Genomic DNA, 55,840 nt, shown 5'->3' on the forward strand with positions numbered 1-55,840 from the left:
GATCATTCCTTCGCAAGAACGATCATCCCAGCGCAGAGGGCACCTGCCCTTCTATGACACGTTGTACCGCCGATCTCCATCGGTGGATTCAGGTCCAACCGGCTGAAGGTTCCCCTCACCCGTATCTGGAGGTCGAGAGATGGGAGCAGGAATGGGCAAGCTGGACGGGCGCGTGGCGATCGTCACCGGAGCGGGGATGGGTATCGGTCGCGGGGTCGCGGGCGCACTCGCGCGTGAGGGCGCGAGCATTGTCGTCGCCGAGATCGACGAGACCGCGGGCGCGGACACCGCGCGATGGCTGACCGAGGAGTGGGGTGTCGGGGCGAGTTTCGTCCGCACCGACGTCACCGATCGCGAGCAGGTGCACGCGATGGTCGACGTCGCCACCGAGCAGTTTGGCCGGCTCGACATCCTCGTCAACAATGCCTGGCGCCCACTCGGTTACGCGCGGTTCGAGAAGACCGCGGACGAGAACATGCGCGCCGGGTTCGATATGGGTGTCATGTCGGCGTTCTGGGCGATGCAGCACGCCTACCCGGCGCTGGCCGAGCACGGCACCGGACGCGTCGTGAACATGTGCAGCCTCAATGGCGTCAACGCCCACATGTACTCCGTGTACTACAACGCCGCGAAGGAGGCGTTGCGCAGCATGACCCGCACCGCCGCACGCGAGTGGGCGCCGAAACAGATCTGCTGCAACGTCATCTGCCCGGGCGCGCAGAGCGCAGCCTACAAGAGGGTCGCCGAGGCCAACCCGCAGATGGCCGCCGCGCAGGAAGCAGCCAACCCGATGGGACGCATCGGCGATCCACTCGACGACATCGGCACCGTCGCCGCGTTCCTGGCGAGCGACGACTCCCGCTATCTCACCGGCAACACCCTGTTCGTCGACGGCGGCAGCCACATCAACGGCGTTCAGTGGGCGCCCAACGTGGATTGACGGCGGCTGCGCCACCTGTGCGCGCGGCGGCATTCCCGCCGGATCCCTCGTTGCTTTCGCCATCGAATCGAATCCAACTGTTAGACACAATGTTTCCGCGGCGACGACAGATTTCGTGAATCGCTGCTCAGGGCGTGCGAGGCGTGCATGATGGCTGCGGTCTCGTGCGGAGATCGGCACGGGCCGCCCCGACACCCTTGAGGAACGGACACGCTGTGGACACGTCACGCAAGAACATCGCCCGAGTGGCCGTGATCGCCGGAATGGCGACCGCGGCATTGGTCGCCACCCCCGCCGTCGGCTCCGCCGCGGTCACCGGGAACGCGGCCGTCACGACCGGCGGCAACACCATCACCGTCAAGTTCACCGACATCGCCTCGCCGAGCCTGGTCGGGTGCGTGGTGCGGGCGGACAACGCGAGCGGCACCGAGATCACCGTCAACCCCGTCCTGATCGTGGGAAATCCGGGTACCGGCCTGTACGTCTCGCAGCCGCTGTCCAGCGGCGACTACACCGTCCACGCCTCCTGCCTCGACGCCGACGGGGCGACGACGCTCACCCCGGAGGGCGGGGTACCCGTGTCGCTGGGGATCAGCTTCGGCAGCCTCACTCTCGACACCGGCAGCCTGGGGGCACTCTTCAGCAGCTGACGCCGCGGTGCTGCCCGTCGTCCGGGACGGGCAGCACCGTCACGTCGACCCCCACTCGGGCGCGCAGCGCATCGAGCAGGTCACAGCCCCCGCGGGCCCCGCGCGGGCCGGCCGCCTCCGGTGCGATCATCCGGCCCGCATCCGAGCGGGTCCACTCCCGCACCGCCCAGCGCTCCGCGATGGCCCAGCGGCCGCCGCGCCGCTCCATCAGGTCCACGAACCGGGCGCCGCTGGTGAAGTCACCGCGCGTCGCGTGCCCCCAGTGCACGTTCGTCGCGTACGCCTCGCTGAGTGCGGTGTCGCCGTACAGTTCCACCAGGTGATTGCCAACGTGGTGCATCGTGCCGCCGAGCTGCGTCAGCTTCGGCTGCACCCAGGCGATGTACTCGTCGACCGTGCCGTCGAATCCGGTGTGGTGGTCGATGCCGTCCGGGTGGTAGCAACTGCGGACCAGGTCGAAGTCGAGGCGGTCGACGCCGCGGCAGTACCGCAGGACCACCTCGCGAATCTCTTGCTTGTCGCACATTTCCCGCAGAGCGCGCGCCGTGTCCGTCACCGGGTTCCCTCCTTCACTCCGACCATCCAGTCGAGCAGGCTCGCGAGGCCGTCGGTCGCGGTGCCGAACGACGCTGGCCGGAACACGGCGACCGTTGCCCCGGCCCGGTGCCAGCCCCGGACCTGTTCAGCCGTGGCGTCGAGGTCGACGGCCCCGGCCGCGGTCCGTACCGGAGCCACCGACACCTGGACCCGTGCCGTACCCGGATCCCGGCCATGGTCCGCGAAGCACTCCCGCAGCAGGGCAACGGATTCGGGGAACGATTCCATGTCGGTGGGGTTGACGGTCCAGCCGTCCGCCACCCGGGCGATCCGGTCGAAGTTCCGCCTACTGGGACCGAACCCAAACAGCACCGGGACCCGGGCCTGCACCGGGACCGGGTACGCGTGGAAATCCTCGAACGAGTAGTCGCGCCCGGTGAAGGTCGCGGGCGGCGCCCACAGTGCCCGGCACGCGGCGACCGTCTCCTCCAGCCTGCCGAATCGGGCGTCGAACGGCACACCGACAGCGGCATACTCGGCCTCCTGCCACCCGACCCCGAGTCCGATCGTGACCCGGCCTTCCGACAGGCCGTCGAGCGTGGCGAGCTGCTTGGCCAGCAGCACCGGTGGGCGGACGGTGCCGACGAGCACGGACACCCCGAGCCGGGTCCGCCGGGTCACCGCCGCGACGGCCGACAGCAGCGCGAGGGGCTCGGGCCACGGGTGGTCGAGCGCGAACGGGAATCCGTGGCCGGTGACCCGCTCGGCGTGCGCGGCCCCGTTGAACCCGAGATGGTCTCCGGTGGAGATCAGATCGATTCCGGCTCGATCCGCATCCGCGGCCAGGTCCACCACCGGTCGGACCCGACCGTCGTAGAACGCCTCGGCACCGAGCAGGTTGAGGCCGATCTCCAGCGGTGCCACGTGTGTCCGTCCTTGTCGAGCGGTCGAGGGGTCGGCCCGCGGATCAGGTCAGGGTACGCCGGGCGTGCTCGGTCAGGTTTCCCATGTGGTCGATGCAGCACAGCCGCTGGGTGAATCGCCAGCCGCCGTCCACGCACTCGAACCGATCGAAGTAGCGTCCGGTAAGGATCGGCTGCAGCGGAAGGTCCGCGGTGCCCTGCAGCACCGTCACATACGACACGGTGGACGCCTCGGAGTTGTTCTCCGCCACGGTGACCCGGACGTTGGTGGTGACGTGTTTGGTGCGCGGCGACGGCGGCGCACCGTGCATCCGGACAAACGACTCGATCGCGTGGTGCACCGCGGCCCGGTCCCGCTCGATGGGATCCCCGGCCGGGACGCCGTCGCCGTCGCACCGGCCGTAGCGCGCCTCGGCGAAGAGCGCGGCCACCGACTCGAGCTCCCCGCGGTCGATCAGATGCGAGTAGGCGAAGATCAGGTCCCGCACCGCCTCGGTCGCCGCGAGACGCTCGATCGTGTGCCGCAGGTCCACCGCTAGAACTTCACCTGTGCGCGGGACACCTTCCCGGTCGCGTTGCGCGGCAACGGTTCCGTGGTGAGCCGCCACCGCGTCGGCACCTTGAAGTAGGACAGGCGATCGGCGACGAACTGGCGCAGCTCCTCCTCGCTCACGGTTGCGCCCGCGCGGACAACGACGATCGCGGCGACCTCCTGCCCGAGGTCCTCGTGTGCCTCGCCGACGACCGCGCACTCGGCGACGTCGGGATGCTCGTCGAGGACCTGCTCGATCTCGGTCGGGTAGATGTTCTCGCCGCCACGCAGGATCAGGTCGGAGCGCCTGCCGGTCAGGCGGAGTCGGCCGCCGTCCAGTCGGCCGAAATCGCCGGTGTGCAGCCAGCCGCCAGGCCGGATCGACGCGGTGGTGGCCTCCGGGTTGTCCCAGTAGCCGAGCATCACGTAGGGGCTGCGGACGCAGACCTCGCCCTCCTCGCCCTCCGGCAGCACCTCGCCGAGGGGGTCACGGATCTCCAGGGCCACCCCGAAGACCGGCTTGCCGAGGGTGCCGGGGAACTGCTGGACGTCGATCGGGGTTGCGACCGCGATGCCGGTCGAGCACTCCGTCATTCCGTAGCTGTCGACCAGGGAGTTCGTCGCGAACGGCACCTCCTCGCGCAGCCGCTGCTTGAACGCGATCGACGAGGGTGCCGACGCGAGCGAGAACGCGGTCAGCGAGGAGGTGTCGTAGCGGCGGACGTTGCCGTGCTCGATCATCCGGGCCGCCATGGTGGGGACCGCCCCCCAGTTGGTGACCTTCTCCCGCTCGACGAGGCCGAGCGCCCGGTCCACGTCGAACGCGCCCTGGTACATGATCACCGCGCTGCCGGACACCAGCTTCGGCACGATGATGTTGTGCAGGCTCGCGATGTGGAACAGCGGCGAGGTCAGCAGGTACCGCAGCTCGCTCGGCGTGTTCGGGTCGTACTCGCGGCCGGCGAACGCGTCGATCTGGGCGTCGCTGAACCGGTGATAGTCGGACACCGCGATCAGGTTCCGCTGGGAGTGCAGCGCGCCCTTCGGCTTGCCGCTGGTGCCGCTGGTGAACAGGATGACCGCCGGGTCGTCCTCGCCGACGTCGGCGGTGCGCAGGTCCGCTCCCCGATGGGCGTCGATCAGCCGCGGGACGTCCTCCTCCATGGTCAGCACCGGAACGTCGATGTCGGTCTCGGCGACCAGCGCGGCCCGCTTGGCGTCGACGATGAGCACCTTCGGCGTGGTCAGGGTGACGCCGTACTCGATCTCGCGCGGCACCCACCAGGCGTTCATGCCGACCGTGATCGCGCCGAGCGACTGCGTCGCCCAGAATGCGATCACCCACTCCACCGTGTTCGCGGCGAGGATCGCGACCCGGTCGCCGACGCCGACGCCGTAGTCGTCGGCGAGCACCGTCGCGAACGCCGCCACCTGCTCGGCGTGCTCACGGAATGACAGGCGGCGATCCGCGGTGACGAGGTAGTCGCGGTCGCCCCAAGCGAGCGAGCCGGTCAGCAGCTCGTGCACCGCGTGCTTGCGCTCCCGCATCACCGGCATCCGCGAACCCCGCACGTCCTCCTCGACCAGCTCGAAGGGAGCTCCGGGTCCCGTCAGTCGGGACACGACGGCCGCGAGGTACGCCTGGGGATCGGTGGATGTGGTCATCTGATCGGGACCTCTCTGTACTCGAATTGCAGGGAAGGATCACACGGGTGGAGGGTTCGGCGGACGGCATTTCCACTGACCGGGACTGGCTCGGTTCGGCACTCGGGGCCTCGTTAGCGTCGCTCCGACAACGTTGTACGAGGAACAGCATCCAAGCCTAGCCAAGCGCGGATCCGGGGCGGAACCTCCTCGTGCAACCACGGCAGCAAGGGCACCTGGGCCTCTACGGTGGGATCCGCCGTCGTCGGCCGCGGACCCTCGCGCTCGCACCGATGCGCGCGACATGACCGCCGTGGTGCAGGACTCGAACACAGGAGTGAAGTTGGAACGCGCGACGATCGCCGAGATGCTGCTCGACCGCCTCGGGGACGAGCACCTGGGCACCCGGACCCGAGACCGGGACTGGACCTGGGACGAGACCGTCCGCGAGAGCGCCGCCCGCGGCGCCCTTGCCGCGTCGCTGCGGCGCGAGGGCCCGTTCCACATCGGGGTGCTGCTCGAGAACGTTCCCGAGTTCCTGTTCTGGCTCGGCGGCGCCGCGCTGAGTGGGGCGGCGATCGTCGGGATCAACCCGACCCGCCGCGGCGCGGAACTCGAGGCGGAGATCCGCTACGTGGACTGCCAGCTCATCGTCACCGACGCCGACGGCATGGCCAAGCTCAAGGGGCTGGACCTGGGGTTGACCGACGACCGGTTCGTCCTGGTCGACGACCCGGCCTACCCGGCGACGATCGACGCGCACCGCGTCGCGCAGCCGGTGGCGGACCCGTCAATCGACGAGTCGACACTGATGCTGCTGCTGTTCACCTCGGGGACCACCGGCATGTCGAAGGCGGTGCGCTGCAGCCAGGGCAGGCTCGCGCGGCTCGCGTACGCGAACAGTGCCAAGTACGGGCACGTCCGCGAGGACGTCGACTACTGCTGCATGCCGCTGTTCCACGGCAACGCCCTGATGGCGCTGTGGGCGCCCGCGCTGGCCAATGGCGCCACCGTGTGCCTGCCCGCCGCCCGCAAGTTCTCCGCGTCCGGGTTCCTGCCCGACGTGAAGTACTTCGGCGCGACCTTCTTCACCTACGTCGGCAAGGCGCTGTCCTACCTGATGGCGACGCCGGAGAAGTCCGACGACATCGACAACACCCTGGTCCGCGGGTTCGGCACCGAGGCGTCGCCGGAGGACCAGGTGGAGTTCGTTCGCCGCTTCGGCGCGCGGCTGATGGAGGGTTACGGCTCCTCCGAGGGCGCCGGATCGGTCACCCTCGACCCGGAGGCGCCCGAGGGCGCGCTGGGCCGTCCCGCCCACGACGAGATCGCCGTCGTCAACCCGGACACCCGGGTCGAGTGCGCCCGCGCGCAACTCGACGAGCACGGCCGGGTCCTGAACCCGGACGAGGCGATCGGCGAGATGATCGACAAGGGCGGCGCGAAGCGGTTTGAGGGCTACTACAAGAACGAGCAGGCCGTCGCGGACCGGATCAAGCACGGCTGGTACTGGACCGGCGACCTCGGCTACATCGACGAGGCCGGGTTCATCTATTTCGCGGGCCGCAAGGGCGACTGGATCCGAGTCGACGGCGAGAACACGTCCGCGCTGATGATCGAGCGGATCATCCGCAGGCACCCGAAGGTCGTCGCGACCGGCGTGTACGCGATCCCGGACCCGCAGTCGGGTGACCAGGTGATGGCCGCGATCGAGGTGGCGGACCTGTCCGACTTCGACCCGGCGGAGTTCGCGTCGTTCCTCGGTGCGCAGGACGATCTGGGCACCAAGTCCGCTCCCCGGTTCGTCCGGGTGTCAACCAACCTCCCGGTCACCGGATCGAACAAGGTGCTCAAGCGGGAGCTGCAGGCGCAGCTGTGGCGCTGCGACGAACCGGTGTACCGCTGGGAGGGACGCGGCGAACCGGTGTACGTCCCGATGGCTGAGGATGGAAAGCGTGATCTGGAAGCGCAATTCGAGGCGTCCGGCCGGCAACGGTTCCTCGGGGCCTGACCCCCGGCCGTCCGCCGGTGCCGCGCCTCGCGCGTGGCCAAGCGGGCGCCGGGTCGCCCTGGTGGCGGGTGTCCCGCACGGCATCGGCGCGGACGTGGCTCTGGCGTTTGCCCGCGACGGCTTCGATGTGGCGCTGGCGATCGGTGACGGCGCAGGGGACCGGGCGGAGGCGGAGCGGATCGCGGCCGCGGTCCGCTCGTCCGGTGTGGCCGCGTTGATCGTCCCGATGGACCCGAGCGACGGCGCCAGCGTGCTGGCCGCCGCGGACCGGATCCTCGGGGCATGGGGTCGGGTGGACGTGCTGGTCAACAATGCCCGTACCCGCGCATCCGGCCACTACCGGCACCAGTTGGCGCTGATCCAGCGGCTGCTGCCCACCATGGTCGACCGCGCTGCCGGGGTCGTGATCAACCTGCTGTCCAGCCCGGACCCGGCGGCGCAGGATGCCAACGACGCCGCATCGCAGGATGCGTTCCGGCGTCTGACGAACACGGTGAACGCGCAGTACCGCGGCCGGGGGGTGCGCGCGTTCAACCTCGGGCCCGACGAACTGCTTGCCGATCCCGGCCACGGGGTCGACACCCTGCCCGCGGAACTGGTTGCGGCGTCCGCCGTCTGGTTGGCGACCGATGCGGAGGCGGATCGGTTCCTGCACAAGGACGTGTGGGTGCCCAAGCGGGTGGGTACGCTCGCGGCGTGAGCGGCCACATCGGGTGCGCCGCCAACGAACCCGATGGAGGCGGTGCGTGGTGAAACTCGGAGTGGTGATCCCGGTCGAGCTCGGGATGGCAGCCGATCCCGAGCAGGTGCTCGAATTTGCCCGCACGGCAGAACGGTTGGGTTTCGACGAGATCTCCGCGGTCGAACACGCGGTGGTGATTGCGAACACCGCGAGCGACTACCCGTACTCCCCGACGGGCAAGTCCCACCTGCCGGATGACTGCCCGCTTCCCGACCCGCTCGAACTGCTTTCGTTCGTCGCCGGTGCCACCACCCGACTCGGTCTGGCCACCGGAGTTCTGGTGGCGCCCAACCATAATCCGGTCGTCCTCGCCAAGCGGCTGGCCACCCTGGATCGGCTCTCCGGCGGGCGGACGCGGATCTGCCTCGGTGTCGGATGGATGCGCGAGGAGATCGAGGCCTGCGGCGGCGACTTCACCCGCCGGGGGAGGTCCACCGACGAGGCGATCGCCGTGATGCGGGCCCTGTGGGCCGGAGGTGCCGACGGTGCGTCGTTCGCAGGCGAGTTTCATTCGTTCGCGGGCGCCTACTCGTTCCCGAAACCGGTGCACGACAACCGGGTTCCGTTGTACATCGGTGGCCACAGTGCGGCAGCAGCGCGCCGTGCGGGACGGCTCGGGGACGGCTTCCAGCCGCTGGGGCTCGGCGGCGACGACCTTGCTGGCGCGGTCGCGACGATGCGGGCGGCGGCGGCGGACGCGGGTCGTGACCCGTCCGAGGTCGCGCTCGTCCTCGGCGCGACGCTGCCGCGGATGGACGAGTCGAAGGTCGAGTGGGCGCGCTCGCTCGGCTCCGACCGGATCCTGCTGTCCGCGTCCCGTCACGCCACCACCCTTGAGGCCGTCCTCGACGAGATGGCCGCCTGCGCGGACCGCATGCGGCTCTCCTGACACCCGCAGGGGTCGTTGTCACCGTGGCTGACGGGGCGATTCCCGGTGTGACATGCGGGAACGTCCCGGCTCAGGTGTGCTCGGACACGAGCACCGCGCGGGTGCCCCGCTCCAGGGCCTGGAACACGTGGGCGACGTCGCCGGGGTAGGCGATGTAGTCGCCGGGGCCGAGTTCGACGGGGTCGTCGAGCAGCCCGACGAGCGCGCGCCCGGAACCGACGAGCACGTGCTCGACGGTGCCGGGCAGGTGCGGTTCGGATTCGCGCGGCGGCCCGGGCTCGACGTCGATGCGGTAGATGTCGCGACGCGCGTTCGGGGGGCAGGACGCGACGAGGGTTGCGCTGTAGTCGGTGCGTTCGGACCGCAGGATCGGCCCCTCATCCGCGCGGATCACCTGGACCCGCGGTCGCGGTGGGTCGATTAACTGGGCGAACTGAATGTCGAGGGCGACGCTGAGCGCCCACAGCGTTTCCACGCTGGGATTCCCGGTGCCCGACTCGAGCTGCGACAGCGTCGACTTCGCGATGCCCGCGCGCCGCGCCACCTCGGTCAGGGACAGTCCCGCGCGGTCGCGTTCGCGGCGCAGGGATGCCGCGATGACGTCGAGTGGTGCCTTCGCATCCGGAGCCATGCGTTCACTATATCGGCACGAGTGTTCGACTTGACGAACATGTGGACGAGTGTTCACCATAAAGATCATGCGTTCGATATGGCGAACACTCGATCCGGGGCTGAAGCGGGACATCGCGCTGGTGTCCCTGGCCGATGGCCTGGTCGGCGTCTCCTACGGGGCCATCGCCGTCGGGCTCGGGTTCGCGCCGTGGGTGCCGGTCCTGATGTCGGTGGTGGTCCTCGCGGGCGCCTCCGAGTTCCTGTTCGTGGGGATCGTCGCCGCGGGCGGCAGCCTGCTGGCGGCGCTCGCAGGCGGACTGCTGGTCAACGCCCGGCACCTGCCGTTCGGGCTCGCGGTCGGCGACGTCGCGGGCCGCGGCTGGCGACGCATCCTCGGCGCACACCTGCTCAACGACGAGAGCACCGTCTTCGCGCTCGGCCAATCCGATCCCGCCCGCAGGCATGCCGCCTACTGGCTGTGCGCGATCGGCATCGGGGTCTGCTGGCCGCTCGGCGCCCTGATCGGCGCGACCGCGGGCACCTTCATCGACGACATCGGCGCGTTCGGGCTGGACGCGATGTTCCCGACCGTGCTCCTCGCGCTGGTGTTCCCCGCGCTGCGGGACCGCGCGACCGCCGGGATCGCGCTGCTCGGGGCGGTCATCGCGGTCGCGGCCACACCGTTCCTGCCGACCGGGATCCCGGTCCTGCTGGCACTGCTGGCGCTGGTCGCCTCGATCTGGGCCACGCCGGGAACCCCCGGATCGCGGTCGTCCGACGCGGCGGACGCTCGATGACGGCGGGCCTGCCGCTGATCGTGGCCGTCCTCGTGCTCGGCGCGGGCACCTTCGCGTTCCGATTCGCCGGACCTGCCCTGCGCTCGCGCGGCATCGTCCCGGACCGGCTCGACACCGTCCTCGCCCTCGGCGCGATCGTGCTGTTGGCCGCCGTCGCGGCAACGCAGGCACTCACCGAGGACGGTGGGGCCGCGGGCATCGCGCGTCCGGCGGGCGTCCTCGTCGGGGGAGTGCTCGTCTGGCGGAGGGCGCCATTCGTCGTCGCCATCCTCGCCGCCGCCGCGACCGCCGCCCTCCTGCGCCTGCTCGGCGTCCCCTGACCACGGCAGGGGAGCGCGCCGGGGTCAGGGGACCGTGACGACGCGGTCCTCGGCATAGTCGACGACCAGCTCACGGCGGGCGATCAGCCAGCGCCCGTCCACCCGCCGGTACCGGTCCAGGTAGCGGATCGCGATCGCGTTGTCGCGCATCCCGTCGCGGCCTCGATACAGGTGATGTGCCAGGCAGTACGCCCGCCCGGTCGCGGTGTCGCCGTCCACGTCCACCACGGACTGGTGCACGTCGTGGCGGGTGGCGTGCAGGTGCGCGGTGCCGTCCAGCACGGCAGCGACGATCGCGTCGACACCCGCCGCGACGACCTTCCCCGCGCCGCGGGTCAACGCGGGCGGCTGGACCAGGGCGGCGTCGACGGTGAACAGGGCGGCCAGGGCGGCCGCGTCCCGGTCGTCCACCGCCACCGCGTACCGCCCGGCCAGGTCCGATGGATCACTCATGACGACCAGTATGCGGGCCGCGGGCCGGCGTCGTGGTCGCAACCCGCTCAGCGGAACAGCGGCATGACCACCGGCCCTCGGGTGCCCTAGGGTCCGAGCTGAACAGATCGTTGGGAGGGGTCCGTGCCGTCACCACAGCGCGCCGCGTCCGGCAGGCTCGTTGTCCTCGCCCTCGCCTCCTGCGGCATCGTCGTCTCGCTGATGCAGACCATTGTGATGCCGCTGCTGCCCGAGTTCCCGAGGCTGCTCGACACCACGCCCGGCGGCGCGGCCTGGCTGGTGACCGCGAACCTGATCGCCGGCGCGGTCTGCGCCCCGGTGCTCGGCCGTCTCGGCGACATGTACGGCAAGCGCCGGCTGCTGCTCGTCGCGCTGGCGGTGATGGTCGCCGGGAGCCTGATCGGCGCGGTGTCCGACGCGTTCGCCGTCGTTCTTGTCGCTCGCGCCCTCCAGGGCGCCGCGATGGGGGTGGTGCCGCTCGGCATCAGCATCATGCGCGACGAACTGCCGCCGGAACGGGTGGCGGGCGGAATCGCGCTGATGAGCTCCACCCTGGGGGCGGGCGGCGCGATCGGGCTTCCGCTCACCGGGGTGGTCGCCGAGCACTTCAGCTGGCATTGGCTCTTCGGTGGCGCCGCGGTGACCGGATTGCTCGGGATGGCGGCGATCTGGCGGATCGTCCCCGAGTCGCCGGTTCGATCGGGCGGACGGTTCGACCTGGTTGGGGCGCTTGGACTGTCGGCGGCGCTGGTGTGCCTGCTGCTGGCGATCACCCAGGGCAACGGCTGGGGTTGGGGCAGTATCCCGGTCGTCGCCCTGTTCGCCGCCGCGGCGATCCTCTTCGCCGGGTGGGGATGGTACGAACTGCGACTCGCGCCGCCCGGCCGGGGCGAGGCCACCCGGCAGCCGCTGGTCGACCTGCGGGTCTCCGCGCGCAGGCAGGTCCTGCTGACGAATATCGCGTCCGTCCTGGTCGGCTTCGCGATGTTCACCTCGTTCATGGTCAGCGCCCAGATCTTCCAGGCCCCTGCCGAGACCGGATACGGGTACGGCATGTCGCTGACGCTCAGTGGGGTCGCGCTGCTGCCCGGCGGCCTGATGATGATCGCGTTCTCGCCGGTGACCGCGCACCTCTCCCGCAGCCGGGGTCCGCGGATTACCTTCCTGATCGGTGCCGCGGTCCTGATGGTGGCGAACCTCGCCAGGGCCGTGACGCCGCCGCAGCTGGGCGTGGTCATCGCGGCGACCACCGTCACCTCGATCGGCGCGGCCCTCGCCTACGGGGCGATCCCGGCGATGATCATGCGCGCGGTCCCGGTCTCGGAGACCGCCGCCGCGAACAGTCTCAACGCCCTCGCCCGGTCCCTGGGCACCTCCACCTGCAGCGCGGTGGTGGCGGCCGTCACAACCGGATCGGTGATGCACATCGCGGGCGTCGAGTTCCCGACCAACGCCGCGTATGCGGTGGTGTTCGGGATAGGCGGTGCGGCAGCCCTGTTCGCGATCGTGATCGGCGTGTTCATTCCGCGTGACCGGGACGTCGCGGGCGGAGACCGGAGGCGCGACGATCTACCGCTCAGTGAGACTGACAACGACCAGGTCCGCATCACTCCGTAGCGTCCGACGTTCGCGGGATCGCGGGATGGGAGAGCCAAACGATGGAGTTGAGGGAGTCGGCGGCGCAGCAGGAGCTGCGGCGGGAACTGCGCGCGTACTTCGCGAACCTGCTGCCGGAGGAGAAGCGGCGCAAGGCGGGCGAGGAGGGCGTCGGCGGCCAGTACTTCCGTGAGGTCGTCAAGCTGCTCGGCAAGGACGGCTGGCTGGGCATCGGCTGGCCCAAGGAGTACGGCGGACAGGGCCGGTCCATCGAGGAACAGTTCGTGTTCTTCGACGAGGTGCAGCGCGCCGGGCTGCCGTTCCCGTTCGTCACCGTGAACACCGTCGGCCCGACGCTGATGAAGTACGGCACGCAGGAGATGAAGGACCGGTTCCTGCCGGGGATCCTCTCCGGCGACATCGTGTTCGCGATCGGCTACACCGAGCCGGAGGCGGGCACCGACCTCGCGTCCCTCAAGACCCGTGCGGTCCGCGACGGCGACGACTTCATCGTCGACGGCGCCAAGATCTTCACCTCCGGCGCCAACACCGCCGACTACGTGTGGCTGGCCGCCCGCACCGACCCGGACGCCCCCAAGCACAAGGGCATCTCGATTCTGGTGGTCCCCACCGACGACCCCGGCTTCTCGTGGTCGCCGATCAACACCGTCGGCGGCCTGATGGTCACCGCGACGTACTACAGCGGCATCCGGGTGCCCGCGTCCGATGTCATCGGTGACGTCAACGGCGGTTGGCAGCTGATTGCCGCGCAGCTCAACCACGAGCGCATCGGCCTTGCCGCGATCGGCGGCCGCACCTACGGCCTGTGGCACCAGGTGCTGGACTGGGCCAAAGACAACGGCGCCATCGAGATCCCTTGGGTGCAGCAGGAATTCGCGCGGACCCACGCCAAGCTTGAGGCGATGCGCCTGCTGAACTGGAAGATGACGGCCGCGGTCGCCGCGGACACCCTCTCCGGCGCGGACGCGGGTGCCACCAAGGCGTACGGCACCGAGACGCACATCGACGTCTACCGGTCGCTGCTCGCGATCCTGGGCGCCGCCGGACGCATCCGGCCCGAGTCGCCGGGCGCGCTGCTCGCCGGTCAGGTGGAGCAGATCTCCCGCCAGGGCATGGTCAACACGTTCGGCGGCGGCGTCAACGAGGTCCTGCGCGACATGGTCGGCACGATGGGCCTTGGCCTGGTCCGGGAGAAGAGGGTCAAGTGAGCGAATTCGCTACCAAGATCAAGGAATTCGAGGGTCAGATCCTGACCCCGACGACCTGGGGTCCGGACGCGGTCAACACCCCGATGATCCGGCACTGGGTCGAGACGATGGGCGACACCAACCCGATCTACCTTGATGACGAGGCCGCCCGCGCCACCGGCCGGGACGGCGCGGTCGCGCCCGCGCTGATGGCGCAGGTGTGGATCATGCGCACGTTCACCGACAAGATGGCGAACAACGATCCGTCGCAGGTGTGGACCGACATGATCGCCGCCTTCGACGAGGCCGGATTCAGCTCGGTCGTCGCAACCGACTCGGACTTCGAGTTCTTCGCCGAACTGCGCGCCGGCGACCGGGTATCGGTCACCGAGACCATCGAGGCGATCTCCGAGGAGAAGACGACCGGCCTGGGTACCGGACACTTCGTCACCACCCTCAAGACGTACTGCAACGGCGACGACGAGGTCGTCGCGACCCAGCGCTGGCGGACCCTGCGGTTCGCGCCGAGGCCGAAGAAGGCCGATGTGGGCCTGCGTCCGCGCCCGGCCCTCAACCACGACAACGCCTTCTGGTTCGAGGCCGCCAAGGAGCACCGCCTGGTCATCCAGCGCTGCACCGCCTGCGGCGTGCTGCGGCACCCCACCGGACCGATGTGCGGCGAGTGCCAGTCGCTTGAGTGGGACACCGTCGACGCCTCGGGCCGGGGCACCGTCTACAGCTTCGTCGTCAACCACCACCCGAAGATCCCCGGCTTCGAGTACCCGCTGATCGTGGCGACCATCGAACTCGACGAGGGCACCCGACTGATCGCGAACATGACCGGCATCACGCCGGACGAGGTCGAGATCGGCATGCCGGTGGAACTGGACTGGATCGACGCCGACCCGGATCTGACGCTGCCCGCGTTCCGGCCGGCCGCACGGGAGGAGCACTGATGGACTTCAACTTCAGCGAAGAGCAGGACGCGATTCGCACCCTCGCCGACGAGGTCTTCACCAGCAAGGCCGACATCGACCGGGTCAAGGCGATCGAGCTGAGCGACGAGCGCCTCGACCGCGACCTGTGGCGTGAGCTCGCGAACACCGGCCTGCTCGGTATCGCCCTGCCCGAGAACCTCGGCGGCGGCGGCATGGGCCTTGCCGAGCTGTACGTGCTGCTCGTGCAGCAGGGCAGGCACGTGGCACCGGTGCCGATCTGGCCTGCCACCCTCGCGGCGGCGGCGGTCGCCGAGTTCGGCACCCCCGAGCAGGCGTCGACGCTGGTTCCCGGTGTCGCCGAGGGCAGTTCGTTCCTTACCGTCGGTCTCGAGGAGTTCGGTCCGTACGTCGACGGCGACCCGCAGACCACCGCCACCGAGGCTGGCGGAGCGTGGACGCTGACCGGTGCGAAGGCCGTCGTCCCGATCACCCACGTTGCTGACCGCGCGATCGTCTCGGCCACCACCGAGTCCGGTGCCGCGCTGTTCGTCGTCGACCTCGCCGCTGCCGGTGTCGCGGTGGAGCAGACACAGTCGACCGACTGGGAGATCTGCGGCAACCTCACGTTCGAGGCGGCCCCGGCGGAGCTGCTCGGTCCCGCCGACGGCACCGCCGCGCAGTGGCTGCTCGACCGGGTCGAGTTGGCGCTCGCCGCGATCCAGTTGGGTGTCGGCGAGGGCGCCGTTGCGCAGGCCGTCGAGTACCTGAACGGCAGGCAGCAGTTCGGTCGTCCGCTCGCCACGTTCCAGGCCGTCAACCATCAGCTGGCCGACTGCTACATCGACCTGCAGGCGATGAGCGTGACGCTGTGGCAGGCCACCCAGAACCTCGTCGATGGGATCGACCCGGGCACGTCGGTGCTCGTCGCGAAGTGGTGGGCCACCGACGGCGGCCAGCGCATCGTGCACCGAACCACCCACGTCCACGGCGGCATGGGTGTCGACACCGACTACCCGGTGCACCGGCACCTGTTGTGGGGCAAGCAGATCGGCGCCACCCTCGGCGGCTCCGCCTCCGACCTCGCGCGTCTGGGCGCGCAGCTCGCCGCCGGTGTCGAGGTGGTCGCATGACCGCCGCCGTCACCGGACGCAGCTACGACGACATCACCGTCGGCGAGACGCTGCCCGAGCTGGCCATCCCGCTCACCCGCACCCTGATCGTCGCGACGGCCCTGGCCACCCGCGACTTCCAGGACGTGCACCACGATCCCGAGCTGGCGCAGCAGCGTGGCAGCAAGGACGTGTTCATGAACATCCTCACCAGCAACGGGCTGGCCGGACGGTTCGTGACGGACTGGGCGGGTCCGTTCGCGCAGGTGCGCCGCGTCAAGATCCGGCTCGGCGCACCGAACTACCCGGGCGACACCATGACCATGACCGGCGAGGTCGTCGGCAAGGAGAACGGCACCGTCGAGGTGAAGATCGTCGGCGCCAACAGCCTCGGCAACCACCTGGCAGGCACCGTCACCGTCGCCTACCCGGCCCACGAAGGGAAGGACGCCTGATGGCCGTCAGCCCGCTCTCCGGTGCCGCCGCGATCGTCGGCATCGGCGCCACCGAGTTCTCCAAGAACTCGGGCCGCAGCGAACTCCAACTCGCCTGCGAGGCCATCGTCGCCGCGCTCGCCGACGCGGGCATCGACCCGTCCGAGGTCGATGGCCTGTCCACCTACACGTCCGAGACCAACGGCGAGGCGATTGTCGCCCGCAACTGCGGCCTCGGCGAGCTGAAGTTCTTCTCCCGCGTGCACTACGGTGGCGGCGCAGCCTGCGGCACCGTGCAGCAGGCCGCGATGGCCGTGGCGACCGGCGTCGCTGACGTCGTCGTCGTGTACCGCGCGTTCAACGAACGCTCCGGCGTCCGTTACGGTCTCGGCCAGCATGACCGCCCGATGGACTCCACCGCGGACCGCGCCGCGTACGCGTGGATGACGCCGCAGGGCCTGTCCACTCCGGCGCAGTGGGTCGGCATGTTCGCGCGCCGCTACATGCACCAGTACGGCGCAACCAGTGAGGACTTCGGTCGGGTCGCCGTCGTCGCCCGCAAGCACGCGGCGAACAACCCGAAGGCGTGGTTCTACGGCAAGCCGATCACGCTCGAGGACCACCAGAACTCGCGCTGGATCTCCGAGCCGCTGCACCTGCTCGACTGCTGCCAGGAGACCGACGGCGGCCAGGCTCTCGTCATCGTCTCCGCGGAACGCGCCAAGACCCTGACGAACACGCCCGTTGTCATCAAGGGCGCGGCGCAGGGCTCCGGCAAGGACCAGCACATGATGACCAGCTACTACCGTCCCGACATCACCGGCATCCCGGAGATGGGCCTGGTCGGCCGCCAGCTGTACGCGCAGTCCGGGCTCACCCCGGAGGACATCGGTGCCGCGGTTCTCTACGACCACTTCACTCCGTTGGTGCTGCCGCAGCTCGAGGAGCTCGGTTTCTGCGGCGTCGGCGAGGCCAAGGACTTCATCCGCGAGGGCAACCTGGAGATCGGTGGCCGGCTGCCGTCGAACACGCACGGCGGCCAGATCGGTGAGGCGTACCTGCACGGCGTCAACGGCATCGCCGAGGCCGTCCGTGTCCTGCGCGGCACCTCCACCAACCAGCCGGGCAGCGTCGAGAACATGATCGTCACGGCGGGAACCGCGGTTCCCACGTCGGGCCTTATTCTCGGCGTGGCCTGACAGAACACTCGGAAGGACTACAGGAGAATGACGGCAGTGGAGCAGAAGCCGGCCGGTGCCTGGAAGGGTGTCGATCTCGGCACCCGCACGGTGAGCTACGACGAGCGCGACGCGATCCTCTACGCGCTCGCCGTCGGTGCGAAGGCCACCGACCTGGACCTCGTGATGGAGGACCGGCTGCGGGTGCTGCCGACGTTCGCCCTGACCCTCGCCCAGTGGGCACCCGACGAGCTCGGCTCGCGGGGTGCGTTCGACACCAAGACGGCGTTGCACGGATCGCAGGAACTGACCGTCCGCAAGCCGCTGCCCCGCTCGGGCGAGGTGACGCTGTCCGCCCGCGTCGGTGAGGTCTGGGACAAGGGTGCCGCCGCGGTGTTCGAGGTGGTCGTCGAGAGCGAGTACTTCGTCGCCACCTGGTCGCTGTTCGCTCCCGGCGCAGGAGGATTCGGCGGCGAACGGGGCCCGTCCAAGCCGGCCGGACCGCAGGGTGATCCGAACCTCACCGTTGACCTGGTGACCGCCGCCAACCAGACGGCCCTGTACCGGTTGCTCGGCGACATGCACCACATCCACATCGACCCGGCGGCCGCCGCGGTGATCGGGCAGCCCCGGCCGATCATGCACGGACTGTGCACCCTCGCCGCCGGAACCCTGCCGCTGGCCAAGGAACTCGGTGTGCACCCGGCCGACCTGACCGGGCTGTCCGGACGCTTCGCTGCCCCCGCCTTCCCCGGCGACACCCTGGTGGTGCGTGCCTGGCGGGCAGGCGACGGTGTCGACTTCGAGGTCGGCGGCGCGGTCACCGGCGCCCACGCCGAATTCGGAGGATGGTGACATGGCAGTGCACAACCCCGCCGATTTCACCGGCAAGAAGATCCTGATCACCGGCGGCACCAAGGGCATCGGTCGGGTCACCGCCGAGACCTTCCTCGCCGCCGGGGCCGAGGTCACCGTCTGCGCACGCAGCGAATCCGAGTCCCCGATCGAGAGTGGCGGACGCCGAGCGCATTTCCTGTCCGTCGACGTCCGTGACGCCGACGCGGTCAAGGAGATGGTTGGCACGGCCGCCGCCGCGATGGGTGGCCTGGACGTGCTGATCAACAACGCGGGCGGCTCCCCGGACGCGGATGCCGCGACCGTGTCCACCCGGTTCGTCGACAAGATTGTCGCACTGAACCTGCTGGGCCCCTTCTACGTTGCGCAGGCCGCGAACGCGATCATGCAGCAGCAGGAGGCGGGCGGCGCGATCGTCAACATCGGATCGGTGTCCGCGCACGACCCGCAGCCCGGCACCGCCGCCTACTCCGCGGCCAAGGCCGGACTGCTGATGCTCACGAAGGCCCTCGCGCTGGAATGGGCGCCGAAGGTGCGGGTCAACCACATCACCACCGGCCTGATCCGCACCGAGGCCGCGGCCTCGGTGTACGGGGAGGATGGCGGCGCCGCGGTGACCCGGACCCTGCCGATCGGCCGGATGGCCGTGCCGTCCGACATCGCGGGCGCCTGCCTGTTCCTGGCCGGGTCGCTGTCGTCGTACGTCAACGGCGCCGACATCGCCGTCCACGGCGGCGGCGAGTACCCGGCGCGCTACCTCGCCACCCACCCCGAAATCGGCTGACGCCGTACACGATCGGAGACGAAGAGCAATGGGAATTCTGGACGGGAAGGTGGCCATCGTCACCGGTGCCGGGCAGGGCATCGGCCGGGGCATCTCGCTCGCCCTGGCGAAGGAGGGTGCGGCCATCGCGGTCACCGGGCGCACCGAGTCCAAGCTGCACAACACCGTGGCGGAGATCGAGGCACTCGGCGGGCGGGCGGTCCCGGTGCGCTGTGACGTCTCGGTCGCCGAGGACATCGTCGCCGCCGTCGCGACGACCGTCGCGGACCTCGGTGCGGTGGACATCCTGGTCAACAACGCCAACGACTCCAAGCCCGGCCCCCTCCTCGACGTCGTCGACGAGAAGTTCGAGAAGGCGTTCGCGTCCGGGCCGCTCGCGACCCTGCGGTTCATGCGCGCCTGCCATCCGCACATGGTCGCGCGTGGCGGCGGCTCGGTGATCAACATGGTCACCTCGGCGGCGGTGCGCTGGGATGCCAGCAACTACGGCGTGTACGGCGCGATCAAGGAGGGCACCCGGGTGCTCACCCGGGCCGCCGCCGCCGAGTGGGGCCGCGACGGCATCCGGGTGAACAATGTTGCCCCGCACGCCGTGACGCCCGCGTTGGAATGGTGGATGGAGAAGAACCCGGAAGAGGCGGCCGCGTTCGTCGCGGGCATCCCGCTCGGCCGGGTCGGCGACCCCGAGGCCGACATCGGCCGGGCCGTCGTCTTCCTCTGCTCGGAGGACTCGCGCTACCTCACCGGCTCCACCATGCCGCTCGACGGCGGCCAGTCCCGCTGGGGCTGACCCCGAAGGCGGGTCCGCCGCAACAGTCGTCCCACGAAAACCCCTGTGCGCAGGGGTTTTCGTGCGTTCGCAGGGAAACTGAGCGGACAACCCCGCTGTGCGTGCGGCACCCGCACTGTGCACAGGTGGGTTCGGGGCGAGGGAGCCGGGTGTCGGTCGAGCGGATGATTCGGGTGCCCGTGGTGCCGGGGCTCGCCGGCACCACTGGTAGGCATGGGAGGTGACCGCTCTCCCCAGACCCCGACGTATCCGCTGCGACATCGCCTGGGCGGCCGGACTGGTCGCCGTCGTCGGCCTCACCGGCTGCGGTGCGTCTGAGTCGCCGACGATGACCGCGACCACCGCCGCCCTCGACTCCACCACCGCGGTGACCCGCCCGACGACGCCCACCGCCGCACCGACCACGACGACGACGGCGCGTGCGACATCCGCTGCCGCGGCCGCCGGGCCGGGATCGGGAGGCAGCGGTGACGCCGTGGCCGCGCTCGCGCTGCTCGACACGCTCGCGGTCAAGGGACGCGCACCCAAGACCGGGTACGAGCGGGACCTGTTCGGGCAGGCCTGGTCCGACGACGTGAGCGTCGCGGGCGGACATAACGGCTGCGACACCCGCAACGACATCCTGCGCCGCGACCTCATCGAGGTCGAACTGAAGCCGGGTACCCGCGGGTGCGTGGTCCTGACCGGGGTGCTGCCGGACCGGTACACGGCAACCACGATCCCGTTCACCCGCGGATCGGGCACCTCGTCCGCCGTCCAGATCGACCATGTCGTCGCGCTGTCCGACGCCTGGCAGAAGGGCGCCCAGCAGCTCGACGCGCCGACCCTGCGGAACCTCGCGAATGACCCCCGCAACCTGCAGGCCGTCGACGGGCCGACCAATCAGCGCAAGGGTGACGGTGACGCCGCGACCTGGCTGCCGCCGAATCGGGAGTATCGGTGCACGTATGTCGCGCGGCAGATCGAGGTGAAGGCCGCCTACGGGCTGTGGGTGACCACCGCCGAACGGGACGCGATGGCCCGGGTGCTCGCGGATTGCGGTGCGGCGCAGCCCCAGGTGGCTCCCGCGGCCGCGGCCGGGGGTGATGACCGCCCGCCGGTGGAACCCGCCCCCGCGCCTGCTGCGCAGGCGCCGGTCCCGCTGGTCGGCGCCGCTCCCGCCCCGCCCCGGCCCGATGCGGGCGCCACCGTCAGCTACGCGAACTGCGGGGAGGTGCGCGCGGCAGGCGCCGCGCCGATCCGCGTCGGGGAGCCGGGGTACAGCGGCCGACTCGACCGCGACGGCGACGGCATCGCCTGCGAGTAGCGCGCCCGGGCCGGCTACCCGAGCCGCGCGTCCCCGGCCGCGACCCGCAACTCCTTCGACGTCGCAACGGCTGCGCCCCGATCGAGCTTGTCGACCGCACGGAACGCGAACCGCGCCTCGCCCGCGTCGACCTCGAGCACCCCGTACCCGTGGGACACCATGTCGGCGTGCGCGAGGTGCGGGTTCCTCGCCCGGCGGGCGGACTCCTCGGCGCGCGCCCCGCCGACGTCGCTGCTTCCGGTCGCGCCGCCGTCCCCGGTGTTGGCGGAGGTGACCGACGGGACGACGAACTCGACCCCGGCGCGCCGCGTGCCGGGGGCGTTGACCTGCGCGCCGGTCGCGGTGCCCGGCGCGAACCCGGTGTCCCACAGCTCGCCCGCCCAGCCGTCGTGGTCGTCGCCGGTCACCAGGACCAGGTTGTCGACCGATTGTGCTGCGGTGGAGAGGATCTCGGCGCGTTCGGCGCCGTAGCCGTCCCAGGTGTCCATGTAGGCGCGGGCACCGTCGTCGGCCACCGCCATGCCCATCATCATGTTGGCGTTCGCGACCACCTTCCATCGCGCGTCGGAGGTGGTGAGCCCGTCGAGCAGCCACTGCTTCTGGGCTGCCCCGAGCATGCTCCGTCCCGGCGTGTCGGCCTCGGTGCAGACGGCGAACTCGGCGTCGTCGCAGGCCTGCCGGTCCCGGTACTGGCGGGTGTCCGGCGCGAAGAGTTCCACCGTCCGGCCCACCCGCAGCGAGCGGTAGGTGCGGGTCGGGTCGCCGGCGAACCGCGGCACCGGCATGTGCTCGAACCACGACTGCCACGCCCACTGCTTCTTCTGCTGGAAGCCGATCGCGCCGTCGATGTCCGAGACGACCGGGAACGTCCAGCCGTCCGTGCTGTAGTTGTTGCGGAACTCGTGGTCGTCCCAGAGCGGGACGAACGCGTGGCTGCTGTGCATCAGCCGCAGGTCGGCGTCGGTGCGGTACTGGCGGTACTTGTCCCGCATGCCGTCGATGGTCTGGGGGAACGCATTGGTTGCGACCCCGCGGACGCCCGGCTTGGTGAACTCGTACACGTAGTCCCCGAGGCACACGACGAAGTCGAGGTCCTCCGCGGCCAGATGTCGGTGCGCCGCGTAGTAGCCCTCCTCGAAGCCCTGGCAGGTGAACCAGCCGATCCGGGCCGGTTCGTTGGAGTCGGCGGGCCGCAGGGTCCGGAACCGGCCGACCGGTGACTCGCCGCCGTCGCCGCGGAACTGGTAGTACCAGGTTTCGCCCGGCGCGAGGCCGGTCACGTCGAAATGGACTGTGCCGTCGGCATCCCCGCGTACCGGTACCCGCTCGGCGATGGTCGGCGAGGTCAGGTCCTCACGCGACGAGACGATCACCGCCAGTTCGCCGTCCGCCGCACGGCCGCCGATGCTGCCGGTGCCCGCGCTGCCGGTGCCGATGCTGCCGGTGCCCGCGCTGCCAGCACCGACCCGCGTCCACAGCGTCGCGCCGTCGGTGCGCGGCACCCCGGCCATCACCCCGTTGCCGAACTCCGGATTGCGGATCAGGCCCGCGCCGGTGTCCGGGGCCTGACGCAGCAGCGGCGCCGCGTGCGCGGCGGTGGGCAGCAGCGCGCCGCCACCGAGCGCGGACAGGCCGACCAGAAACGCACGGCGGGAAACGTTGGACGTTGGGAAGGACACGGGCCACCTCGGATGCGCCGGGACGAAAGAGTCCAGATGACCCTAGACGTCAATGGCGCGGCGCCGCCCGTTTTCCCGGTGTTCACCGGCAGGGGGTTGCGGCGGCGGGCCCTCTCAGTTTCCTACCAGTTTCGCCGCGTACATTCCGCCGGGTGCGAACCCGATTCCTCCCCAGGCACTGGCCGCTCGGCCTGGCCGCGCTGATCGTCGCGGCGGGCATCCTCGCGGTGTTCGGACCCGCCGACATGGAGGCCAACCCGGTCATCGGCTGGTCGACGTCGCTGTACCGCAGCGTCGACTCCGTCACCGCGGCCTGGCCCGCGGGCGCGGGCACCGTCAGCGACCTGGTCGCGGAGGCGGGATTGTTCGCCCTCGCCGGAATGCTCGCGCTGTCCCTGTGGTGGGGGCGCGGCGACACGCACACCCTCGCGGTCGGGTTGGCGGCCGGGGCGGGGGCCGCCGGTTCGGCGCTCGCCACCCTCGCCGTCAAGGCGGTCGTCACCGAGGAGCGTCCCTGCACCGCCCTGCCCGGGGTGCACGCCCTGTCCGAGTGCCCTCCGCTCGGCGACTGGTCGTTCCCGAGCAACCATTCCGGAATCTCGGCGGCCCTGGCAACGGCGGTGGTCCTCGCCGGGTACGCGGCCCGGCGAATGTGGATGGCGGCCCTCGCCGCGGTCACCGCGGTGATCGTCGGGCTGTCCCGGGTCGTCAGCGGCGTGCACTATCCACACGATGTCGCCGCGGGCCTGGTGTTCGGCTCCTGCATCGCCCTCGCGTTCGCGGTCGCGCTGACCCCGGTCGCTGCCGTTGTCGTGCGGCGGGTCGGGCTCGGCACGTCGGGACGGGAACCCGCGCACTACTGACCCGGCCGCAGCGCCGCGTCCGCACCGGTCGGCGGCCGCGGCCACGCCGTCATGCTCCCATATCCGCACCACGGCCCACCCGGCGGCGGCCAGTCGCATGCCGGTGCCGCGGCCGCGGATGCCTGAAAGTTTGGAGACCCGAACTTCTTGATATGGTGAGGCGAATAGTTGCCGATGTGGGCGGGAGACCAGTCGCGGTGAGCGTGCGCACCCTCGAACCGAGCGGACCGTCGACCAGGAGATGGGCGGGCCTCGGCCGGCTGATCGCGCTGGCCGGACCGGCCTTCGTCGCCGCGATCGCCTACGTGGACCCCGGCAACGTTGCCGCGAATCTCACCGCAGGCGCCAAGTACGGCTACCTGCTCGTGTGGGTGCTGGTGCTCGCCAACGCGATGGCCGTGCTCGTGCAGTACCTGTCCGCGAAGCTCGGGCTGGTCACCGGCCGGTCGCTCCCCGAGCTGCTCGGCGACCGGCTCCGGCCGACCCAACGCAAGGCGTTCTGGGTGCAGGCCGAGCTCGCCGCGGTCGCGACGGACCTCGCCGAGGTGATCGGCGGCGCGATCGCCCTGCACCTGCTGTTCGGGCTGCCGCTGTGGCTCGGCGGACTGATCACCGGCGCCGTGTCGATGGCCATCCTCGCGACCCAGGCCCGCGGCCAGCGGACCTTCGAGTTCGTCGTCATCGGCCTGCTCGCGATCATCACCCTCGGCTTCGTCAGCGGTCTCGCCTTCACCGACGTGTCCCCGCGCGAGGCGCTCGGCGGCCTCGCGCCCCGGTTCGACGGGGCCGAAACGGTGCTGCTCGCGGCGAGCATGCTTGGCGCAACCGTGATGCCGCATGCGATCTACGTCCACTCCGCGCTCGCCAGGGACCGGCACGGGCGCGGGATCCGGCCCGCGCTGTTGCCGCGCCTGCTGAAGGCCACCAAGCTGGATGTCGGGGCGGCCCTCGTCGTCGCGGGCACCGTCAACATCGCGATGCTGCTGCTGGCCGCGTCGGCGCTGCGCGGCGTCGAGGGCACCGACACCATCGAGGGCGCCCACGCCGCGATCACCTCCGCGCTCGGACCGACGGTGGCGGTGGTGTTCGCGATCGGGCTGCTCGCGTCCGGCCTGGCGTCCACCTCGGTCGGCTGCGCCGCGGGCGCCGAGATCATGGCCGGGCTGCTGCACTACCGGATCCCGATGCTGCTGCGCCGGATCCTGGTCCTGATTCCCGCGCTCGTCATCCTCGCGATCGGCGCCGACCCGACGACGTCCCTGGTGATCAGTCAGGTCGTGCTCAGCTTCTGCATCCCGTTCGCACTGATCCCTCTGGTGCGGATGACCTCCGAACGCGCCCTGATGGGTGACCACGTCAACCGCCGCGGAACCGTGATCGCGGCCTGGTCGGCAACCGCGGTGATCGTTGCCCTCAACATCGCGCTGCTGGTGCTCACCGTCCTCGGCTGACGTCCGAACGCCCCGAAATCCTCGCGTTCCACTGCGAGTCCCGGCGGGTGCGCGCACACTGGTGGGTGCTCGTCTTCCTACGGACCGGGCGTCAGGCCCGGTGCCGGTGTATCTCCCGGAGGGTCGGACGATGGCCAAGAAGTGTGCAGTCCTGTTCGCGATGGTGGCGGCGCTGTTCGGATTCCTCGGTGTCGGCGTCTCGGCCGCGGCATCACCGGCGCCGCTGGGCGGCGGATCGGGGATCATCGTCGGGGACGAGGCGCTGTGCACGCTCACGGCGATCGGGCGCGACAGCGCGGACCGTCTGGTCGGTATCACGGCCGGCCATTGTGGTGAACCCGGGTATTCCATCGTGCCGGAGCACCGTCAGGACGCGGGAACGGTCGGCCGGATCGTCGGGAAGAACAGGTCACTCGACTACGCGGTCATCGAGTTCGACCCGGCCAAGGTCGCACCCGTCAATCGGGTGGGGAACGTGACGATCACGACCGTCGGTGCGCCAGCGGCCTTCCCGGATGTGGTGTGCAAGCAGGGTTTGCGGACCGGCAACACCTGCGGCGTCGTGTGGGGGGATCTGCTGGCGAGCAACGAGACCTGGACGCAGATGTGCGTCATCGAGGGTGACTCGGGAAGCCCGGTCGTGCGCGGTACTACATTGGTCGGCATGGTGAACGCCTACGTGGGGGTCGCATGTCTCGGCCCCGAACTCGGAACCGATATCGATGCCGTCCTGGCCGACCTGAACGCGCACGGCGGTGTCGGCGCGGGCTTCCGGCCCATCTGATCGCGGATGGCCCCTCGCACACGGCCCGGTGATCACCTCACCGGGCAGGATCTGACCGACCTGGCCGCGGCGGTGTCCGCCGGTAAACGCGCCACCGTCTACCTCAACGAGGCGACCCCGAGCCTCGGCCTTGCCGCGGGCTGCTCCGCGAAGGTGGTGTCCGTCGACGGCACCACCGTGCTGATCCGGCCGAAGGGTGTGAACGACGAACTGCCGTTCGAGGCAGACGAATTGCGCCTGACCCGGGCGCCAGCGAAGCAGGCGGCCAAGGCGGCTCCGAAGCCGGCGGCGGCGCCGGGCCGAACCCGGTCGGCGTCCGCGCGATCCGCCTTGGACCGGTCGGCCGCTGGCGCACCGACACCCTCGGCACCACCACGCACCTCCACCCCGCCCGCCCCGACGACCGCGAAGGCTGCCGTGACCGCACCGAATACCGATGTCCCGCACGCCTCATCGCCCACGCCTGCACCCAAGCGGCCCCGGCGGGCGAAGGAACCGGCTGGCGTCAGCGTGACGCTGCACGCCGCGGCGGGCGGCGAATGGACGGTCACGGTCACGCACGGCGCGAAGCGGCCGGGGAAGGCGGCGCCGGTCGCCGCCGACGCGGTCGAGCGGGCCGTTCGCGAGCTCGGTGACCCGACCGCGCAGGACGCCGTCGAGTCGGTGATCACCGCAGCACGGGATGCCGCGGCCAAGCGGGTCGAGGAACTGAGCAGGCAGCTCGAGGAGGCGCGGACCGCGCTGGAGTCGCTCGGCACGTAGGGCCCGCGGCGAGGTCACCGGCGCAGCGCGTACGCCCGCAGTCGGTTGTAGCCGCGGACCCGGAGGGTCCGCAGCGACCGCAGCTGGACGTCGTCGGCCGCGCCGAGGGCCTCGGCCATCCTCTCGTCGACGAGCACCGTTCCCGGGCGCGCGGCGCTGGTGAGCCGGGCGGCGATGTTCACGACCGACCCGTGCACGTCGCCGAAGCGCACCAGCACCTCGCCGCGCGCGAGGCCGACCCGCAGGCTCGGCAGTTCCTCGGTGCTCGACGCCGCGTCCTGCAGTGCCAACGCAATCCGCGCACCGTCGGCGGGATCCTCGACCGCGAACAGCACCTCGTCACCGACGTTCTTGATCACCCAGCCGCGGTTCTGACCGATCACGTTCGTGACGGTGGATTCGAAGAACTCGAGCAGATCGGTCAGTTCGGTGATGTCGAGGCGCCGGGTCAGGCTCGTGTAGCCGACCATGTCCGCGAATCCGATCGTCAGCGTCCGGGTGTCGATGTCCTCACGTCGACTGTCGAGGAACCGTGCCGCGTGGGACGCGAGGTGCCGACGCCACGCGTACGACTGCAGCGCCTCCAGGGTCGGCAGCATCTGCTCCGCGACGAGGGTTGCCTCCGCCGCCACCGCGTGCACGTCGACGACTTCCTCGGGTTCGTGGTCGCGGATCCGCGCGACGATGTGCCCGTTGAGCAGGCCGAGCTGCCACTCCGCGAGTCGTGCGAACGACTGGCCGAGCGCGCGCGTCACCGGTACCTCCAAATCCGGATCGATGATGCCCCGGTCGACGAGGGAGGTGATCGACTGCAGCGCAGCGACGTCGGCATCGGTGAACATCGGCACATCCGGATTGGTGGCGTGCGCGAATCCCATTGCCACCCACAGGCGTTGCGCTCTCTCCAAGGGGATCCCGGCGAGCTCGGCGACCTGGTCGCGGGTGTACTTGATCTCCCCGCCGAGCAGATTGCGCTCCACCTCGGCCTGGATCATCGCGAACTCGAGGGCCTGCCGCCGTTCGCTCGACCGCTCAGCCACACACCGCTCCGTTCGACGCCGACCCGACGAGCTTCGCGTACTTGGCCAGTACCCCTCGGGTATACCGGGGCGGCAGCGGTTCCCAACCGTGTGCGCGCCGCGTCAACTCGGATTCGTCGATCAGCACGTCAAGGCGGCCGGTCGCGACGTCGAGACGGATCGTGTCGCCGTCCCGGACGAAGGCGATCGGTCCGCCGTCCACCGCCTCGGGCGCGACATGACCGACGCAGAGCCCGGTGGTGCCGCCGGAGAACCGCCCGTCGGTCAGCAGCAGCACGTCCTTGCCGAGCCCGGCGCCCTTGATCGCGGCGGTGATCGCGAGCATCTCCCGCATCCCCGGTCCGCCCTTCGGCCCCTCGTAGCGGATCACGACCGCGTCGCCCGCGGTGATCGTGCCGTCCTCGAGGGCGTCGAGCGCCGCCCGTTCGCGGTCGAAAACCCGTGCGGTACCGGTGAAGACGTCGGATTCGAAGCCGGCGGATTTGACCACCGCCCCGCCCGGCGCCAACGACCCGGACAGGATCGTGATGCCACCGGTCGGGTGAATCGGCGTGCTCATCGACCGCAGCACCTTGCCGTCGGGATCGGGCGGGGCGATGTCGGCGAGGTTCTCGGCGACAGTGCGGCCGGTCACCGTCAGGCAGTCGCCGTGCAGCAGCCCGGCGTCGAGCAGGGCCTTCATGACGACCGGGACGCCGCCGATGCGGTCGATGTCCTTCATCACGTACGCCCCGAACGGCTTGACGTCCGCCAGGTGTGGGACCCGCGCACCGACCCGCGTGAAGTCGTCCAGGGTCAGCGGAACCCCGGCCTCGTTCGCGATGGCGAGCAGGTGCAGCACCGCATTCGTGGAACCGCCGAACGCCATCACCACCGCGATCGCGTTCTCGAACGCCTCCGCGGTCAGGATGTCCGACGGCGTGATGCCGCGGCGCAGCAGCTCGACCACCGCCTGCCCGCTGCGGCGGGCGTAGCCGTCCCGCCTGCGGTCGGTGGCGGGCGGGGACGCCGAACCGGGGAGCGACATGCCAAGCGCCTCCGCGGCACTCGCCATCGTGTTTGCGGTGTACATGCCGCCGCACGCGCCCTCGCCGGGGCAGATTGCCCGCTCGATCGCATCGACGTCCGCGCGGCTCATCAGCCCGCGCACACACGCCCCGACCGCCTCGAACGCGTCGATGATCGTGACGTCCTTCTCGGTGCCGTCGGAGAGGGTCGCGGTCCCCGGCAGGATCGACCCGGCATACAGGAACACCGACGCCAGGTTCAGTCGCGCGGCGGCCATCAGCATCCCGGGCAGCGACTTGTCGCACCCCGCAAGCAGCACCGACCCGTCGAGACGCTCCGCCTCCATGACGGTTTCGACGCTGTCCGCGATCACCTCCCGGGACACCAACGAGAAGTGCATGCCCTCGTGGCCCATCGAGATGCCGTCGGAGACCGAGATGGTGCCGAACTCGAGGGGATACCCGCCCGCGGCGTGCACCCCGTCCTTGACGGCCTGCGCCAGCCGGTCCAGGGACAGGTTGCACGGGGTGATCTCGTTCCACGACGACGCGACACCGATCTGCGACTTGCCCCAGTCGTCGTCGCCCATGCCGACGGCCCGGAGCATCCCGCGCGCCGCGGTCTTCTCCAAGCCGTCGGTCACGTCCCTGCTGCGGGGTTTGATGTCGGGTTCGCTTGTCATCGCATACCTCCCGAAGTGCGCCCGGTCGCGGAGGGCCGCGGGTCGCGGCCGGTCAACGCGAGAAGCCGGTCCTGGGGCGACGCGTCCGCCGGTATCGGCACCGGTGTCGCGAACAGACCGCTGGCGGCGAGCAGGTCCCGCTGCTCGTCGAGGACATCCCACACCGCGGCGACGAGACCCGGATCCAGTTCCTCATCGGCGCCGACCGCGCGGGCCAGATCCCACGCGTGGATGGTGATGTCGGAAACCTGTTCGCGCAGATAGTGCTCCACCGTCGCCGTCGCGTAGGACAGGTGCACGGGCGCGGCCGGTGGTGCCGCGTTCCACGCGGCGATCGCCAACCCGGAGTGCAGTTGCCATTCTCGGCGCAGGTCCTCGCCGAGCGGCCGAATCCGGGACTCCGCCTGCTCGACGGTCAGACCCCCGAGAAGTGGCGGCACCCACTGCTGTTCGGTGACGACATGCCGGACCAGATCGGTGACGTCCCAGTCGGTGTCGGGGGTCGGGACGGACCACTCGGTGACCGCGGTGATGCGGGTGGAGAACTCGTGGTGGGCTCGCCGCAGCAGCGCGAGCCACTCCAGTGCCACGGCCGCCCTACCGTTGGGTGGGGTCGGGTCGTAGGACGCTGAACACCCCGCCGGTCGGATCAGCGAGCACGGCGATGCGACCAGCGCCGGCGACGTCGAACGGTGCGACGAGCACCGATCCGCCTGCGGTGGAGGCTGTTTCGGCAGCGATATCCGGGTCGTCGACGGCGAAGTAGACCTGCCAGTGCGCGGGGGCCTGCGCCAGGCTCGGTCGTGTGCACCCACCGATGTCCTCGCCGCCGGCGTGCAACACGAGGTACGACCCGCCCGGCATCGGCGTCGCGGTGTGCGTCATCCCCACCACGCTGCCGTAGAAGGCGAGCGCGGTCTCCGGTTCGGGGGTGACCAGCTCGGACCAGACGAGCGTCCCCGACTCCTTGTCCAGCGTGGCGCCGAGGTGCTGCCCGGACTCCCACAGGCCGATCACCGCCCCGGTCGGATCCGTCAGGAACGCCATTCGGCCCGCGTCCCCGACGTCGTCGGGCCCCATCAGGACCTGCCCGCCTGCGCTGACGGCCCTCGCGGTCGCCGCGGCGACATCCCCGGCGGCGAGGTAGGTGTTCCAGTGCGATGGCGTGCCGTCCGGGACGCCGGGTGGGTGCCCGCCGATCGCACCGACGGTGTGGCCGCGCAGGTGGGCCATCGAATAGACACCGCCGCCGGGATTGGGCATGTCCTCGAACTCCCACCCCAGCAGTCCGGTGTAGAAGTGCTTCGCGGTGGCCGGGTCGGCGGCGGACAGGTCGACCCAGCACGGGACGCCGTCCGGGTAGCGGGAACGTGTGGGCATCGGCGACGTCCTTTCGCGGTGGAAATTCGGTCCGGCTGGCCCGCCCGCACGAACGCCGGGCGCGCACCACCGTCCACGTTTCCAGCCCGCGGCCGGTTTGGAAAGGGGCAGTCGCGGCTCAGGCGTCGTCACGGCCGGTCGGTTTCGGGCCGCCGCGGGTCGAGGGTCGGTGCCGCGACGTCGCAGTGCGGGCGGCACTCGATCGAATCGGGTGCCGTCACGACGGTGCCCTGCCGCGGCAGGAGCACCGCTGCCAGGACGGCTCCCGCCAGCATCAGCCCCGCGCAGGCCAGCATCGCAACCCCGAATCCGTTCGAGAACGCCCGCACATCGGTGGTGCCGGTGATCCCCGCGAGCCCGGGAAGTGCCGCAACGGCGAGCAATTGCGCGGTGCGGGCGACGGCGTTGTTGACTCCCGACGCGATCCCGGAGCGTTCGGTGGGCACCGAGTTCAGCACCGCACCGGTGAGCGGCGCCACCAGCGTGGACAATCCGAGCCCGAACACCGTGACCGCGGGCAGGACGTCGGCGAGATACGAAGCGTCGGGGCCGATTCGGAGCATCAGCACGAGCCCGGCCGCACCGATGAGGGGACCGACTGTCATCGGCAGCCGCGGACCATGGTGCTGCGCCCAGCGGCCGGTCCGAGCGGACAACGCCAGCATCAGGACGGTGATCGGCAGCGTCGCGAGCCCAGCCGCGATCGGCGAGTAGCCGACGACGATCTGCAGCTGCAGGACGAGCAGGAAGAACACCCCGCCCAGCGCGGCATACACCGTCAGCGTGACGAGGTTCGCTGCGGTGAACACCCGGGATCGGAACAGGGACGGCGGGACCAGCGGCTCGGAGCCGCGCAGTTCCGCGGCAACGAACGCGGCGAATGCGGCACCGCCGACGATCAGCGGGGCGGCCTGCCCGGCGATCAGGCCGTAGGTGAGGAAGACGAGCGCGAGGACGCCCAGCGCGGCACCGGGAAGGTCGAGTCGTTCGGACGGGTCGGGGTCGCGGCTCTCGGGGACGTGCCGTACGGACACCCACACCACCGCCGCGGCGAGGGGGACGTTCAGCCAGAACACCGCCCGCCACGAACCGACCTCGACCAGCCAGCCGCCGAGCAGTGGACCGGCCGCCGACGCGACACCACCGAGCCCCGACCACAACCCGATCGCGGTGCCGCGGTCGTCGGGTGCGATCGCCCCGGACAGCAGCGCGAGGCTGCCCGGGGTGAGCAGCGCCGCGCCGACCCCCTGCACGATCCGCGCCGCGACCAGCAGTTCGATGGTCGGGGCGAGGGCGCACACCACCGACGCCGCGGTGAACCAGACCGTTCCCCAGACGAAGACCCGGCGTCGACCGAGCCGGTCACCGAGGGCACCTGCCAGCAGGATCAGCGACGCCAGGGTCAGGGTGTATCCGCTGACCACCCACTGCAGGTCGGCGACGGAGGCGCCGAGATCCTCGCCGATCCGGGGGAGGGCGAGGTTCACCACCGTCGCGTCGAGCATCGCCACCGACGAGCCCAGCACTGTCGCGAGGATCACCGCCCGCCCGGTGCGCGTCCTCAGCGGGACCGTCATGGGTAGTGACGGTACGCCGCGACATTGACCTCACCCGGATTCAAAACCGCTGCCTGCGACGACGGGTGGGATCAGGCGTCGGCACACCGAATCGGGCGGTGCGGTCCGGTTACATACATCCCGCTCGCCCACTCACCCATCTCAAGGAGAAGTTCAATGGCAGTCGCACGTGCAACCCGCGCCGGATCGTCCGAGGATGACATCGCCCTCATCAAGCAGATCCAGCCGATCGTGTCCGGTGCTGGCACGATCATCGGCGGTCTCGGCGCGGTCCTCACCGTAGGTGCCGCCCTCGCCTCGCTCAGCTGACCCCCGCGGCTGCGCCGCCCGTGCGTGATTTTTACCCCGGTCGGGGTGAAAATCACGCACGGTCAGCGGAGCTGATTACTGGTAGTCGTAGAAGCCGCGGCCGGTCTTCTTGCCGAGACGGCCTGCATCGACCATGCGGCGCAGCAGGGCAGGCGGGGCGTAGTGCGGCTCGGCGAACTCGGCGTACAGCGACTCCGCCGCGGCAAGCGCGATGTCGAGGCCGACGGTGTCGAGCAGCGTCAGCGGGCCCATCGGGTAGCCGCAGCCGCCCTTCATCGCGGCGTCGATGTCCTCGGCCGAGGCGTAACCCGACTCGAGCATCCGCACCGCCTGGCACAGGTACGGGATGAGCAGCGCGTTGACGATGAACCCGGACCGGTCACCGGCCTGCACCGTGGTCTTGCGCAGCGTGTTCTTGGCGTAGTCGGTGACCGCGGCCGCGGTCTCCGGGGAGGTGACCAGGGTGGAGATGATCTCCACCAGCGGCATCACCGGCACCGGGTTGAAGAAGTGCACGCCGACCACCTGCGCGGGGCGCTGCGTTGCGCCGGCAACCTTGATCACCGGGATCGAGGAGGTGTTGGTGGCGAGGATGCCGGACGGCTTGACGATCCGGTCGAGCTTGCCGAAGATCTCGTACTTCAGCGCCTCGATCTCCGGGGCGGCCTCGATGACCAGGTCGCGGTCCGCGAACTCCTCAATGTCGAGGGTGACCCGGACCCGCGCGATGGCCGCATCGGCCTCTTCCTGGCTGATCTTGCCCTTGGCGACGCCGCGGGAGATCGACGACGCGATCCGCGCGGTGGCGGCGTCCGCGAACTCCTGCTTGGTCTCGAGGACCAGGACGTCGCTCCCGGCCTTCGCGCACACCTCGGCGATTCCGGCACCCATGGTGCCGCCACCGATCACTCCGATCAGCTGCACAGTCATCTCCAAACCTGAAAAGCTCGTCATGTTGTCAGGTCCATTCTGCTACGGACCGGTAACAACATCGCGGGCCACCCGCAGCTCGTTCCTGCGGATCCTCCAGGTCGGGTCCGTGGCCGGAGCCGATTCCTAGCTGCCGCTGCCGGGCCCGTCGCCCCGCCGCTCCACGTTCGCCCACCACCCGATGTTGTTCTGCAGCGGATCGACATCACTCGAGATGGTGTAGCCGGAAATGGAGCTGGGGAAGCAGCCGAACCACTTCGTCTCGATCCGCAGCTTCTCGCCCTGCTTCAGCATCGGGGTGAACTGCTGGGCGCCGTTGAACTCCTGAAGGGTCACGTTGGGCCAGTCCCGGCCGTGCGCGGTGACCTCCATCCACCGGACCATGTACCACGAGTCCACCCACGGATCGCCAGGCCGTCCGAACGCGCAGTAGACCCCACCGGTCAGATCGAGATCGACGGGGCCCACCGGCGCTGCCTGCGCGGGAGCGGCGGCGACAACCCCGCCGGTGGCGATTCCGATCGCCGCGGCGCCTGCGATGGCGGCGCGAATCATCTTCTGCTTCATCCTCGCTCCTTCGGCTGCATCTCACACAGTGACCTCTGCTGGTGAATCGGCCGAGGGTGACGCCGTGTTACTCGAACCCCGACGGCGGAACCCAGTCGCACCCGGCGGATTGCCTTGCGGTCAGCGGATGTAGACCCAATGGCCGCCCGTGCACTGTTGCTTGCGCATGTCCGGGGTGTGCGTGATCGTGCCCTCCTCGTCGGGGCGGCACGGGCCGGCCACGGCTCCGCCGCCGCCCATCGTTCCCGGCGGGTTGGGCGGATCGTTCACGGCATCGAACTCGTCGGCGCAGGCCTGCGTCCACGGCGACCAGGATCCGTCGTCGTACACCGTCGCGCCACGGTTGTGGACGTTCTTGTCCGTTCCGCACCAGACGATCTGCGGGTTCGCCGGATCGGCGTTCGGATCCGGTTGCGGCGCATCCGGATAGGGATTGGGGCAGATGTCGCCGACGCAGTCGTACGGGTTGGGGTCGACGTACTGTCCCGGATCGTTCCCGCCATCGTCCTGGCCGACACCGGGCGGTTCGGTCGCCTGCTCGACACCGGGCGGTTCGTTCACCACCTCGGTCGCGCCCGCCGCGCCGGCACCGCCGGTGGCTCCCACCGACACCGGTGGCTCGGCGACAGCGGACAGCGCCGGGGCAGCGGACGGCGCCGGGGCCGTGGTCGACGCCGAGGCGGTGATGGTTGTTGCCGCAGGTGATGCGCTCACCGCCCCGTTGTCGTTCGGCGCGTCGCCGTCGGCGCACCCCGCCACCACAAGTCCGAAGGCGACCGCCAACACCGCAATGGTCCTTCTCATAACCCACCCCCATATCGAGACTGCATCGACCCTGATACCTGGAACTCGAATGTCCAGGATCGAGATCGCTGGCCTCCGCGCCGGTGTTACACAGCGCGATCCGCGGAACATCGGTGCTGGCAGGGGGTTCCGCAGCCCGGTCGACGTCGGGGCCTCGCGCGCCTCAGAACTGCCGTTCGGTCCAGGCCAGCAACTCGGGGATGAACCCGGAGTCGTCGGCGACCAGTCCGATGTGGTCACGATCGGGGTACGTGCGGTAGTCGACCTCCCATCCCTCGCGGCGTTTGGCGTCCACGAAGCCGGACTGCATGGCCGGGGTGACGAGCGGATCGGTCTCGCCCTGCGCCAGCAGCAGCGGCACGGAAAGCGGGCCGGCGGGGATGTTCTCGGCGAGCCGCCGACCGAACGCGCCGAGCGTCGGATCCTGCCGGAGGTACGGCCCGTCGCCGGACATCGACAGCGCCGTCAGTGCCGATGCGACCACGCCGGGCTCGGACAGGCACCGGGTCGACATCTCCCGGAGCAGGGTCCGTGCGGCAGGCCGGACATAGCTGTCGGGATCGATGTCCGGGTACACGGCGGGGTAGGCGGCGAGCACATACGACGCGAAGAGGCTGCCGCCGGTGATCCCCGGCAGCGCCCCGACCAGACCGACGAGATCACTGGCCGGTGCCATCGCCGCGACCGCGACCACCCCGGCATCCGGCGCGTAGCTCGGCGCGAGGATCCCCGTCCAGAGTGCGGCGTGCCCGCCCTGCGAATGCCCCCACACCACGGTCCGGTCCGACAGGTGCACGCCGTCCAGCTGTCGGGCAGCCAGGACGGCGTCGAGCACCGACCGGGCCTCGCCCTGCCCGATCAGGTACGGGTGCGGGCCCTCGGTGCCGAGCCCCACATAGTCGGTGGCGACCAGGGCCCAACCGCGGTCCAGCAGCGCGGATTCGGCGGGCAGGGCACCGGACTCGAATGGTGCTGGCACCAGGCTGGGCGCGCACTGCCTGCCATAGCCGGTGGTGCCGTGCGCCCACGCGATCACCGGGCGGGGGCCGGCCGGTGCGCCCCTGCCTACCATCACGATTCCGCTGGCGAGCGCGGGCGCACCCTCGTCGCGGGTGGTGGTGTAGAGGATGCGCCACGCGATGGCGTCGTCGGGCACGTCGCGGGTGAACGGTTCGACCCGCAGCAGTGCCCCCGGCTCGGCGGGGACGCTGGCAGGAGCGGTGTAGAACGCGTCGACCGTTGGTGTGCCGGTGCGCATCTGATGGCCGAGCACCGCCGTACCGATGGCGAGGGCGAAGGCGAGTGTGGCCGCGACGGTCCGGCCGAAGCGCGCGACGGGCCGCCGCACCGGTGGCGCGTCGGACCGGTCGGGGCGGCCGGTGACGCCCGCCCAGATCCGCGTCACCCCGAACACGACCGTGCGGATCCCGAACAGTAGGGACACGACAAGCAGCGTCACATCCGGCCAGAACCAGGCAACGGCGCCGAATACGATGTCCGCCGACCCGAACAGCACGGTGGCGGCGCGTTCATCCGCGTCGCCGCGCAGGACCCGGACGAGCCGGGTGACGCCACTGCACACCAGGGCGACCGCGACGACCGGGGCGAGAAGGCCGATGGTGTGGCCGAGCCACCCCACGATCGCGATACCGAGCAGGATCCATGCCACACCGAGGACGCGGCCGGTACGCGGAGTCGCTGACCGTGACGCCGCCATCAGGTCGCTGACACCGGTGGTGACGCAGGCCGCGCCGATCAGGATCCCGAGGAGGGTGAGGGACGTGAGGGGGCGGGTGAGCAGCGCCAGCCCGAGCGCCGCGCACCCGACGCCGAGCAGGATTGACACCCAGCGCGGGGTCCGGTCGAGGAGTTCGACCGTCCGCCGGAGCGGTCGGCGTGAGGGGGACACGGTCATCGGTCGATCCTTGCGCATCGCCCTCCCCGGAGCGCCGCGAGGCGGGTATCGAGGCGGTCGTGTCGGTGGCGGCGCACTTCCGATGCGGCCGGATAACTGGACCGGGAGGGTTTCCGGCGGTGCCGAGCGGTCAGGCCTGCGCCGGAGCCGGGTCAGAGCTCGTCGAGCGAGATCAGTTCGTCCTGGATGGCGCGGGCGACGAGCGCGGCCTTGGTGGTGGCGCGCCGATTCACCGCGGCGTACTTGGCGCGGATCCGGGAAAGATGGGTGTTGACGGTGCCGAGGGATAGGAAGAGTTCGGCGGCAACGGTGTTCTTGGAGTCGCAGCGGAGCCAGGCGACCAGCACCTCGACCTCCCGCGGCGAGAGAACGGGCCTCCGGAGCGGGCGGGCAACGGCGGTGTGTTCGGCCGAGCCGGGTCGATGGGTGGTGGCGGCGAGGGTTGCGGTCATCGATGTCCTCAGGTGGTGCGCCGTCGGGGCGTGTCCCACCGGAACACGCATGGCTGAGAGAATTCTAGGAGTTAGCCGTCGGGCCGCCGAGACGAGAATTCTGGGGGCAGGACAGCTGCCCAAGTTTAGGCGTCAACGATGGTCCGGACAGCCTGATAGTCGCGGTCAGGGACGTCGCCGTTACGGACCTCCGCCCGCACGGCACCGGCGGCGTCGAACTCGAGCCGACGCACCCACTCGCCCTCCTCGACGACGATCGTCGCGACGGTGTCGCGGCCGGGCGGCAGCGCGCGGGCGGTGAGGGTGCCGCCCGCGGTGGCATCGAGTTCGTCGACCAACGCGACCCGGACCCGGTCGGTCAGCGTGTCGTCGGTGAGCCCGCCGTCGTCGAGCAGGATCACCCTGGTGCCGCGGTGCCGGGCCGCCGCGGTCGCCCGGCGGAGGGGTTCGTCGTCCGCGAACACCGGCGCCCGCAGGGTGTCCCGCAGTTGTTCCTTGAGGACGATGCAGCGCAGTCGGGCGTCCTCATCGAACGCGGTACCAGCGGCCGCGGCCTCGAGAACTGGCCTGGCCGACGCGTCGAGCGCGCGCAGTTGCCGGTCGCGTTCGGTGGTGGCGGCCTCGGTCATCGCCTCGTCCGCGGCCCGGTCGCTCTCCCGCTCACGCAGTGTGAACACCGTGAAGGCCATCGGCCGGACCGTGACCGCAACCAGCACCGAGATCAGGACCGGGGCCAGGATCACCGCGGACATCCGGGCGACCGCACCCCAGTCCTGGCCGGTCAGCGCGCCCCACAGGGTGAAGGTGAGCATCGTCGACACCGCACCGAGGCAGGACAGCGCCATTCGCCCGCGGACCGACATGAAGCAGAGGATGACCGTGACCGGCCGCATGTGCCAGATGTCGCTCATGATCCAGCCGTGCGCGGGCAGTTGTGGCAACACCAGCAGGCACGCGACCGGGCCGAGCCCGGCCAGGATCGCGGCGGTCGGCAGTGGCAGCGGATCGCCAGCGACGCCGACGATCGCGAGGGCACCCGCGGTGACCAGCAGCAGGGCGGCCAGGACCGGCCACACCTGCTCGACGTCGTCGAGATAGGTGACCGCGCGCAATCCGGAGCTGAGGCAGAACACGACCGCGACGACCTTCGCGATCGGCCGATCCATCCACAGCAGGGTGCGGATGTCCCGGGCCGCGACATCACGCGCGGCGCCGGGCCGGGTCGGTGCGGTCACGTCGCCGCCGACCACAGCAGGGTGACCTGAGTGCCGTCGCCTGGCGCGGAACGGAGGTCGACGGTGCACCCGTCCGCGGTCGCCATGCGTTCCCGGATGCTCATCGTGATCCCGAGTTGGTATCCGGGCACCTGACCCGGATCGAAGCCGCAGCCGTTGTCGGCGACGATGACGCGCACCCCGTGCTGGTCGGCGTCGATCGCGACGAGGCGGTCCGCGGCGCGCGATGCGGTGTCGGCGTGCCGGACGCTGTTGCGCAGTGCTTCCGCGGCCGCGGACGCGATGGCCCGCGCGGCGAGCCGTGGCACGGTGAGCGCGGCAGTGTCGATCTCGACCTCGACGGGGACATCGCCATCCACCTTCACGAGGGCGGCGCGGATCAGCCCGACCGCGGTGTGGATGTCGAGCCCCTCGTCGGCCACCGTGCTGTCACGCAGCGCGTCGAGTTCGGCGACGGCGATCGCCGCCTGCTCACTCATTTCGGGGGTGGCGCCCTGCCGGGCCAGACCCAGCAGCACGGACATCACCCGATCGTGGATGAGGGCGTGGAAGCGGCTGCGTTCGACATCCTGCGCGGCGTGGGCCGCCGCGGTGCCGGAGCGCGACACGGACACCTCGACGGCCCGGTCCAGTGCGCGTCCGGTCTGGACCGCCGCGATCGTCGCGACGACGAACAGGCCGCAGAACACCAGGGTCGACGCGATCTCGACCGGCAGCACCACGTGCTCCTGACCCGCCCTGGCGACGTAGCGGACCACCTCGGCGGCGCTCACCGCGGCCGCCAGGTACATCAGGCTGGTCCTTGGTCGCCAGCGGAGTGCCGCCGCCATCGTGATCAGGCCGGGGAAGGTGGTCACCCAGATGTCCCGGTTCGGCGGGATGTGCCCGTCGGCGACGAGGGGAAACCACAGCAGTCCGAGCAGGTAGCCGATCGCCGCCGCGCTCGCGCTGCGGCGGATCCAGCGTGTGTCGGCGGCGCGGCTCGCAGGCAGCAACGCGAGGAGCGGGACGAGGACGAGGGCGCCGGTGGTCACCGTCCACCAGACCGGGACGATCGACAGGGCGACGGCACCGGGGGCGAGCAGGACGCCGAACAGCAGCCCGGCGGCGCCAAGGAACCGGGCGAAGGTGCGCACGATGCGGTCCTCGGCGGTGCCGAGTCGGTGCGTCGGTTTGGTGCCGCGGCGCGGCGCGGCGGGGTCGGCGCGGTCGATGCCGGCTCCGGGGCGGCGGTTAACCTCGGAGCCGGTCCGGTCGGGCGGGTCGGCATCGGCGGGGGGCCGCGCGGCGAGGCCGGGGTCGGCGGTGACGCTCATCCGGGGTGGCCGAACGGGGCGCCGGTCACAGCTCGTCGAGGGAGATCAGCCCGTCCTGCACGGCCCGGGCCACCAGCGCCGCCTTCGTCGGGGCGGAGCGGCCGACCTCGCGGTACTTGGTGCGGATCCGCGCGAGATGGGTGTTCACGGTGCCGATGGACAGGTAGAGGTCGGCGGCAACGGTGTTCTTGGAGTCGCAGCGCAGCCAGTGCAGCAACACCTCGACCTCGCGGGTGGACAGCTGCGGGCGGCGCCGCATCCGGGTGCCGTGCGAGGCCACGGCGTGCGACGGTGAATGGACGAGATGGTGATTCAGCGCAGCGGTCATGTCGCCCCCTGGAGAAAGTGGATGGAGGGCTCGACCCCGCGTTCCGAGCCCTCGGTGACTCGAATCTAGGTGCCGTGCCCCCGGTGCACCAGCCGCGACTTCCGTGCCCATGAAAATGGGGGCAGCTGACTTCCGTCCGGGTCACGCAGGCCGGTCGCGCTCCGGAACGTGTCGTACCCCCGCAGTAGACTTCGAACATGAGTTCGGGGGCTGCGGGGTCGGTGGAGCGGGTGGACGAGCACCTGTCCGCCCTCGACGCCGCCGTCGACCGTCTCCTCGGAGACCGGCTGACCGGCCTGTCCAACGACGACATCGTTCATGTGCTGCAGCGCCTTGAGCGGTCGATGCGGAAGCTGGTGGCCGCCGATCAGCAGGTTCTCGTCGAATCTGCCGAACGGTCGCTGCACGCGGTGTTCGACGTCAGGTCGCCGGTCGAGTTTCTGGTCAAGACCGTCCGGATCAGCGAGTCGCAGGCGCAGTCGCGGCTGCGGTCCGCGAAGGACACCGGCACCTGGCACGACTGCCGTGGTGAGGGCCTGCGGGCGGTGTACCCGGACACCGCGAAAGCGTTGCGCGAGGGCGAGATCGGGCTCAAGCATGTCGAGGCGGTCCGGGAGATCATGCGTCAGGTCCCGGCGTCCGTCGACGACGCGAAGCGCGAGGCGGCGGAGGCGGTCCTGGCGATGGTCGCGCGGCAGGCCGACCCGAAGTACGTCCTGCGGGCCGGTCTTGACCTGCTCGCGTACCTGAATCCGGACGGGAACTTCTCCGATGCCGATCGGGCCAGGCAACGCGGGTTGCGGGTCGGGAGGCAACGGGCCGACCTGATGACCCCGATCTCCGGGTTGCTCGACCCGCAGACGCGGGCGCTGCTCGAGCCGCTGCTGGCGAAGATGGCCCGGCCGGGAATGAACAACCCCGACGACCCGGACTCCCCGTCCGGGGATTGCGAGGCCGAGCATCTCGATCACGATGCGATGGTGCGGGCGGCGGCCCGCGATACCCGCACGACCAGTCAGCGCAATCATGATGCGTTGCAGGTCGGGTTGCGGCACCTGCTCGGGTCGGGGGCGTTGGGTCGGCATCGGGGGCTGCCCGCGACGGCGATCATCACGATGACCCTGCGGCAGTTGGAGGAGGCGTCGGGGGTCGTCACCACCGCTTCCGGGGGGATCGTCCCGATCACCGATGCGCTGCGGCTTGCGGAGCGGGCGCATCCGGTGCTGGTGCTTTTCGATCACGCGGGTCGGCCGCTGCACCTTGGTCGGGCGAAACGGTTAGCTTCGGCGGATCAGCGTTTGGCGTTGATTGCGGCGTCGAGGGGGTGCACCCGGCCCGGCTGTGATGCGCCCGCGACGATGACCGCCGTCCATCATCTCATCGAGTGGGATCGCAACGGCCGCACCGACATCGACTCCCTCGATCTCGTGTGCGATGGCTGTCACGCGCTGGTGAAGGACGGGCCCGGCGGCTGGGGGACCGCGGTCGCGGGCCCGGGCTCGGGTCATCCCGGTCGAACCGAGTGGACGCCGCCCGCGCATATCGACCCGACTCGAACGCCGCGGGTCAACCATCGGCACCATCTCGACGAGTTGTTCGGGATCCTGCACGGCGTGATCACCGCCCGTAACGCGGCCGACCTGCAGGCGTGGCGGGCGGAGTGGGATCCGAATTTTGAGGGGTATCGGCATCGCCGCACCGGTGGCGGTGGTGGCGGGGCGGCGGCGGGCGGGGAGGTGCCGTGACATCCCGTGAGATCACCGCACTGCTATGTCAGCGCGGCTCGGGGAGCCGGGTCAGCGCCGAATCCGCCCTCTCACCTCGGATGCCGATCGACACCTCCATCAGGCGCGGAGCGGGCGGCCGTCGGTGCCGAACTCGGTGCGGCGCACCACGTCCGCCGTGCTGCACAGCACCGTCGCGGACGCGGCCCGACCCGGCGGCAGGATTCGGACCGTCACCCCGCCCGCGGTGGCGGCGGACAGCTCGCAGGCGACGTGGTCGAAAAAGCGGCGGCGGGCGTCGTCCGCGACGAAGTTCATGGCCCCGTCATCGAGCAGGGTCACCTCGACTCCGCGGGCCCGCGCGTCGCGCGCCGCGACCACCACGGCACGGTCGGACAACACCGGCGCCCGGACACTGTCTCGAAGATGCGCTTCGAGGAGTCGGCACGCGAGCCGCTCGCTCTCGTCGAGGGACTCACCGGCGGCGATCTGATCGAGCAGGGGTCGGGCCTGCTCGTCGAGCCTGCGTAGCTGACGATCTCGTTCCTCGAGGACCGCGCTGTCCGCGGCCTCGGCGGCCGCCCTGCGGGTGGTCTGGGCCCGCAACTCGAAGATGTCCCGCGCCGCCGGCCGGATCGTGTAGGCGAAGAAGGTCGCCATCAGCAGCGGGGCGATGTTGATGACCGACATCGCGAGACCGTGGGCGGCGCCCTGCCCGGTCAGCGTCGACCACACCACACAGGTGCCGATCGTCGAGAGCATCCCCAGCCACGCGAACCAGGTCCGACCACGAACCCCCATGAACGCGTAGATCGCGGTCACTGCGCCCAGCGGCCACAGCTGCAGCGGATTCGCGATCGGGATCGGCAGCACGGCCAGCACCAGGGCGACCGTGACCGGCCCGGTTGCCGTGGTCAGCAGGGTCGGCACGAGCGGCATCGGGTCACCCGGCACCCGGATCAGGGCAACGGCAGCGAGCGTGACGATCACCACCGCGGCGGCGATCGGCCAGAAGGAGCTGACGCCCGCCCTGGAGGTCACGGCCAGCAGCACCACGGTTGCCGCGTAGAACGCGACGATCGCGTTCGCGGCGGGGCTCTTCATGCCGATCAGCGTCCGCACATCGCGGCTATCCTGGAGCTCAGGGGAGTTCACTGCGCACTCCAGGACAGCCGGACCCGGGTACCCGCATCGGGCTGTGAGTCGATCGCCGCGGATCCGCCGGGCAGTTGCCGCATCCGGCCGAGAATGCTGACCGCGAGTCCGAGTCGGTGTGCGGGAACGGTTTTCGGATCGAATCCCGGTCCGCTGTCGGACACCTCGACGGTGAGGCTCCGCCCGCCCACGGTGACCGTCACCCCGCGCTCGGCGCCGGGATCGGCATGCCGGACGCTGTTGCGCAGCGACTCGGCCAGGGCGGCCCCGACCGCACGAGCCGCCTCCGCAGGCATCGTCAGCGTGTGGTGCCCCGGCGCGCGCCGCACGTCGAGATCGATGTGGTCGTCCACGTCACCGGTCGCGGTCCGCAGGTGGGAGACGATCTCGGTGACGTCGAACCGGTCGTCGGGTGCCGGGCCGGCGCGGAGCGCGTCGAATTGGCGCAGAGTGCGCTCGGCCTGCGCGCTGAGGCTCGGTGTCGTGCCCTGACGCGACGCGGCGAGCAGGGTGGACATCACGCCGTCGTGAATCATCGCGTCGAAACGGGCGCGTTCGACGGTGCGGGCGTGACGCGCCGCCGCAGCGGCGGCCGCCGCGTGCGTTGCGTCGAGCGTCGAGTCCAGCACTCGGCCGGTGCGCAGCGCCATCACCGCGGCGCCGACGAACAGCGTGCAGAACATGATCGAGAACGCGATGTCGGGGATCAGCGGGCTGGTCATCCGGGGGTCCCTGGCGAGCGCGTTGAAGATCTGCACACCGGCGCTGGCGATGATCATGTGCCCGAAGGCGACAACCGGACGCCACGCCGCGACCGCGGCCAGGCTCGCGACGCCGGGAAAGGCGGACAGCCACACCCCCTGCCCGTCGGTGAGGTCGGGGCCGTGCCACGCCACCATGCCGGTACCGAGAGCGACCAGGAACAGCACCGCGGCGACCCCAGCGGTGCGCCGGACCGTGCGGCTGTCCGCGGACAGTGCGGACAACCCGAACGCGATTCCGGATCCGAAGACCGCGAGCGTCGCCACCGGTGTCCACCAGCGGTCGAGGCGGTCGGCCTGTCCGATCACGGACGGGAGCAGTAGCAGCAGGTAGAAGAGGTAGCCGACGCCGGTGAACACCGCGAAGGTGCGCAGGATGCGGTCGGTAGCGCCCCGGTGCGCACCGGACGCGGCGGTCATCCGTTCGGGTGACGGGAGGGGCCGGGCAGCCAGCCGTCCTCCACCGCACGCTTGTAGAGGTCGGTTTTGGTGCGGGCGGGGCGACCGGCCTCGGCGTACTTGGCGCGGATCCGGCCGAGGTAGTCGTTGACGGTGTGCGGTGCCAGCCCGGTCAGGCTGGCGACCCGGGTGGCCTTCTCCCCGGACGCATACAGCGCAAGCACGTCACGCTGACGGGGGCTCAGGCCGACGTCCTGCAGTCCGGGGTCGCCGTCGATGGCGGCGGCCCACTCGGTGGTCACCACCTGCTCGCCGTTCGCGGCCTGGGTGATCGCGGCGACGACGGTCGCGGTGGGCTCCGACTTGCGGAGCACGCCGAGCACACCCGCCTTGGCGGCGAGACGAACGAGGTAGGGGTCCTCGGCGCTGGTGAAGACCAGTGCCTCCAGCCCGGCGGCCCGCAACTGCTCCACGTTCGACTTCGGGGACGAGCCGTCCGCCAGGCGCAGGTCGAGAATCACGAGGTCGAGGTCCGCGCCCGAGGCGAGCAACTCCGGCACCGTCGGTGCGGCCGCGGTGATGGTGAGGTTCGGATGATCGGCAAGCATCGCCTCGAGGCCCATCACGACCGACTCGTGGTCCTCCACGATGCCGATTCGGCGTTCGCGAAGCTCCGAGGCGACGGGCTCGCCGGTGCCGGCGTGGATCTCGGTCAACGTGCTCCTCGAATGTCGTCTCACGGGAGGGGTGTCCCTGGCGCCTTCACCGTGGGGGTCACGGGATTCCGGCGTTGACGGTAGCAGTCGGAGCGGACAAGAAGCCGCCGTCGGGTGGTGCTGTTGCGGCGAGATAGCGGACGTCTGCGGCAAGTGCGCAGTTTTCCGCGCCCGGCGGCGGGGGAGGCGAACGGTACGGACTCGCTGGCGCTGTCGGTATCCGCCGATCGGCCGACAGAAATCGGGTGTCGAGGGGAGTGAACCAGCAGGTCCGTGGGCTCGCGTTGCCCGAGGCTCTGTTGCATGAAGGCTCAACTTGGACACCTGCCCAAATTCATTCGGACGGACGACCTCAAAGCGCGTCGGGACGATTCGCTGGCGTGGTAGACACTTCCCCATCGCGAACCCGGCGTCGGCCATGAGGGCCATTTCTGGGCGTCAGTCGTCACCGTCGCGATCCTCGAACGAGCACGGACACACACGAAGCAGAGCCCACCACTGCCTGGGCGCACGTAACCGCTCCGACCATCGACTCCCAGACCCCGGTGGGGTCCGACGAAAGCTGACCAGATGAACAAGCAGACCAAGGGTGCCATCGCTGCCTGTGCGGCCGCGCTCCTCCTCGCAGGCGGCGCGGGCACCATGGCGGCCTGGAACGATTCCGCCACCATCGACGGTGGTGCGATCACCTCCGGCACGATGTCGCTGACCCAGCAGGGCGTTGCGGGCTGGACCGTCAACGGCACCGCCGTCACCGACATCGCGTCCTTCAAGGCCGTCCCCGGGGACGTGCTCGTCTACACCGCTGACTTCGCGGTTGCCGCGGAAGGCAACAACCTGGAGGCCACGCTCGTCGCGGACGCCGCGAGCATCACCGGGGACCTGGCACCGGCTCTGGACCCGGACATCACCGTCACCATCGACGGCGCACCGGTGCCGGGTGGGGTGCTCACGCCCGCGCAGGTCAACGGCAAGGTCGTGAAGGCCAAGGCCTCCTTCGCGTTCGACGCGACCGGAACCGACTACCAGGGCAAGACCGCCGACCTGAGCAACTTCACGGTCACCCTGACTCAGCAGTAGCCCTCGGACCCGCCTTCCGCGCACGCGGCGGGCGCCTGACGTGCCGGCCGGACCGCCCGTCCCCCGACTCGGGTGGTCCGGCCGGCACCACCATCGTTCCAACCAGAGCCCGAGCCGCTCGACCCACGAAAGGCCCCAGCGAATGTCGCGTTCCGAGATTCCCAGCACTCCGTCCGGGCTCGGCTCCCGAGCGCGCTCGCTGATGTCCGGTGGCAAGCCGAGGGCCATCGCGTCCCTCGGGATCGTCCTCGGGCTCGGCGCCATCGGCACCCTCGCCGCGTGGAGCGACTCCGCCACCGCCACCTCCGGTGTCTTCTCCACCGGCTCGGTGGACCTGCAGCTCAACGGCAGCAGCGGGCCCGACGTCGCCTTTGCCACCCTGACGAAGACCGGCATGATGCCGGGCACCAGCGTCGCCGCGGCGCTGCCCGTGCAGAACATGGGTTCGGTTCCGTTCGCCTACACGATGGTGGCGAACTCCACCTCCTCGGTGCTCGCACCGCAGCTGAAGGTGCTCGTCTCCACCGGCACCTCCAACGGCACGGCGTGCAGCGGCGGCACCGTCATCGCGAACAACGTTCCGCTCGCCTCCGGGGGCGCGGCACACCTGATTCCCACCGCCCGGCCACTGGCCAGCGGCGCCAGCGAGAGCCTGTGCTTCCAGGTGACCCTCGACTCGGCAGCGTCGACCGCGGTGCAGAACCAGACGGTGAACACCTCCTTCAACTTCCATGCGACGACGGCCTGAGCGCGCCATGGCCATTCACGTGAACACCCCCGTCGCAGGCCGGTCCCGCGGCCGCGAGATCGCGCTCAATGTCGGCGCCATCGCCGGCCTGATCTGCGTGCTGGCCGCCGCCGTGTCCTTCCTGTTCGGCGTCACGCCGCTGGTCTTCCGTTCCGGCTCGATGTCACCGGAGATCCCCACCGGTGCGCTCGCGCTGTCCAAGGCCACCGAGGCCGGTGACCTCGCCGTCGGTGACGTGGTCAGCGTCCTCGACCAGCAGGGCACCCGCATTACCCACCGCATCCGGGAGATCGTCTCCACCGACGGCACCAACGCGGTGTTGATCCTCAAGGGCGACGCCAACAAGGACGCCGACATCTCGCCGTATACCGTCACCGAGGTGGACCGGGTGTTCTTCTCCGTCCCCGGCCTCGGCTACGCGGTGTCCTGGCTGTCGTCGCCGATGGCGATCTTCCTCGGCGGCGGCCTCGTTGGCGGCGTCATGGTCCTCGCCTTCGGTCCTGGATCGAAGCGCAAGGGCGACACCGACTCCGACGATTCCGGAACGACGGAGCCGGGCGCACACGAGCGCATCGTGCGGCCTGCCGTGACGATCGACGACGCTCCGACACAGCAGATCCCCATCCCGAAACTTCAGCTCACCCGCGTCGTCCCCGCGCGCACCGCGATGGTGCTCGGCGCGGTTGGCCTGACCGCGCTCGCCGCGTCAGCCACCGGCACCAGCGCCGCCTGGACCGGCACCAACACCGCCAATAGCGGGGTCTTCGCGTCGGCCGCCAAGCTGCTGCCGCCGGTCAGCAGCAGCAACTGCTGGACCGACTCCGGAGCGGGCTACAAGGGCGCCGTGGTCAATTGGACCAACCCCCCGGCACCGTTCACCGTCCGGATTCTTGTCCGGGGCGGCCAGGGCGAGATCTTGAAGACCATCAACCCGACGCCGAATCCTGGCGCGTATCAGGAACAGTGGATCGACCGGGGCAACATGGGTGCGAACACGAACTGGCGCTATACCGCCGAGATTCATACGGTGAACCCGGCCGGTGAGGTGTCCGCGGAATGGCGGGGTACCAAGATCTGGCAGCAGTACACCAACACGGTGTGGTGCGATGGCAACGTCACCGGCACGACGTCCGGCGCGGGGTTCTTCTCGCGCTCCGTCAGCGGTGGTGACGGGCCCGGTCCTGATGCACTCGCGCAGGAAGAGTCGGCACCGTCGGATCCGACGATCGAGCCGACCGTTTCCCCGTCCGCATCCGCTACCGCGACCGCGACCACGGCACCGACCACCAGCACGGGGGTACCCGCTCCAACCACGACGACGAGCGTGCCGCCGTCGTCCACGTCGGTTATCCCGGCGCCGCCGACCACGACGGATTCCACCCCGCCCGCTGAGGTGGAGGAGGAATCGTCAGCTCCGACTCAGACCGCGCCAGCGGGTGATCCGTCGCCCTCGGGCAGCTACTTTGCGGACGTCTCCGGTGGTACCGCGACCGTCACCGACGGCGACGGCACCCCGACCTACACCGGCACCCTCGGTCCCGGCGCGCAGGCGGTGTGGGACACGAGCTCCGACACCCTGTGGATCGTCGACGGAAAGAAGCTCACCAGCGTGGACGCAGCCACCGGCACGCAGACCGCCGTCGACCCGACTTCCGACACGGTGCCGGCCGACGTGGCCGCACTGGTCGTAGAGTAGGCCCGCCGTGATGACGAATTCCGATGCCCCGCAGGGGGAAACGATGAAAGCCGAAGGTCGGATGAAGTCGAAGCTCAAGCGCGCGGTCACCGCCGGTGCCACGATCGTCCTGCTCGCGGGCGGCGCCGGGCTGCTCACCGCGTGCCAGCCCGACTTCGGGTCCGCTGGCGGATCGAGTGACTCCGGAAGCGCCAGCAGCACCGGAAGCCCCGGATCCGGTGCCGGGGCCGGGTCGACCACCACCACGGCGGCCCCCGGCGGCGGTGTTGGCGGCGGTACCACCTCCGGTGCGCTCAGGCTGACCCGGCAGGGTGCCTCGCACTGGTCGGATCAGAACGGCCCGATCGACATCTCGACGTTTACCGCGATCCCCGGGGACGTGCTCACCTACACGACGGACTTCACGATCACCGCCCGCGGCACGGGACTCGAAGCGACCCTCGCCGCTGAGGGCATCGGCCTCACCGGCGGTGCCGCCCTGGGTGGCGCGCTGGGCGCTCCGGTCGTCCGGTACCTGCACGACGGGAATCCGCTGCCCGCCAAGGGGAACGGTGCACTCGTCACGCCAGCGCTGGACGGGGAGACCGTCACCGTGACGGTAACGTTCACGTTCCCGAAGTCCAGTGACGATCCGGCAGCGATGCAGCAGTCCATCAACCTGTCCCAGTTCAACGTCACCCTGAAGCAGGTGTAGTCGTATGTCGAATAGGACCCGCTGGCTGGCCATCGGCGGCGCCGCCGTCATCGGCGTGGCGTTGCTGTCCGCGCAGCAGACCGGCGCACTGTGGACGCAGACCGAGCGGCTCGACGCGGGCACCGTCACCTCCGGCATCCTCGACCTCGGGGTGGGTGGCAGCGGGCTGAGTTCGTACCCGTTTACCGCGCTCTCCGGCGCCAACCTGACACCGGGCGGCTATGCGCAGGCGCCGGTGACGATCCACAACTCCGGCGATGTGCTGATGAGATACCAACTCCTCAGTGCGGAGCAGTCGAATCCTGCGCTACCGCTGGAGCTTTCGGTGACGCTGGTCGGCGCGGCGAACGCCTGCCCGGCCGCCGGTGATGTCCTCGGAGCGCCGTTGTACACCGGACCGCTGGTCGGCGCGACCTTCCTCCAGCGCGCGGTGGAGCCGGGAGCGACCGAGGTGCTATGTCTGCGTGGCACCGTCGGTGCCGACGCTCCACACAGCCAGAGCACCACCGCCACGTTCACCTTCTCCGCGCAGTCCCGCTAGCGTCCCCCCATGCCTACTGCTGCGTCCGGGGAGGACAGCGATCTCGGCGGGTGGGGATGGGTCAAGAGCATCGCCTCCTGGCTCGTGCTCCTCGCCGTCCTCGTCGTCCTCGCCCTCACCGTCGTCGTCCCACGACTGACCGGGGCAACGCCGTACACGGTGCTCACCGGGTCGATGGAGCCGACCTATCCGCCCGGCACCCTCATCGTCGTCAAATCGGAGGACCCCGCGGCGCTCACGGCGGGGGACGTCATCACCTTCCAGAAGGAATCCGGGAAGCTCGATGTCGTCACCCACCGGATCATCGAGATCCGCGCGAACGCTCGGGGCGAGAAGTCGTTCGTCACGCAGGGAGATGCCAACCCGTCCCGCGACACCAACCCCGTCGTTCCCGGGCAGATCCGCGGAAAGCTGTGGTACAGCGTGCCGTTCATGGGCTACGTCAACTCCCTCATCACCGGACAGCAGCGGTCCGTGCTGATCGTCGTTGTCGTTGGCGGCCTGTTCCTCTACGCCAGCTACATGTTTGTCGGCGCGCTCCGCGATCGCTCACGCAAGGATGACGCCGTCGCGGCGCCCGCCGTCGAATCCGCCGTCACCCCCGCGGACGGCGAGCCCAGCACCGTCCCGATCGCGCGGGTCGCGGCACCGGTTCGCCCGACCGTCCACGATGCCGAGACCGTCGTGATCCCCCGGATCGAGAGCAGGCGCCGGACGCGCTGACCCCGACGGGAAGCCGAAGGCCCCTGCGCACCAGTGTTTGTGTGCAGGGGCCTTCGTCGTGCCGGAGGGTCAGCTGCCGCCGAGCAGGCCGCCGAGCGAGCCCATGTCCATCGAGCCTGCGGAACCGGTACCGCCCGGTTCCGGGGTCACGCTCGAGACCGTGACGGTGTGCGGCACGGAGGTGGACGGCGCGTGCGTGGCGTCGCCGAGGTAGTTCGCAATGATGTTGTGGTCACCGTCGACATTGAAGGACCGGTTGATTTTTGCGACACCATTCACCAGGGCGACGGGGGCGCCGAGGGCGACGCCGTTGTCGGTGAACTGGACGGTGCCGGTCGCGGCGTTCGGGGCGACCGCCGCGATCAGCTCGATGTTGGTGCCGTTGTTGACCGCGGTACCACCCGAGATCGTGATGCTGGTCGGCACCAGTTCGGCGCTGGACACCGTCACGACGTGGGCGGGGGAGGTGGAGGTGGCGAATCCGGTGTCACCGGAGTAGACGGCGGTGATCTCGTGTGCGCCAGTCGTGGTGAAGGTGTGGTTGTAGGTCGCGACGCCGGTCGCAAGCGCCACGGGTCCACCGATGTCGGTACCGCCGTCCTTGAACTGGACGGTGCCGGTGGCCTCGGCGGGCGTGACGGTCGCGGTCAACTCCACCGAGGTGCCCGCGATGGTGGCGGCGACCGCGGTGACGGCCGTGGTGCTGGCCACGGCAGCCGGATCGAGTTCGAAGTCGAGCGAGAAGGCCGGGTCGACGGTGCCGTCCTGGGTCTCGTTGCCCGCCCCGGCGGGCATCCCGACCACGAGCAGGACCTTGGCGGACTCGCCCGGGTTCAGATGGATGCTGCTGAGTTCGGTGCCGGGCAGCGCAACGTCGTTGACCAGCTCGACGGTCGCGCCCGCCGCGTCGTTGATCTCGGCGCGCACGTAAGCCTGCATGTTCTGGGACTTCGTCCAGTTACCCAGGTACACCTGCAGGCGCCCGCCCTCGGTGCCGTCGTTCCTCGCCCAGAACTGCGAGGTCGCCTCGCCGCCCGGAATCAGTTCGCCGGACAGGGCCGGGATCTGATCCATGCCACCCCAGGCGGCGTTGTCGGCGGAGTACGTCAGGTAGTTCGGGTCCGCGTGCGCGGACGGGGGCATCAGCACAGCGGCGCACGCCGCAAGGAGCAGCGCCACGACCGCGCTGCCGAGCACAGTGGCACGCCGCACGACGCCGCCCTGTGTGGTGATGGTGGAAGTCATTGCGGCAGCGTAGGGGGAAACTGTAGATCGAGCGTCCAGTTTGGTGCAGATTTCCGCGCCGTCACCGCAGGTGACAGCGCACCGGCCGACCGGTCTGTCGTCCGAGTGGTGGCCGGTCGGCGCGTCCGTCGGGATGCGCACCGGTCCGATTGGTGGTGGGTGTTCGCGCCGAGTAGGGTTGCCGAGGATTCACACGCGCACCGGTCGGTCGCGCCGAGGGAAGAGGAGGTGAGGCTCACCGTGACGAGCCAACCTCCGAGTACCTGCCGAAGTCGTCGCTGAACCGTATCGGTTCGACGCCTCGCGCAGCGGCGATTTCGCACACACCACCACCGCCCGCCCATCGCGGGCCGTCCGTGTATCCGAACACCCTGCGAAAGTCGTCCAGCCATGCGTGATCTGCGCCCATTCCGTCCGTTGCTGCCGCGGCGTGCCGCCGACCCGATCCGGGACGGACTCGCGCCCGAACACTCGATGGCGCCGCACCCCACACCGCCGCGCGGCGCGATCGCCCGCGTCGAATCGAGCGTCGTCAACAGCGCGGTGTACCGCGACGGGCGCCGCATCGAGACCCCGTCGAACCTGGCGGAAGCGCTGAGCAGCCTGCCCGACGAGTCGTCGATGGCGTGGATCGGTCTCTACCGGCCGTCGGAGGAGCAGCTGCTCGCGGCGGCGGCCCAGTTCGGTCTGCACGAGCTGGCGGTCGAGGACGCGATCGTCGCGCATCAGCGGCCCAAGCTCGAGCGGTACGGCGACACCCTGTTCGTGGTGCTCCGCGCCGCCAGGTACGTCGACGAAACCGAGCGCGTCGACTTCGGTGAGCTGCACGTGTTCTGCGGCCCGACCTTCGTCCTCACCGTCCGGCACAGTGAGTCGCCGGACCTGTCCGCGGTGCGCGCGCGAATGGAGAACGCGCCCGACCTGCTGCGGCTCGGTCCGGAAGCGGTGCTGTACGCGATCCTCGACGCCGTGGTCGACGGCTACGCGCCGGTCGTTGCCGGCCTGCAGAACGACATCGACGAGATCGAAACCGAGGTCTTCAGCGGCGACCCGAAGGTGTCGCGGCGCATCTATGAACTCACCCGCGAGGTGATCGAGTTCCAGCGCGCGACCAAGCCGCTGCTCGGCATGTTGTCCGGCCTGTCGGCCGGGTTCGAGAAGTATCAGACCGACGAGGAACTGCAGCGGTACCTGCGCGACGTCACCGACCACGCGACCACCGTCGTCGAGCGCGCCGACGGCTTCCGGCAGCTGCTCGGCAACATCCTCACCGTCAACGCGACGCTGGTGTCGCAGACGCAGAACGAGGAGATGTCGGCGCTCACGCAGGCCAGCTATGCGCAGAACGAGGAGATCAAGAAGGTGTCGGCGTGGGCGGCAATCCTGTTCGCGCCCACCCTGATCGGCACCGTCTACGGGATGAACTTCGACAACATGCCCGAGTTGCACTGGGCGGGCGGCTACCCGTTTGCGCTCGGCCTGATGGCCCTGATCTGCGTCGGCCTCTACACCATCTTCAAACGTCGCGGCTGGCTCTAGCCGCGCTCGGCGCCGTGCTGAGGGCGGCACGGCGCCGGGGCGGATCAGGCCTGCTGCTGGCCCTTGCCGGTGATCTTCTTCCACTGGGTGCTGACCAGGTACTTGACCAGCAGGCCGTAGTTCTTGAGCTTCTCCATTGGTCCCCCTCATGTCGGTAAACGCGGTATGGCCGTCGGGAACTTGATCACAGATTCGGACTGTTCGGCAAGGCCCTCGGCCTACCCTGGATGGGTCCGGTTCACCGAGGAGTGAGGAAGACCGATGAGCGATCACGTGTACTCCGTCACCGAGGTCGTCGGGTCGTCGACGACGGGCATCGACGACGCCATCGCGAAGGCCGTCGCCCGTGCGAACGACACCGTAAGGAACCTGGAGTGGTTCGAGGTCGTGGACACCCGCGGACACATTGTCGATGGGCGGGTGGGGCACGTCCAGGTCACCCTCAAACTGGGGTTCCGTCTCGACAGCGAGTAAGCGCCGATGCGGCCACCGGGCGGCGGACACGGCTCGCGTGGGCCAGTATGGGGACGTGGACCTGCCCCTGAGCCCGCCCGTGCAACCGATGCTCGCCAAGTCCGCCGACGCGGTGCCACCGCAGCCCGCCGGCGACGATCCCGTGTGGTCGTACGAGCCCAAGTGGGACGGCTTCCGTGCCCTGGTGTTTCGCGACCGCGACGAGGTCGTGCTGTCCTCCCGCAGCGGCAAGGACCTGGCGCGCTACTTCCCGGAGATGGTCGACGCGATCCGCGGTGAACTCCCGGACCGGTGCGTCCTCGACGGGGAACTGGTGGTGCCTCGGGACGTGGACGGCCGCACCCGACTCGACTGGGAGGCGCTGTCCGAACGCATCCACCCCGCAGCAAGCCGGGTCGCGTTGCTCGCGGAGCAGACTCCGGCGCAGCTGATCGGGTTCGACCTGCTCGCCCTCGGCGACACCGACCTCACCGGTCGGCCGTTCGAGGACCGCCGCGCGGCCCTGCTCGACGTGATCGGCGGTGGCCCCTCCTGCCATGTCACCCGCGCCACCACCGACCCCACCGTCGCGACCGAGTGGTTCCACACGTTCGAGGGTGCGGGACTCGACGGCGTGATCGCGAAAAGGCTGTCCGGCGCCTATGTCCCGAACAAGCGCGAGATGGTCAAGGTCAAGCATGCGCGGACCGCGGACGTGGTGGTGATCGGCTACCGCCCGCACAAGAGTCAACCGGGGATCGGGTCGATGCTGCTCGGCCTCTACGACGGCGACGACCTGCGGTTCATCGGGGGCGCCTCGGCGTTCACGGCGGCGCGACGGGTCGAGCTGCAGGAAATCCTCGACCCGCTCCGCCTCGGCGACGACGTCGTGCACGACGGGGAGACGAGCCGGTGGGCGGCGGGCAAGGATCGGCAGTGGGTGCCGATCCGGCCGGAACTGGTGGTCGAGGTGGCGTACGACCAGCTCGAGGGCGACCGGCTGCGGCACGTCGCCCGGTTCCTGCGGTGGCGACCCGACCGCGAGCCGCGCAGCTGCACATACGAGCAACTCGACGTCCCGGTGCGGTACGACCTCGCCGACGTCCTCGCGGGAGGGAAGTGATGGCAGACGAAGCGAAGCGACCGTCGCAGGCTCGGAGCAAGAGCCCGGCTCTGGAACTCGACGTCGACGGGATCGCGGTGCGGTTGTCCAGCCCGGACAAGATCATGTTCCCCGAGCTCGGCTCCGAGGGCGGCACGAAACGTCATCTCGCCGAGTACTACCGGACGGTCGCACTGTTCGACGGCGGCGGCATCATGACCGCGCTGCGGCAGCGGCCGACGCACCTGCAGCGGTTCCCGGACGGCATCGACGGTGAGGAGGTGTACCAGAAACGGCTGCCCGCCAAGCGCCCCGACCACCTGGCCACCTGCACCGTTACCAACCCCAACGGCCGCACCGCCGATGCGCTGCTGGTGCGGCAGCCGGCGGACGTGGTCTGGGCCGCGCAGATGGGCAACGTGACCTTCCATCCGTGGCCGGTCCGCTGCGCCGACACCGACCGGCCGGACGAGCTGCGGATCGACCTGGATCCGCAGCCGGGAACCGGGTTCGCGGAGGCACGGGCCGTGGCCCTTGACCTGCTGGCGCCGCTGCTCGACGAGCTCGGCCTGGTCGGCTACCCGAAGACGTCGGGTGGCCGCGGGGTGCACGTGTATGTGCGGATCGAACCGCGGTGGGATTTCATCGACGTCCGGCACGCCGCGATCGCGCTGGCCCGCGAGATCGAACGCCGCGACCCGACCCGGGTCACCACCGCGTGGTGGAAGGAGGAACGCGGGGCGCGAATCTTCGTGGACTTCAACCAGACCGCGCGGGACAAGACCGTCGCGTCGGCGTACTCGGTGCGCAAGACACCGCGGGCGACCGTGTCCACCCCGGTCACCTGGGCCGAACTGCCGGACATCGAACCCGACGACTTCACCATCGCGACGGTGCCCGACCTGCTGTCCCGGCGGGGCGATCCCGCTGCCGA

General features: G+C 70.3%; 57 protein-coding genes (1 of these 57 cut by a window edge). 33 read left to right on the plus strand and 24 right to left on the minus strand.

Annotated elements, in window-relative coordinates; translation table 11 throughout:
- The first annotated feature begins 151 nt into the window (after positions 1-151).
- Together ACFWQG_RS18950 and ACFWQG_RS18955 are read left to right on the plus strand one after the other, a co-directional pair.
- Entirely contained in the window at positions 152-940 is a 789-nt protein-coding gene (locus ACFWQG_RS18950) for an SDR family NAD(P)-dependent oxidoreductase (protein ID WP_378509264.1), read from the plus strand.
- Between the two features lie 215 nt (positions 941-1,155).
- Positions 1,156-1,590, plus strand: coding sequence for a hypothetical protein (locus tag ACFWQG_RS18955; protein ID WP_378509189.1), 435 nt, complete (start codon positions 1,156-1,158; stop codon positions 1,588-1,590).
- Here the strand turns inward: ACFWQG_RS18955 and ACFWQG_RS18960 are convergent.
- The 4 genes from ACFWQG_RS18960 to ACFWQG_RS18975 are packed head-to-tail and all read right to left on the minus strand — an operon-like array spanning position 1,580 to position 5,247.
- On the minus strand, positions 1,580-2,116 hold the full coding sequence (locus ACFWQG_RS18960; protein ID WP_378509265.1) for a nuclear transport factor 2 family protein: 537 nt from the start codon (positions 2,114-2,116) through the stop codon (positions 1,580-1,582). The two genes, ACFWQG_RS18955 and ACFWQG_RS18960, sit on opposite strands and share 11 nt — an antisense overlap.
- 26 nt (positions 2,117-2,142) lie before the next feature.
- A complete protein-coding gene (locus ACFWQG_RS18965) occupies positions 2,143-3,051 on the minus strand; it encodes a TIGR03619 family F420-dependent LLM class oxidoreductase (RefSeq protein ID WP_378509190.1) in 909 nt (302 codons plus the stop codon).
- Between the two features lie 43 nt (positions 3,052-3,094).
- Entirely contained in the window at positions 3,095-3,583 is a 489-nt protein-coding gene (locus tag ACFWQG_RS18970; protein ID WP_378509191.1) for a nuclear transport factor 2 family protein, read from the minus strand.
- 2 nt (positions 3,584-3,585) lie between these two features.
- Positions 3,586-5,247, minus strand: a complete 1,662-nt coding sequence (locus ACFWQG_RS18975) for a class I adenylate-forming enzyme family protein (protein ID WP_378509192.1) — start codon at positions 5,245-5,247, stop codon at positions 3,586-3,588.
- Positions 5,248-5,563: 316 nt separating this feature from the next.
- Here ACFWQG_RS18975 and ACFWQG_RS18980 point away from each other — a divergent pair, with 316 nt between their 5' ends.
- From ACFWQG_RS18980 to ACFWQG_RS18990, 3 genes are all read left to right on the plus strand, one after another.
- Entirely contained in the window at positions 5,564-7,237 is a 1,674-nt protein-coding gene (locus ACFWQG_RS18980; RefSeq protein ID WP_378509266.1) for an AMP-binding protein, read from the plus strand.
- 61 nt (positions 7,238-7,298) lie between these two features.
- Positions 7,299-7,937 (plus strand): SDR family NAD(P)-dependent oxidoreductase, encoded by a 639-nt coding sequence (locus ACFWQG_RS18985; protein ID WP_378509193.1) that lies wholly within the window; start codon positions 7,299-7,301, stop codon positions 7,935-7,937.
- A 49-nt stretch (positions 7,938-7,986) separates the two neighbouring features.
- Positions 7,987-8,868: an LLM class F420-dependent oxidoreductase gene (locus ACFWQG_RS18990; RefSeq protein WP_378509267.1), complete on the plus strand. Its 882-nt coding sequence runs from the start codon at positions 7,987-7,989 to the stop codon at positions 8,866-8,868.
- Positions 8,869-8,938: 70 nt separating this feature from the next.
- Here ACFWQG_RS18990 and ACFWQG_RS18995 read toward each other — a convergent pair whose 3' ends face one another.
- On the minus strand, positions 8,939-9,499 hold the full coding sequence (locus ACFWQG_RS18995; RefSeq protein WP_378509194.1) for a helix-turn-helix domain-containing protein: 561 nt from the start codon (positions 9,497-9,499) through the stop codon (positions 8,939-8,941).
- Positions 9,500-9,566: 67 nt separating this feature from the next.
- Here ACFWQG_RS18995 and ACFWQG_RS19000 point away from each other — a divergent pair, with 67 nt between their 5' ends.
- Both ACFWQG_RS19000 and ACFWQG_RS19005 read left to right on the plus strand, forming a co-directional pair.
- Complete coding sequence (locus ACFWQG_RS19000; RefSeq protein ID WP_378509195.1) at positions 9,567-10,277, plus strand: AzlC family ABC transporter permease; 711 nt, start codon at positions 9,567-9,569, stop codon at positions 10,275-10,277.
- Positions 10,274-10,597 (plus strand): AzlD domain-containing protein, encoded by a 324-nt coding sequence (locus ACFWQG_RS19005; protein ID WP_378509196.1) that lies wholly within the window; start codon positions 10,274-10,276, stop codon positions 10,595-10,597. The genes ACFWQG_RS19000 and ACFWQG_RS19005 overlap by 4 nt, the downstream gene beginning before the upstream one ends.
- Positions 10,598-10,621: 24 nt before the next feature.
- On the opposite strand, the gene ACFWQG_RS19010 is transcribed toward ACFWQG_RS19005, so the two are convergent.
- Positions 10,622-11,050 carry a nuclear transport factor 2 family protein gene (locus ACFWQG_RS19010; RefSeq protein WP_378509197.1) on the minus strand — a complete coding sequence of 143 codons (429 nt, stop codon included), beginning with the start codon at positions 11,048-11,050 and terminating at the stop codon, positions 10,622-10,624.
- Between the two features lie 123 nt (positions 11,051-11,173).
- On the opposite strand from ACFWQG_RS19010, the gene ACFWQG_RS19015 reads away from it, so the two are divergent.
- From ACFWQG_RS19015 to ACFWQG_RS19060, 10 genes are all read left to right on the plus strand, one after another.
- Positions 11,174-12,667, plus strand: a complete 1,494-nt coding sequence (locus ACFWQG_RS19015; protein ID WP_378509198.1) for an MFS transporter — start codon at positions 11,174-11,176, stop codon at positions 12,665-12,667.
- Positions 12,668-12,708: 41 nt separating this feature from the next.
- Complete coding sequence (locus ACFWQG_RS19020; protein WP_378509199.1) at positions 12,709-13,875, plus strand: acyl-CoA dehydrogenase family protein; 1,167 nt, start codon at positions 12,709-12,711, stop codon at positions 13,873-13,875.
- Entirely contained in the window at positions 13,872-14,810 is a 939-nt protein-coding gene (locus tag ACFWQG_RS19025; RefSeq protein WP_378509200.1) for a bifunctional MaoC family dehydratase N-terminal/OB-fold nucleic acid binding domain-containing protein, read from the plus strand. Before ACFWQG_RS19020 ends, ACFWQG_RS19025 begins: the two co-directional genes overlap by 4 nt.
- On the plus strand, positions 14,810-15,922 hold the full coding sequence (locus ACFWQG_RS19030; RefSeq protein ID WP_378509201.1) for an acyl-CoA dehydrogenase family protein: 1,113 nt from the start codon (positions 14,810-14,812) through the stop codon (positions 15,920-15,922). The genes ACFWQG_RS19025 and ACFWQG_RS19030 overlap by 1 nt, the downstream gene beginning before the upstream one ends.
- Positions 15,919-16,356 carry a MaoC family dehydratase gene (locus ACFWQG_RS19035; RefSeq protein ID WP_378509202.1) on the plus strand — a complete coding sequence of 146 codons (438 nt, stop codon included), beginning with the start codon at positions 15,919-15,921 and terminating at the stop codon, positions 16,354-16,356. The genes ACFWQG_RS19030 and ACFWQG_RS19035 overlap by 4 nt, the downstream gene beginning before the upstream one ends.
- A complete protein-coding gene (locus tag ACFWQG_RS19040; protein ID WP_378509203.1) occupies positions 16,356-17,534 on the plus strand; it encodes a lipid-transfer protein in 1,179 nt (392 codons plus the stop codon). The genes ACFWQG_RS19035 and ACFWQG_RS19040 overlap by 1 nt, the downstream gene beginning before the upstream one ends.
- Before the next feature lie 27 nt (positions 17,535-17,561).
- A complete protein-coding gene (locus ACFWQG_RS19045) occupies positions 17,562-18,368 on the plus strand; it encodes a MaoC/PaaZ C-terminal domain-containing protein (RefSeq protein ID WP_378509204.1) in 807 nt (268 codons plus the stop codon).
- Position 18,369: 1 nt separating this feature from the next.
- Complete coding sequence (locus ACFWQG_RS19050; protein WP_378509205.1) at positions 18,370-19,152, plus strand: SDR family oxidoreductase; 783 nt, start codon at positions 18,370-18,372, stop codon at positions 19,150-19,152.
- A 28-nt stretch (positions 19,153-19,180) separates the two neighbouring features.
- Positions 19,181-19,942 (plus strand): SDR family NAD(P)-dependent oxidoreductase, encoded by a 762-nt coding sequence (locus tag ACFWQG_RS19055; protein WP_378509206.1) that lies wholly within the window; start codon positions 19,181-19,183, stop codon positions 19,940-19,942.
- Positions 19,943-20,162: 220 nt separating this feature from the next.
- A complete protein-coding gene (locus ACFWQG_RS19060; protein ID WP_378509207.1) occupies positions 20,163-21,248 on the plus strand; it encodes a DUF1524 domain-containing protein in 1,086 nt (361 codons plus the stop codon).
- Positions 21,249-21,262: 14 nt separating this feature from the next.
- Here the strand turns inward: ACFWQG_RS19060 and ACFWQG_RS19065 are convergent, their stop codons facing one another.
- Complete coding sequence (locus ACFWQG_RS19065) at positions 21,263-22,927, minus strand: alkaline phosphatase D family protein (RefSeq protein ID WP_378509208.1); 1,665 nt, start codon at positions 22,925-22,927, stop codon at positions 21,263-21,265.
- A 152-nt stretch (positions 22,928-23,079) separates the two neighbouring features.
- Here ACFWQG_RS19065 and ACFWQG_RS19070 point away from each other — a divergent pair, with 152 nt between their 5' ends.
- The 4 genes from ACFWQG_RS19070 (at position 23,080) to ACFWQG_RS19085 (ending at position 26,787) form a co-directional block, all read left to right on the plus strand.
- Positions 23,080-23,790, plus strand: a complete 711-nt coding sequence (locus ACFWQG_RS19070; RefSeq protein ID WP_378509209.1) for a phosphatase PAP2 family protein — start codon at positions 23,080-23,082, stop codon at positions 23,788-23,790.
- Positions 23,791-23,987: 197 nt separating this feature from the next.
- Positions 23,988-25,241, plus strand: coding sequence for an Nramp family divalent metal transporter (locus ACFWQG_RS19075; protein ID WP_378509210.1), 1,254 nt, complete (start codon positions 23,988-23,990; stop codon positions 25,239-25,241).
- 130 nt (positions 25,242-25,371) lie between these two features.
- Positions 25,372-26,025 (plus strand): S1 family peptidase, encoded by a 654-nt coding sequence (locus tag ACFWQG_RS19080; RefSeq protein ID WP_378509211.1) that lies wholly within the window; start codon positions 25,372-25,374, stop codon positions 26,023-26,025.
- A gap of 6 nt (positions 26,026-26,031) precedes the next feature.
- Positions 26,032-26,787: a DUF6319 family protein gene (locus ACFWQG_RS19085; protein ID WP_378509212.1), complete on the plus strand. Its 756-nt coding sequence runs from the start codon at positions 26,032-26,034 to the stop codon at positions 26,785-26,787.
- Between the two features lie 14 nt (positions 26,788-26,801).
- On the opposite strand, the gene ACFWQG_RS19090 is transcribed toward ACFWQG_RS19085, so the two are convergent.
- From ACFWQG_RS19090 to ACFWQG_RS19110, 5 genes are all read right to left on the minus strand, one after another.
- Entirely contained in the window at positions 26,802-27,827 is a 1,026-nt protein-coding gene (locus ACFWQG_RS19090) for an adenylate/guanylate cyclase domain-containing protein (protein ID WP_378509213.1), read from the minus strand.
- On the minus strand, positions 27,820-29,517 hold the full coding sequence (ilvD, locus tag ACFWQG_RS19095) for a dihydroxy-acid dehydratase (RefSeq protein WP_378509214.1): 1,698 nt from the start codon (positions 29,515-29,517) through the stop codon (positions 27,820-27,822). Before ilvD ends, ACFWQG_RS19090 begins: the two co-directional genes overlap by 8 nt.
- Positions 29,514-30,107: a TIGR03086 family metal-binding protein gene (locus ACFWQG_RS19100; RefSeq protein ID WP_378509215.1), complete on the minus strand. Its 594-nt coding sequence runs from the start codon at positions 30,105-30,107 to the stop codon at positions 29,514-29,516. Before ACFWQG_RS19100 ends, ilvD begins: the two co-directional genes overlap by 4 nt.
- A gap of 7 nt (positions 30,108-30,114) precedes the next feature.
- Positions 30,115-30,897, minus strand: a complete 783-nt coding sequence (locus tag ACFWQG_RS19105) for a VOC family protein (RefSeq protein WP_378509216.1) — start codon at positions 30,895-30,897, stop codon at positions 30,115-30,117.
- A 128-nt stretch (positions 30,898-31,025) separates the two neighbouring features.
- Positions 31,026-32,474 carry an MFS transporter gene (locus ACFWQG_RS19110; protein WP_378509217.1) on the minus strand — a complete coding sequence of 483 codons (1,449 nt, stop codon included), beginning with the start codon at positions 32,472-32,474 and terminating at the stop codon, positions 31,026-31,028.
- A gap of 156 nt (positions 32,475-32,630) precedes the next feature.
- On the opposite strand from ACFWQG_RS19110, the gene ACFWQG_RS19115 reads away from it, so the two are divergent.
- On the plus strand, positions 32,631-32,783 hold the full coding sequence (locus ACFWQG_RS19115) for a hypothetical protein (RefSeq protein ID WP_378509218.1): 153 nt from the start codon (positions 32,631-32,633) through the stop codon (positions 32,781-32,783).
- Positions 32,784-32,858: 75 nt separating this feature from the next.
- On the opposite strand, the gene ACFWQG_RS19120 is transcribed toward ACFWQG_RS19115, so the two are convergent.
- The 8 genes from ACFWQG_RS19120 to ACFWQG_RS19155 form a co-directional block, all read right to left on the minus strand.
- Positions 32,859-33,707, minus strand: coding sequence for a 3-hydroxybutyryl-CoA dehydrogenase (locus ACFWQG_RS19120; protein ID WP_378509268.1), 849 nt, complete (start codon positions 33,705-33,707; stop codon positions 32,859-32,861).
- A 132-nt stretch (positions 33,708-33,839) separates the two neighbouring features.
- Positions 33,840-34,280, minus strand: a complete 441-nt coding sequence (locus ACFWQG_RS19125; RefSeq protein ID WP_378509219.1) for a hypothetical protein — start codon at positions 34,278-34,280, stop codon at positions 33,840-33,842.
- Between the two features lie 120 nt (positions 34,281-34,400).
- Positions 34,401-35,084, minus strand: coding sequence for a hypothetical protein (locus ACFWQG_RS19130; RefSeq protein WP_378509220.1), 684 nt, complete (start codon positions 35,082-35,084; stop codon positions 34,401-34,403).
- A gap of 163 nt (positions 35,085-35,247) precedes the next feature.
- Entirely contained in the window at positions 35,248-36,999 is a 1,752-nt protein-coding gene (locus ACFWQG_RS19135; protein WP_378509221.1) for a lipase family protein, read from the minus strand.
- A 152-nt stretch (positions 37,000-37,151) separates the two neighbouring features.
- A complete protein-coding gene (locus ACFWQG_RS19140; RefSeq protein WP_378509222.1) occupies positions 37,152-37,451 on the minus strand; it encodes a response regulator transcription factor in 300 nt (99 codons plus the stop codon).
- A 125-nt stretch (positions 37,452-37,576) separates the two neighbouring features.
- Positions 37,577-38,686: a hypothetical protein gene (locus ACFWQG_RS19145; protein WP_378509223.1), complete on the minus strand. Its 1,110-nt coding sequence runs from the start codon at positions 38,684-38,686 to the stop codon at positions 37,577-37,579.
- The gene (locus ACFWQG_RS19150; RefSeq protein ID WP_378509224.1) at positions 38,683-40,002 is read right to left on the minus strand and encodes a sensor histidine kinase; all 1,320 of its coding nucleotides are present in this window, start codon (positions 40,000-40,002) and stop codon (positions 38,683-38,685) included. Before ACFWQG_RS19150 ends, ACFWQG_RS19145 begins: the two co-directional genes overlap by 4 nt.
- A gap of 25 nt (positions 40,003-40,027) precedes the next feature.
- On the minus strand, positions 40,028-40,441 hold the full coding sequence (locus ACFWQG_RS19155; RefSeq protein WP_378509225.1) for a LuxR C-terminal-related transcriptional regulator: 414 nt from the start codon (positions 40,439-40,441) through the stop codon (positions 40,028-40,030).
- Positions 40,442-40,527: 86 nt separating this feature from the next.
- On the opposite strand from ACFWQG_RS19155, the gene ACFWQG_RS19160 reads away from it, so the two are divergent.
- On the plus strand, positions 40,528-42,075 hold the full coding sequence (locus ACFWQG_RS19160) for a DUF222 domain-containing protein (RefSeq protein ID WP_378509226.1): 1,548 nt from the start codon (positions 40,528-40,530) through the stop codon (positions 42,073-42,075).
- A gap of 99 nt (positions 42,076-42,174) precedes the next feature.
- Here ACFWQG_RS19160 and ACFWQG_RS19165 read toward each other — a convergent pair whose 3' ends face one another.
- From ACFWQG_RS19165 to ACFWQG_RS19175, 3 genes are read right to left on the minus strand one after another with little or no spacing between them, the layout of a single operon-like run.
- Positions 42,175-43,158 (minus strand): hypothetical protein, encoded by a 984-nt coding sequence (locus ACFWQG_RS19165; RefSeq protein ID WP_378509227.1) that lies wholly within the window; start codon positions 43,156-43,158, stop codon positions 42,175-42,177.
- 47 nt (positions 43,159-43,205) lie between these two features.
- Positions 43,206-44,390, minus strand: coding sequence for a sensor histidine kinase (locus tag ACFWQG_RS19170; RefSeq protein WP_378509228.1), 1,185 nt, complete (start codon positions 44,388-44,390; stop codon positions 43,206-43,208).
- Positions 44,387-44,992 carry a DNA-binding response regulator gene (locus tag ACFWQG_RS19175; RefSeq protein WP_378509269.1) on the minus strand — a complete coding sequence of 202 codons (606 nt, stop codon included), beginning with the start codon at positions 44,990-44,992 and terminating at the stop codon, positions 44,387-44,389. The genes ACFWQG_RS19170 and ACFWQG_RS19175 overlap by 4 nt, the downstream gene beginning before the upstream one ends.
- Before the next feature lie 663 nt (positions 44,993-45,655).
- Between ACFWQG_RS19175 and ACFWQG_RS19180 the strand changes: the two genes are divergently transcribed.
- From ACFWQG_RS19180 to ACFWQG_RS19205, 6 genes are all read left to right on the plus strand, one after another.
- The gene (locus ACFWQG_RS19180; RefSeq protein ID WP_378509229.1) at positions 45,656-46,165 is read left to right on the plus strand and encodes an alternate-type signal peptide domain-containing protein; all 510 of its coding nucleotides are present in this window, start codon (positions 45,656-45,658) and stop codon (positions 46,163-46,165) included.
- Between the two features lie 142 nt (positions 46,166-46,307).
- Positions 46,308-46,913 carry a SipW-dependent-type signal peptide-containing protein gene (locus tag ACFWQG_RS19185; protein WP_378509230.1) on the plus strand — a complete coding sequence of 202 codons (606 nt, stop codon included), beginning with the start codon at positions 46,308-46,310 and terminating at the stop codon, positions 46,911-46,913.
- A gap of 7 nt (positions 46,914-46,920) precedes the next feature.
- Positions 46,921-48,609 carry a signal peptidase I gene (locus ACFWQG_RS19190; RefSeq protein ID WP_378509231.1) on the plus strand — a complete coding sequence of 563 codons (1,689 nt, stop codon included), beginning with the start codon at positions 46,921-46,923 and terminating at the stop codon, positions 48,607-48,609.
- A gap of 43 nt (positions 48,610-48,652) precedes the next feature.
- Positions 48,653-49,303 carry an alternate-type signal peptide domain-containing protein gene (locus ACFWQG_RS19195; RefSeq protein ID WP_378509232.1) on the plus strand — a complete coding sequence of 217 codons (651 nt, stop codon included), beginning with the start codon at positions 48,653-48,655 and terminating at the stop codon, positions 49,301-49,303.
- A 4-nt stretch (positions 49,304-49,307) separates the two neighbouring features.
- Positions 49,308-49,844: a hypothetical protein gene (locus tag ACFWQG_RS19200; protein ID WP_378509233.1), complete on the plus strand. Its 537-nt coding sequence runs from the start codon at positions 49,308-49,310 to the stop codon at positions 49,842-49,844.
- A 9-nt stretch (positions 49,845-49,853) separates the two neighbouring features.
- Positions 49,854-50,567 carry a signal peptidase I gene (locus tag ACFWQG_RS19205; RefSeq protein WP_378509234.1) on the plus strand — a complete coding sequence of 238 codons (714 nt, stop codon included), beginning with the start codon at positions 49,854-49,856 and terminating at the stop codon, positions 50,565-50,567.
- Positions 50,568-50,636: 69 nt separating this feature from the next.
- Here the strand turns inward: ACFWQG_RS19205 and ACFWQG_RS19210 are convergent, their stop codons facing one another.
- The gene (locus tag ACFWQG_RS19210) at positions 50,637-51,812 is read right to left on the minus strand and encodes an Ig-like domain-containing protein (protein WP_378509235.1); all 1,176 of its coding nucleotides are present in this window, start codon (positions 51,810-51,812) and stop codon (positions 50,637-50,639) included.
- A 390-nt stretch (positions 51,813-52,202) separates the two neighbouring features.
- On the opposite strand from ACFWQG_RS19210, the gene ACFWQG_RS19215 reads away from it, so the two are divergent.
- The 4 genes from ACFWQG_RS19215 to ligD all read left to right on the plus strand — a co-directional run.
- Positions 52,203-53,351, plus strand: coding sequence for a magnesium and cobalt transport protein CorA (locus tag ACFWQG_RS19215; RefSeq protein WP_378509236.1), 1,149 nt, complete (start codon positions 52,203-52,205; stop codon positions 53,349-53,351).
- A gap of 261 nt (positions 53,352-53,612) precedes the next feature.
- Entirely contained in the window at positions 53,613-53,825 is a 213-nt protein-coding gene (locus ACFWQG_RS19220) for a dodecin (RefSeq protein ID WP_378509237.1), read from the plus strand.
- Between the two features lie 55 nt (positions 53,826-53,880).
- The gene (locus ACFWQG_RS19225; protein ID WP_378509238.1) at positions 53,881-54,927 is read left to right on the plus strand and encodes an ATP-dependent DNA ligase; all 1,047 of its coding nucleotides are present in this window, start codon (positions 53,881-53,883) and stop codon (positions 54,925-54,927) included.
- On the plus strand, positions 54,927-55,840 hold the 5' portion of the coding sequence (ligD, locus tag ACFWQG_RS19230) for a non-homologous end-joining DNA ligase (protein WP_378509239.1). Its footprint extends 157 nt past the window's final position; the window shows 914 of its 1,071 coding nt (coding positions 1-914); it begins with the start codon at positions 54,927-54,929; its stop codon lies beyond the right edge, outside the window. The genes ACFWQG_RS19225 and ligD overlap by 1 nt, the downstream gene beginning before the upstream one ends.

It is taken from the genome of Rhodococcus sp. NPDC058532 (assembly GCF_042719255.1).
In the GTDB taxonomy this organism is placed as follows: domain Bacteria; phylum Actinomycetota; class Actinomycetes; order Mycobacteriales; family Mycobacteriaceae; genus Rhodococcus_G.

Excerpts from the sequence above, each read along its gene's own strand:
- ACFWQG_RS18950 (WP_378509264.1), top strand. The coding sequence starts at position 152 with ATGGGCAAGCTGGACGGGCGCGTGGCGATCGTCACCGGAGCGGGGATG.
- ACFWQG_RS18960 (WP_378509265.1), bottom strand. The coding sequence starts at position 2,116 with ATGTGCGACAAGCAAGAGATTCGCGAGGTGGTCCTGCGGTACTGCCGC.
- ACFWQG_RS18975 (WP_378509192.1), bottom strand. The coding sequence starts at position 5,247 with ATGACCACATCCACCGATCCCCAGGCGTACCTCGCGGCCGTCGTGTCC.
- ACFWQG_RS18995 (WP_378509194.1), bottom strand. The coding sequence starts at position 9,499 with ATGGCTCCGGATGCGAAGGCACCACTCGACGTCATCGCGGCATCCCTG.
- ACFWQG_RS19000 (WP_378509195.1), top strand. The coding sequence starts at position 9,567 with ATGCGTTCGATATGGCGAACACTCGATCCGGGGCTGAAGCGGGACATC.
- ACFWQG_RS19005 (WP_378509196.1), top strand. The coding sequence starts at position 10,274 with ATGACGGCGGGCCTGCCGCTGATCGTGGCCGTCCTCGTGCTCGGCGCG.
- ACFWQG_RS19010 (WP_378509197.1), bottom strand. The coding sequence starts at position 11,050 with ATGAGTGATCCATCGGACCTGGCCGGGCGGTACGCGGTGGCGGTGGAC.
- ACFWQG_RS19020 (WP_378509199.1), top strand. The coding sequence starts at position 12,709 with ATGGAGTTGAGGGAGTCGGCGGCGCAGCAGGAGCTGCGGCGGGAACTG.
- ACFWQG_RS19030 (WP_378509201.1), top strand. The coding sequence starts at position 14,810 with ATGGACTTCAACTTCAGCGAAGAGCAGGACGCGATTCGCACCCTCGCC.
- ACFWQG_RS19035 (WP_378509202.1), top strand. The coding sequence starts at position 15,919 with ATGACCGCCGCCGTCACCGGACGCAGCTACGACGACATCACCGTCGGC.
- ACFWQG_RS19040 (WP_378509203.1), top strand. The coding sequence starts at position 16,356 with ATGGCCGTCAGCCCGCTCTCCGGTGCCGCCGCGATCGTCGGCATCGGC.
- ACFWQG_RS19045 (WP_378509204.1), top strand. The coding sequence starts at position 17,562 with ATGACGGCAGTGGAGCAGAAGCCGGCCGGTGCCTGGAAGGGTGTCGAT.
- ACFWQG_RS19050 (WP_378509205.1), top strand. The coding sequence starts at position 18,370 with ATGGCAGTGCACAACCCCGCCGATTTCACCGGCAAGAAGATCCTGATC.
- ACFWQG_RS19055 (WP_378509206.1), top strand. The coding sequence starts at position 19,181 with ATGGGAATTCTGGACGGGAAGGTGGCCATCGTCACCGGTGCCGGGCAG.
- ACFWQG_RS19080 (WP_378509211.1), top strand. The coding sequence starts at position 25,372 with ATGGCCAAGAAGTGTGCAGTCCTGTTCGCGATGGTGGCGGCGCTGTTC.
- ACFWQG_RS19085 (WP_378509212.1), top strand. The coding sequence starts at position 26,032 with ATGGCCCCTCGCACACGGCCCGGTGATCACCTCACCGGGCAGGATCTG.
- ilvD (WP_378509214.1), bottom strand. The coding sequence starts at position 29,517 with ATGACAAGCGAACCCGACATCAAACCCCGCAGCAGGGACGTGACCGAC.
- ACFWQG_RS19105 (WP_378509216.1), bottom strand. The coding sequence starts at position 30,897 with ATGCCCACACGTTCCCGCTACCCGGACGGCGTCCCGTGCTGGGTCGAC.
- ACFWQG_RS19110 (WP_378509217.1), bottom strand. The coding sequence starts at position 32,474 with ATGACGGTCCCGCTGAGGACGCGCACCGGGCGGGCGGTGATCCTCGCG.
- ACFWQG_RS19115 (WP_378509218.1), top strand. The coding sequence starts at position 32,631 with ATGGCAGTCGCACGTGCAACCCGCGCCGGATCGTCCGAGGATGACATC.
- ACFWQG_RS19125 (WP_378509219.1), bottom strand. The coding sequence starts at position 34,280 with ATGAAGCAGAAGATGATTCGCGCCGCCATCGCAGGCGCCGCGGCGATC.
- ACFWQG_RS19130 (WP_378509220.1), bottom strand. The coding sequence starts at position 35,084 with ATGAGAAGGACCATTGCGGTGTTGGCGGTCGCCTTCGGACTTGTGGTG.
- ACFWQG_RS19135 (WP_378509221.1), bottom strand. The coding sequence starts at position 36,999 with ATGACCGTGTCCCCCTCACGCCGACCGCTCCGGCGGACGGTCGAACTC.
- ACFWQG_RS19140 (WP_378509222.1), bottom strand. The coding sequence starts at position 37,451 with ATGACCGCAACCCTCGCCGCCACCACCCATCGACCCGGCTCGGCCGAA.
- ACFWQG_RS19150 (WP_378509224.1), bottom strand. The coding sequence starts at position 40,002 with ATGAGCGTCACCGCCGACCCCGGCCTCGCCGCGCGGCCCCCCGCCGAT.
- ACFWQG_RS19155 (WP_378509225.1), bottom strand. The coding sequence starts at position 40,441 with ATGGGCACGGAAGTCGCGGCTGGTGCACCGGGGGCACGGCACCTAGAT.
- ACFWQG_RS19160 (WP_378509226.1), top strand. The coding sequence starts at position 40,528 with ATGAGTTCGGGGGCTGCGGGGTCGGTGGAGCGGGTGGACGAGCACCTG.
- ACFWQG_RS19165 (WP_378509227.1), bottom strand. The coding sequence starts at position 43,158 with ATGAAGAGCCCCGCCGCGAACGCGATCGTCGCGTTCTACGCGGCAACC.
- ACFWQG_RS19170 (WP_378509228.1), bottom strand. The coding sequence starts at position 44,390 with ATGACCGCCGCGTCCGGTGCGCACCGGGGCGCTACCGACCGCATCCTG.
- ACFWQG_RS19175 (WP_378509269.1), bottom strand. The coding sequence starts at position 44,992 with ATGGGCCTCGAGGCGATGCTTGCCGATCATCCGAACCTCACCATCACC.
- ACFWQG_RS19180 (WP_378509229.1), top strand. The coding sequence starts at position 45,656 with ATGAACAAGCAGACCAAGGGTGCCATCGCTGCCTGTGCGGCCGCGCTC.
- ACFWQG_RS19185 (WP_378509230.1), top strand. The coding sequence starts at position 46,308 with ATGTCGCGTTCCGAGATTCCCAGCACTCCGTCCGGGCTCGGCTCCCGA.
- ACFWQG_RS19190 (WP_378509231.1), top strand. The coding sequence starts at position 46,921 with ATGGCCATTCACGTGAACACCCCCGTCGCAGGCCGGTCCCGCGGCCGC.
- ACFWQG_RS19195 (WP_378509232.1), top strand. The coding sequence starts at position 48,653 with ATGAAAGCCGAAGGTCGGATGAAGTCGAAGCTCAAGCGCGCGGTCACC.
- ACFWQG_RS19200 (WP_378509233.1), top strand. The coding sequence starts at position 49,308 with ATGTCGAATAGGACCCGCTGGCTGGCCATCGGCGGCGCCGCCGTCATC.
- ACFWQG_RS19205 (WP_378509234.1), top strand. The coding sequence starts at position 49,854 with ATGCCTACTGCTGCGTCCGGGGAGGACAGCGATCTCGGCGGGTGGGGA.
- ACFWQG_RS19210 (WP_378509235.1), bottom strand. The coding sequence starts at position 51,812 with ATGACTTCCACCATCACCACACAGGGCGGCGTCGTGCGGCGTGCCACT.
- ACFWQG_RS19215 (WP_378509236.1), top strand. The coding sequence starts at position 52,203 with ATGCGTGATCTGCGCCCATTCCGTCCGTTGCTGCCGCGGCGTGCCGCC.
- ACFWQG_RS19220 (WP_378509237.1), top strand. The coding sequence starts at position 53,613 with ATGAGCGATCACGTGTACTCCGTCACCGAGGTCGTCGGGTCGTCGACG.